Annotated in this window: 51 protein-coding genes and 4 pseudogenes (1 of these 55 only partly in view); 35 read left to right on the forward strand and 20 right to left on the reverse strand. The window is 48.7% G+C overall.

All coding sequences use genetic code 11. The features are described from left to right. The 4 genes from ACSAMP_RS15400 to ACSAMP_RS15415 form a co-directional block, all read right to left on the reverse strand. Nucleotides 1-139 carry the start of a DUF8193 domain-containing protein gene (locus ACSAMP_RS15400; protein WP_044943950.1) on the reverse strand. Its footprint begins 1,556 nt before the window's first position, so the window shows 139 of its 1,695 coding nt (coding positions 1-139); its start codon is at nt 137-139; its stop codon lies beyond the left edge, outside the window. Between the two features lie 80 nt (nt 140-219). Beyond that, entirely contained in the window at nt 220-789 is a 570-nt protein-coding gene (locus ACSAMP_RS15405) for a DUF6550 family protein (RefSeq protein ID WP_009258052.1), read from the reverse strand. Between the two features lie 72 nt (nt 790-861). Continuing rightward, entirely contained in the window at nt 862-1,362 is a 501-nt protein-coding gene (locus ACSAMP_RS15410; RefSeq protein ID WP_009258053.1) for a hypothetical protein, read from the reverse strand. An 8-nt stretch (nt 1,363-1,370) separates the two neighbouring features. Next, on the reverse strand, nt 1,371-1,835 hold the full coding sequence (locus ACSAMP_RS15415; RefSeq protein ID WP_110503329.1) for a DUF4320 family protein: 465 nt from the start codon (nt 1,833-1,835) through the stop codon (nt 1,371-1,373). A gap of 98 nt (nt 1,836-1,933) precedes the next feature. On the opposite strand from ACSAMP_RS15415, the gene ACSAMP_RS15420 reads away from it, so the two are divergent. Beyond that, nucleotides 1,934-2,287, forward strand: a complete 354-nt coding sequence (locus tag ACSAMP_RS15420; protein WP_457799214.1) for a transposase — start codon at nt 1,934-1,936, stop codon at nt 2,285-2,287. Next, nucleotides 2,281-3,126: an IS3 family transposase gene (locus ACSAMP_RS15425; RefSeq protein WP_457799222.1), complete on the forward strand. Its 846-nt coding sequence runs from the start codon at nt 2,281-2,283 to the stop codon at nt 3,124-3,126. Before ACSAMP_RS15420 ends, ACSAMP_RS15425 begins: the two co-directional genes overlap by 7 nt. 151 nt (nt 3,127-3,277) lie before the next feature. Here the strand turns inward: ACSAMP_RS15425 and ACSAMP_RS15430 are convergent, their stop codons facing one another. From ACSAMP_RS15430 to ACSAMP_RS15500, 15 genes and pseudogenes are all read right to left on the reverse strand, one after another. Next, nucleotides 3,278-3,925, reverse strand: a complete 648-nt coding sequence (locus ACSAMP_RS15430) for an RloB family protein (RefSeq protein ID WP_009258055.1) — start codon at nt 3,923-3,925, stop codon at nt 3,278-3,280. A 1-nt stretch (nt 3,926) separates the two neighbouring features. Then, nucleotides 3,927-5,123 carry an AAA family ATPase gene (locus ACSAMP_RS15435; RefSeq protein WP_009258056.1) on the reverse strand — a complete coding sequence of 399 codons (1,197 nt, stop codon included), beginning with the start codon at nt 5,121-5,123 and terminating at the stop codon, nt 3,927-3,929. A gap of 180 nt (nt 5,124-5,303) precedes the next feature. Continuing rightward, nucleotides 5,304-6,884, reverse strand: coding sequence for a S1 RNA-binding domain-containing protein (locus ACSAMP_RS15440; RefSeq protein ID WP_009258057.1), 1,581 nt, complete (start codon nt 6,882-6,884; stop codon nt 5,304-5,306). A 24-nt stretch (nt 6,885-6,908) separates the two neighbouring features. Further along, a complete protein-coding gene (locus tag ACSAMP_RS15445; protein ID WP_195309070.1) occupies nt 6,909-8,825 on the reverse strand; it encodes a VirD4-like conjugal transfer protein, CD1115 family in 1,917 nt (638 codons plus the stop codon). Between the two features lie 17 nt (nt 8,826-8,842). Continuing rightward, entirely contained in the window at nt 8,843-9,829 is a 987-nt protein-coding gene (locus ACSAMP_RS15450) for a hypothetical protein (protein WP_009258059.1), read from the reverse strand. Nucleotides 9,830-10,114: 285 nt separating this feature from the next. Beyond that, on the reverse strand, nt 10,115-10,777 hold the full coding sequence (locus ACSAMP_RS15455) for a DUF6100 family protein (RefSeq protein WP_009258060.1): 663 nt from the start codon (nt 10,775-10,777) through the stop codon (nt 10,115-10,117). Further along, nucleotides 10,778-11,305, reverse strand: a complete 528-nt coding sequence (locus ACSAMP_RS15460) for a DUF5697 family protein (protein ID WP_009258061.1) — start codon at nt 11,303-11,305, stop codon at nt 10,778-10,780. A gap of 150 nt (nt 11,306-11,455) precedes the next feature. Beyond that, nucleotides 11,456-12,202, reverse strand: a pseudogene (locus ACSAMP_RS15465) (radical SAM protein); the annotation flags it as partial. Between the two features lie 285 nt (nt 12,203-12,487). After that, a complete protein-coding gene (locus tag ACSAMP_RS15470) occupies nt 12,488-15,553 on the reverse strand; it encodes a VirB4 family type IV secretion system protein (protein ID WP_071698951.1) in 3,066 nt (1,021 codons plus the stop codon). A 36-nt stretch (nt 15,554-15,589) separates the two neighbouring features. Then, nucleotides 15,590-16,966: a C39 family peptidase gene (locus ACSAMP_RS15475; protein ID WP_071698952.1), complete on the reverse strand. Its 1,377-nt coding sequence runs from the start codon at nt 16,964-16,966 to the stop codon at nt 15,590-15,592. Next, a complete protein-coding gene (locus ACSAMP_RS15480; protein ID WP_009258065.1) occupies nt 16,966-17,958 on the reverse strand; it encodes a hypothetical protein in 993 nt (330 codons plus the stop codon). Before ACSAMP_RS15480 ends, ACSAMP_RS15475 begins: the two co-directional genes overlap by 1 nt. A gap of 11 nt (nt 17,959-17,969) precedes the next feature. After that, entirely contained in the window at nt 17,970-18,680 is a 711-nt protein-coding gene (locus ACSAMP_RS15485) for a hypothetical protein (RefSeq protein ID WP_009258066.1), read from the reverse strand. Between the two features lie 40 nt (nt 18,681-18,720). Further along, nucleotides 18,721-19,116, reverse strand: coding sequence for a hypothetical protein (locus ACSAMP_RS15490; RefSeq protein ID WP_009258067.1), 396 nt, complete (start codon nt 19,114-19,116; stop codon nt 18,721-18,723). A gap of 249 nt (nt 19,117-19,365) precedes the next feature. Beyond that, nucleotides 19,366-19,917: a hypothetical protein gene (locus ACSAMP_RS15495; RefSeq protein ID WP_009258068.1), complete on the reverse strand. Its 552-nt coding sequence runs from the start codon at nt 19,915-19,917 to the stop codon at nt 19,366-19,368. 16 nt (nt 19,918-19,933) lie between these two features. After that, entirely contained in the window at nt 19,934-21,070 is a 1,137-nt protein-coding gene (locus ACSAMP_RS15500) for a MarR family transcriptional regulator (RefSeq protein ID WP_009258069.1), read from the reverse strand. Between the two features lie 918 nt (nt 21,071-21,988). On the opposite strand from ACSAMP_RS15500, the gene ACSAMP_RS15505 reads away from it, so the two are divergent. The 29 genes and pseudogenes from ACSAMP_RS15505 (at nt 21,989) to ACSAMP_RS15645 (ending at nt 40,926) form a co-directional block, all read left to right on the forward strand. Further along, the gene (locus ACSAMP_RS15505; RefSeq protein WP_223385014.1) at nt 21,989-22,192 is read left to right on the forward strand and encodes a hypothetical protein; all 204 of its coding nucleotides are present in this window, start codon (nt 21,989-21,991) and stop codon (nt 22,190-22,192) included. Beyond that, nucleotides 22,189-23,118 (forward strand): DUF6017 domain-containing protein, encoded by a 930-nt coding sequence (locus ACSAMP_RS15510; protein WP_002304312.1) that lies wholly within the window; start codon nt 22,189-22,191, stop codon nt 23,116-23,118. The genes ACSAMP_RS15505 and ACSAMP_RS15510 overlap by 4 nt, the downstream gene beginning before the upstream one ends. A 6-nt stretch (nt 23,119-23,124) precedes the next feature. Continuing rightward, nucleotides 23,125-23,952: a ParA family protein gene (locus ACSAMP_RS15515; protein WP_002304313.1), complete on the forward strand. Its 828-nt coding sequence runs from the start codon at nt 23,125-23,127 to the stop codon at nt 23,950-23,952. Beyond that, the gene (locus ACSAMP_RS15520) at nt 23,909-24,835 is read left to right on the forward strand and encodes a ParB/RepB/Spo0J family partition protein (protein ID WP_002304314.1); all 927 of its coding nucleotides are present in this window, start codon (nt 23,909-23,911) and stop codon (nt 24,833-24,835) included. The genes ACSAMP_RS15515 and ACSAMP_RS15520 overlap by 44 nt, the downstream gene beginning before the upstream one ends. Nucleotides 24,836-24,843: 8 nt before the next feature. Then, on the forward strand, nt 24,844-25,371 hold the full coding sequence (locus tag ACSAMP_RS15525; protein WP_002304315.1) for a hypothetical protein: 528 nt from the start codon (nt 24,844-24,846) through the stop codon (nt 25,369-25,371). A 54-nt stretch (nt 25,372-25,425) separates the two neighbouring features. Further along, on the forward strand, nt 25,426-26,067 hold the full coding sequence (locus ACSAMP_RS15530) for a DUF3846 domain-containing protein (RefSeq protein WP_002588969.1): 642 nt from the start codon (nt 25,426-25,428) through the stop codon (nt 26,065-26,067). 10 nt (nt 26,068-26,077) lie between these two features. Then, nucleotides 26,078-26,389 carry a DUF5720 family protein gene (locus ACSAMP_RS15535; RefSeq protein ID WP_002304317.1) on the forward strand — a complete coding sequence of 104 codons (312 nt, stop codon included), beginning with the start codon at nt 26,078-26,080 and terminating at the stop codon, nt 26,387-26,389. Between the two features lie 36 nt (nt 26,390-26,425). After that, nucleotides 26,426-26,908: a PcfB family protein gene (locus ACSAMP_RS15540; protein WP_002304320.1), complete on the forward strand. Its 483-nt coding sequence runs from the start codon at nt 26,426-26,428 to the stop codon at nt 26,906-26,908. Next, a pseudogene (locus tag ACSAMP_RS15545) lies at nt 26,908-27,435 on the forward strand (type IV secretory system conjugative DNA transfer family protein); the annotation flags it as partial. The gene ACSAMP_RS15540 and the pseudogene ACSAMP_RS15545, both read left to right, overlap by 1 nt. A gap of 104 nt (nt 27,436-27,539) precedes the next feature. Then, nucleotides 27,540-29,342: a recombinase family protein gene (locus ACSAMP_RS15550; RefSeq protein ID WP_117760458.1), complete on the forward strand. Its 1,803-nt coding sequence runs from the start codon at nt 27,540-27,542 to the stop codon at nt 29,340-29,342. 33 nt (nt 29,343-29,375) lie between these two features. Beyond that, on the forward strand, nt 29,376-29,723 hold the full coding sequence (locus ACSAMP_RS15555; RefSeq protein WP_117515787.1) for a TnpV protein: 348 nt from the start codon (nt 29,376-29,378) through the stop codon (nt 29,721-29,723). Nucleotides 29,724-29,740: 17 nt separating this feature from the next. Continuing rightward, the gene (locus ACSAMP_RS15560) at nt 29,741-30,022 is read left to right on the forward strand and encodes a DUF6809 family protein (RefSeq protein WP_117515786.1); all 282 of its coding nucleotides are present in this window, start codon (nt 29,741-29,743) and stop codon (nt 30,020-30,022) included. A gap of 125 nt (nt 30,023-30,147) precedes the next feature. Further along, a complete protein-coding gene (locus ACSAMP_RS15565; protein WP_243004528.1) occupies nt 30,148-30,426 on the forward strand; it encodes a ferredoxin in 279 nt (92 codons plus the stop codon). Next, nucleotides 30,419-30,709 (forward strand): molecular chaperone, encoded by a 291-nt coding sequence (locus ACSAMP_RS15570; protein ID WP_117515785.1) that lies wholly within the window; start codon nt 30,419-30,421, stop codon nt 30,707-30,709. Before ACSAMP_RS15565 ends, ACSAMP_RS15570 begins: the two co-directional genes overlap by 8 nt. A 226-nt stretch (nt 30,710-30,935) precedes the next feature. After that, nucleotides 30,936-31,295 carry a PadR family transcriptional regulator gene (locus tag ACSAMP_RS15575; protein WP_069989223.1) on the forward strand — a complete coding sequence of 120 codons (360 nt, stop codon included), beginning with the start codon at nt 30,936-30,938 and terminating at the stop codon, nt 31,293-31,295. Continuing rightward, entirely contained in the window at nt 31,292-31,750 is a 459-nt protein-coding gene (locus ACSAMP_RS15580; protein ID WP_069989222.1) for a DUF1700 domain-containing protein, read from the forward strand. The genes ACSAMP_RS15575 and ACSAMP_RS15580 overlap by 4 nt, the downstream gene beginning before the upstream one ends. Before the next feature lie 2 nt (nt 31,751-31,752). Further along, nucleotides 31,753-32,190 (forward strand): DUF6591 domain-containing protein, encoded by a 438-nt coding sequence (locus ACSAMP_RS15585; protein ID WP_069989221.1) that lies wholly within the window; start codon nt 31,753-31,755, stop codon nt 32,188-32,190. A 77-nt stretch (nt 32,191-32,267) separates the two neighbouring features. Further along, a complete protein-coding gene (locus ACSAMP_RS15590) occupies nt 32,268-32,573 on the forward strand; it encodes a DUF3847 domain-containing protein (protein ID WP_069989220.1) in 306 nt (101 codons plus the stop codon). A 298-nt stretch (nt 32,574-32,871) separates the two neighbouring features. Further along, complete coding sequence (mobQ, locus tag ACSAMP_RS15595) at nt 32,872-34,467, forward strand: MobQ family relaxase (RefSeq protein ID WP_117515784.1); 1,596 nt, start codon at nt 32,872-32,874, stop codon at nt 34,465-34,467. Nucleotides 34,468-34,533: 66 nt separating this feature from the next. After that, nucleotides 34,534-35,160 (forward strand): CHC2 zinc finger domain-containing protein, encoded by a 627-nt coding sequence (locus ACSAMP_RS15600; RefSeq protein ID WP_117515783.1) that lies wholly within the window; start codon nt 34,534-34,536, stop codon nt 35,158-35,160. Continuing rightward, nucleotides 35,117-36,448 carry a virulence-associated E family protein gene (locus tag ACSAMP_RS15605; protein ID WP_117760457.1) on the forward strand — a complete coding sequence of 444 codons (1,332 nt, stop codon included), beginning with the start codon at nt 35,117-35,119 and terminating at the stop codon, nt 36,446-36,448. Before ACSAMP_RS15600 ends, ACSAMP_RS15605 begins: the two co-directional genes overlap by 44 nt. A 252-nt stretch (nt 36,449-36,700) precedes the next feature. Next, nucleotides 36,701-36,886, forward strand: coding sequence for a transposon-encoded TnpW family protein (locus tag ACSAMP_RS15610; RefSeq protein WP_069989216.1), 186 nt, complete (start codon nt 36,701-36,703; stop codon nt 36,884-36,886). Between the two features lie 73 nt (nt 36,887-36,959). Next, a pseudogene (locus ACSAMP_RS15615) lies at nt 36,960-38,198 on the forward strand (VirD4-like conjugal transfer protein, CD1115 family); the annotation flags it as partial. 12 nt (nt 38,199-38,210) lie between these two features. Beyond that, complete coding sequence (locus ACSAMP_RS15620) at nt 38,211-38,531, forward strand: hypothetical protein (protein WP_002304332.1); 321 nt, start codon at nt 38,211-38,213, stop codon at nt 38,529-38,531. A 5-nt stretch (nt 38,532-38,536) separates the two neighbouring features. Then, entirely contained in the window at nt 38,537-38,929 is a 393-nt protein-coding gene (locus ACSAMP_RS15625) for a helix-turn-helix domain-containing protein (protein ID WP_002304334.1), read from the forward strand. Between the two features lie 83 nt (nt 38,930-39,012). Beyond that, nucleotides 39,013-39,165: pseudogene (locus ACSAMP_RS15630) on the forward strand (Maff2 family mobile element protein); the annotation flags it as partial. 70 nt (nt 39,166-39,235) lie between these two features. Beyond that, on the forward strand, nt 39,236-39,598 hold the full coding sequence (locus ACSAMP_RS15635) for a helix-turn-helix domain-containing protein (protein WP_022742028.1): 363 nt from the start codon (nt 39,236-39,238) through the stop codon (nt 39,596-39,598). Further along, complete coding sequence (locus tag ACSAMP_RS15640) at nt 39,558-39,947, forward strand: TnpV protein (RefSeq protein WP_457800976.1); 390 nt, start codon at nt 39,558-39,560, stop codon at nt 39,945-39,947. The genes ACSAMP_RS15635 and ACSAMP_RS15640 overlap by 41 nt, the downstream gene beginning before the upstream one ends. A gap of 16 nt (nt 39,948-39,963) precedes the next feature. Further along, complete coding sequence (locus tag ACSAMP_RS15645; RefSeq protein ID WP_014078537.1) at nt 39,964-40,926, forward strand: DUF3658 domain-containing protein; 963 nt, start codon at nt 39,964-39,966, stop codon at nt 40,924-40,926. 61 nt (nt 40,927-40,987) lie between these two features. Here the strand turns inward: ACSAMP_RS15645 and ACSAMP_RS15650 are convergent, their stop codons facing one another. Beyond that, complete coding sequence (locus ACSAMP_RS15650) at nt 40,988-41,794, reverse strand: helix-turn-helix domain-containing protein (protein WP_009296084.1); 807 nt, start codon at nt 41,792-41,794, stop codon at nt 40,988-40,990. 483 nt (nt 41,795-42,277) lie between these two features. Here ACSAMP_RS15650 and ACSAMP_RS15655 point away from each other — a divergent pair, with 483 nt between their 5' ends. The 4 genes from ACSAMP_RS15655 to ACSAMP_RS15670 all read left to right on the forward strand — a co-directional run. Continuing rightward, on the forward strand, nt 42,278-42,466 hold the full coding sequence (locus tag ACSAMP_RS15655) for a hypothetical protein (RefSeq protein WP_118300502.1): 189 nt from the start codon (nt 42,278-42,280) through the stop codon (nt 42,464-42,466). Continuing rightward, nucleotides 42,463-42,804 (forward strand): replication initiator protein A, encoded by a 342-nt coding sequence (locus tag ACSAMP_RS15660; protein ID WP_118300501.1) that lies wholly within the window; start codon nt 42,463-42,465, stop codon nt 42,802-42,804. The genes ACSAMP_RS15655 and ACSAMP_RS15660 overlap by 4 nt, the downstream gene beginning before the upstream one ends. Then, nucleotides 42,797-43,093, forward strand: a complete 297-nt coding sequence (locus ACSAMP_RS15665; RefSeq protein WP_118300500.1) for a DUF3847 domain-containing protein — start codon at nt 42,797-42,799, stop codon at nt 43,091-43,093. Before ACSAMP_RS15660 ends, ACSAMP_RS15665 begins: the two co-directional genes overlap by 8 nt. Nucleotides 43,094-43,434: 341 nt before the next feature. Then, a partial coding sequence (locus ACSAMP_RS15670) for a DUF2262 domain-containing protein (protein ID WP_118736944.1) occupies nt 43,435-44,269 on the forward strand: 835 nt, incomplete at its 3' end.

The following is a 44,269-nucleotide window of genomic DNA, read 5'->3' on the forward strand; positions in this document are numbered from 1 at the left end:
TAGAGGATGTGCCTTGGCCCATGCTGCCGCCACCACCGTCAATATTTCCGTTACCGCCCTCTGCAAACGCGGTGGAAGGGAGCAAACAAAATACCAGGGCAAGGCTGCACAGGAGGGCGAGAAGTCGCTTCAAATACATCACACTCCGTTCTTCTTAAAATAGAAAGGCCGCCACAATTCTGTGACGGCCAATCAGGGGTATATTCAGTCATAGATTGGTCAGCCCATATTGCCGACCTGCTTGTTGATGTCTCCATCGCTATCTCCAATAGTTTCTTGTCCATTACCGGGGACAATCCACCCAAACACTGGATCATATACGGCACCGTTGCCATTGCTGGCCCCGGGGGCCGGCTCATTATTGGCCGGCTCCTTTTCCGCAGGGGGAGTGGTGACCTTGGGCACTTCCGGGTCAGGATTGACCGGATGATCTTCACCGGGGTCTTCCCGCTCGGTTTTCCCTTCTGGCACGGGCGGAGGCGTTGTTTCCGGTTTCTCCGTGTCCGTGAAGTCGATCACGACTTCATCCTCAGTTTCGGAGGTCACCTTGGGGTACTCCTCTTCAGGACTGGAGGACTGGCCGGGCGCATAGGCTCCGGCGCCGCTCTCACCGTCTGTCTGTGTGCCGCCATCCGACCAATCGCTGGTCGTGCTGCTGGGCGGGGATTCTTCCGGCTTGAAATCTTCTGTGCGATCCCGGCTGGCAAACCAGCAGACACCCAGGATGGCAACACAGAGGACGGCCAGCGAAGTAACGATAAAGCCTTTGGATTGGAAAAACTTCTTCATGTGTGATACACTCCTTTTTTGCTGTTATATAAAGCCTATACTGTAGTTCTGGCTGAATTTTCAACAGCACGGCTAAAATTTGGTGTTGTGGTAGCCGGTCAGTTCTACCCGCTGGGTAATGGTGGGGTAACTGTGTCCAAACATCCGCACATAGAAGTCAACATCACAGTAAAAGATGTATTCCACACGGTCGCCCACCACATTGAATTCAAGGCTGATGTCGGAAACCGTGTAGTCATCGGTAGAGAGAGGGACCTTTTCAGCAAGGCCGCCGGCAACTGTGGCCTCCAGCATTTCTGTGTAGTCCCGGCTGGAGTAGAGGGTGCGTAAATACTCTTCAAAATTGGTTTCCCTCTGGGAGCGGTAAGTATCTGCGTAGATGGTGGCGCTCAGATTGTTCAGCTCCATTTTAGCCCCGTTGCGGATGTTGATGCAAGTAATTCTCACCGAAGCATACAGTAGCAGGAAAGAAATGAGCATGACAACTCCAACCACAAAGAAGCAGGCGAAGAAGGTGATCTCCCCCCGCTCGTTGCGGAGCGGCCGGTGCAGCTGTGAGAATAAACGCTTCATAGGCCACCTCACTTCCAGTAATGTTCGCTAACGCCGGAGCCGCGGGCCACCACCGTGATGTTGACCAGATCCAGATTCCAGAAGCCGCCCAGCTTGGCATCCCCCTCAATGGTAATATAGAAGGGCGTTCCCAACTGGATGGCCCGGGACATCCCGGAAGGTGTGGGAGATTTATATGTGGCGTCAATCGAATAGGTGATATTGTCGGCCCCCTCGATCTCCGAACAGAGGAAATCAAAGAGAGCATCCGTCTCGCTGTTGATGCCGCCGGACAACTGGATCTGCTTGACCATCTGATCGGCTGCATGGTCAAGCTCCTGTTTTGTAGAGATAATGCCGAACAAGTCGATGATAAAGGCCAGCAAAACAACGGCAATGAAGATAAACACCACCGTGGAAAAGTAGTTGGCCTCGCCCCGCTCATTTTTTAATGCACTGCGGAGCTTTTGCAGTATGCTATGGATAAAAACCACCACCTTTACTCAGAAATAAAAACAGCCGCTCCCGGCCTGAACTGCACCCCATTTGTTAGACAGTATGGTATACTATCTAACAAGTGGGGTGTTTTGCTATGCCAAAAGGAGTACCAAACAAACGATATACGCCGGAATTCAAAAAACTGGTGATTGAAACCATGCAGAAAGAGAAATTGAGTTACAGCGAAACCTGCCGTAGATTTGAGGTAAACAGTAGAGATCGAATCAAATCATGGGAGCGAATCTACCTGGAAGAAGGGCCGGAAGGGTTAGCCATCGAACGGCGTGGCCGCAGCAGTAAGGGTCGTCCGCCAAAGCAGCTGCCGAAGCAGGTGGAAGAAGATCTGCTGGCCGAAGTGCAGCGACTGCGTGCGGAGAACGATTACCTAAAAAACTTGCAAGCCTTGGTTTTGGAAGACGAGCGACGCCAGCGCAGAAAACGCTGGTAGTTCAGAAGCTAAGGCAAAAACACGCACTCAGTATTCTGCTCTCAATCGCTCAGCTGCCCCGTGCAACTTTCTACTATCATTTGAAGCAGATGCAGAGAGAAGACAAATATGCATCTGTTAAGGAAGAAATCGCAGCAATTTACCACGAAAACAGGGGCCGGTACGGCTATCGCCGGATCACGGCAGAACTTCGCAAGCGTAAATTCTCTGTGAACCACAAGACTGTCCAGCGGCTCATGAAGAAGCTGGGCTTAGTTTGTCGTGTCAGGATGAAAAAATATCGTTCCTACAAGGGAGAAGTAGGCAAAATTGCACCAAATTTGCTAAATCGGGATTTTCATGTCGAAAAGCCGAATCAGAAATGGGTCACGGATGTGACGGAGTTCAGCCTGTTTGGAGAGAAGCTCTATCTGTCCCCGATTCTCGATCTGTGCAGCAGCGATCTGGTCAGTTACACCATATCGGATCGTCCTGTACTCAGCATGGTAACCACCATGCTGGACGAGGCGTTTGCAAAGATCCCGGCCGGAACAAACCTGATTCTCCATTCTGACCAGGGCTGGCAGTACCAACACAAACAATACCAACAGATGCTCCGGGAGAAAGGTGTTCGCCAGAGCATGAGCCGGAAAGGAAACTGTCTGGACAACGCCGTGATAGAGAATTTCTTCGGCTTACTCAAAAGTGAACTGCTGTATTTGCAGGAGTTCCGCTCCATGGAACACTTCAAACTGGAACTGATCGAATATCTGGATTACTACAACAACCGCCGCATCAAGGCAAAGCTAAAGGGCTTGCCGCCTGCAATTCACAGACAGCAAGCCCTTTCGGCTGCTTGAACAATTTTTACTTCAAAATATTGTCTAACTTTTGGGGGTCACTTCAGCCGGAGCGGCTGCATTACAAATTTTTGACTGTACCAAGTATAACAGATATGGATTTACGGCTCAAGGGCAAGGCTGTGCCAATGCAAGGACAATCCTGTGCCAATTACAGCAGCGATTCCACCAGTTGATAAATATCGGTGAATGGATTGACGGCGATTCCAAACGGTTTGCTGCTGCCATTTTGAAGATGATATTGCTCTACACGCTTGGCATTCTGGAGAGCATTGGTTGTATGAGCAGACAACTGGGAATACACATCGCCGGTTTTCTCATAATCCGGAAGGTAAGTGGTCAAGGCATTCTTTACTGCAGGATAATCCTTGAAAAACTTAGTGGTGTACTGAAAGTGAAGCAGATACCAAAATTCAAAACAAGGATTAGAGAGCGCAATATGAATGCCCTTTGCATCAGCCATTTTCTGTGCTTTGGAGAGCAATTTGTCTTTGGCCGCGATAGGATCAGGGGTATTATAGTTCACATCACCGTCTGCAACGACCCATACAGCATCGCCATTGGATACAGAAAGCTGATTTTTGCTTTGGTATTCCACAGCTTTCCGAATCAGAGCGAGGTAATCGGTTTCGCCCCCTTTGGTGTGGCTGCCGACCACGCGAATATCAATGTTGGTCTGGCGGCTGCGATAATGTTCAAAATACTTTGGCTCGGTTTGCGAGCCCTCCGTCACAATCAGAATGACGGGTTTTAATTTCCTGCGTCGCTGTCCACGCTTTTCAATCTGTCCCCGTGCCATTTTACAGCCCTCCCTTGATAAAAGGAATTGCACCAAAACGGCCGATCAAATATCCCTTTTCTACTTTGGTGTCCTTGCGAATGGAAAAATCATAAAGGGAGAACAAGTCTGTGGCTGCGGTCTGCTCATCTTTTTCTGTAAACCAAATCTGATCTCTTCTCAAGAAATCCAAATCAAGAAGGTTGGTGCTGTGTGATGTGAAGATCAACTGAGCACCCTTGGGATTAAATTCTGTGCTGTCGAAAAGGGACACCAGATGCTTGGTCAGAAGTGGATGGAGGTGTGCGTCCATTTCATCAGCCACAAGAAGCGTCCCCAGGTCTAAAGCCTTTTTCACAACACCGATCAGCTTGAAATAACTGTTGGTGCCGTCAGATTCCTCTGCCATATTCAAGGCATAGGAACACGCATTTCCGTTGGCGTCATGTACCGTATGAATGGCATCAATATTTGCAAAAATGTCACTGCGTTGAGAAGGCGCAGGGTCTGAATCGCGCATTTGGAGCGCCTGTATTCCCAAATCTGCAACACGCAGCATAGATGCGATTACACGCCGGTAGTCGTCATTTTTCAACTGCTCTGCTTCAATTCCATAGGCATCCGCCACGGAATTCTTCGTGATGATTTGACAGGAGGCAAACCACTCCAGGACAGGGATCACTTTGGCGTAACTCCAGTTTGATGCAACTGACAAGTAGAGCTTGTTTGCAGAGGTGCGCTCCTTGAGTGTGTTTTGCTCATCAACATCGACCGTAAAACGGAAATCCTTGGTGTTTTTTCTCTCAAAAATAAGCGCCTGTCTGCCGTTGGGATAGTAGTATAGGTATTCCTCCGTGACAGCCTTATCTGTTACAGAAAAGCCATACGCATATCGAACGCCTTCTGTGGTAAAGATGACCTCAAAACTACTGGGGCGAGCAGGTGTTTCAGGATCGAACTTAAATGGTGAACGCGCAATCGTTTTATGGAGCTGCTGGTTATGAGAAGTCAGCACATAGTTTACCATAAACCAGAATGCGTTCAAGACATTAGACTTCCCAGAAGCATTGGCTCCATAGATAACAGCGGATTTCAGATAGTTTTTGTTTCCATCTGCGATGAGATGCTCTGGATGCTCATTGTCCCTACTGGACAGCAGGGATAAGACAACTTTATCTTTGATAGACAGATAGTTCTCTACACTAAATTGAATCAGCATAAACAACCTCCTAATCCAGTGTTTTTATATATTATATCCCGTATTTTGTGAAAAATCAACGCAAACGGAAAATAAAATTAAAAATAGAGAGGGTTGGAAGGATGTATATGCGTTAGGATTGAAATAATAAAATAACCGCCCGAGAAGCAGTTATTTGATACTTCCCAGGCGGTTTTCGGTTTACAGATTCTGCCGGATGATCCGGGTGATGATTCCAAGAGCGATGCCGCGCTCCACATCCAAATGGGTGACGGCAAAGGATACATCATCCTTCTTTCCGGGCATCCGGTAGTCATAACAGGAATGAGCTACCGCATTGACGCCATTGGCAAGCCGGACATAAACCACACCCTTGTGTACATCGGTCACTTTTCCGGCGTATTTACCCTGGATTCGGCACTTCTGGAGATTGTCCCGGTCGGTATTTTCAGATGTGCTCTTGATGTCGGCACGGATTCCGAGGTCTTCAAGGCTGTTGCGCCGCACATTGAGAATGCGGACCAGCACTTCATCGCCCACGGAGAAACGCTCGTGGGCATCGCCGATCCAGTCCCAAGCCAAATCACGGGCCAGAATTGAGGTTTCAACGCCGAATACCTCGACGCGGATGACCTTCTCCGCAACAGCGATGACCCGGGCCTGAACAATACGCCCCTCGTAGATGCGGTACTTCCCCTCGGCGTCCAAATCGAAATAAAAGGTCTGGCGCTTCCGCATCATAGCTTCACGGCGGCTTGCGACAACGCTGCGGGTCTTGGAGTCGATGCCGCGTACCACAAAGTCAATGTCCGCCCCCAGCATATTCCCCAAAATCTTGTTTTGACGCAGCATCAGGTCGGCATACTCCTGGCCGGAAGGGCTGCGGCCCAGATTGATCATCATCTCCTTGATGGGGATAATGATGCGGAATCCCTTGTAATCCACTACGGCCACAGTTTTGCGGTTGTCCAGCTGCTCAATGCCGCCCAGCTGACCTGTGAGGATGCGGCGGGTGCGGTAGGCGTTGTGGATCTCGTGCCAAATGACATCCTCGCGGTCTTCCTGTGTTTCCACCTCTTCACGACTGCGGATGGTCAGGATAGAGGTGTCACTGCGGTGTGTTACGGCGGTCCGGCGCAGAGCAGACGCAGTATCTACCGGCGCCTCCTCTTGGGGAGCGGTATCCTCTGAAATGGGTGTTTCTCCCTCATCAGGCGGCGCCGTATTCTCAACAGAGGCGGAAGATTCCACAGCCTGCTCTTCAGCAGCCGGAGCCTCCGCAGAGTCCTCATTCTCGCCATGTACGGGAGCTTCCACAGGCGCCGCCTTTTTCCGCCGGGGTGCCCGCTTGGGCTTGGGGGGAGCCGGCTCCCCAGCAGTTTCGGAAACCGTCTCCGCCGGGGTGTCATCTGCACCTTCAGCAGACAAATTGGAAGGAGTCTCTTCCTCACCGGCCGCCGATCCGGCAGGCTCATCCGAATCGGAAGGGGCGCCAGAGGCCGTGCCGTCACCCTCGGGGGCAGCTTCATCAGACGCCTCCGTTTCCATAAACTCAAGGGGAGGGTCAGAGCCTTCCAAAGTGGCGTCGCCATCAGGTTGATCCGTAGAGGCGCTGTCATTGGTCTGACCCATAGAGGCCAGCAGCGCACTCAAATCGTCACTGTCAGGCGGCGCCGCCGCATCAGCCGGGGGGCCGGCGGAAGAAATGGTACCGTCCGCGGGGGCGGTGTTTTCAGGAACAGGAGTTTCCTGCTCCAGCAATACTTTTTTCTTGGTTGCCATAAAATTAACCTCCTATGTTTTGTATTAAGAAAGGATCGAGTCCTTATCTGTCGTGATGATGCCATTCGGAGCCTCTGCGGTAGGAACGGCTGCGGTCTGCTTGGTGTTGGTAGATGTGCTGGCCGCCTTCGGCTTTTTCTTCACTGGCTTTTTAGGCGCGGGAGCCTGCGGCTTTGGCTGCGCCGCAGAGGGTTTCGGTTGCTCCTGTTCCAGCCTGCGCCATTCGGGGATATGGGCGGATGCCTTGCAGGAACGGAGCTTGGATGCCTCCGGATGTTTGGAATAGTCCATTTTGTCTACCTTGAGAACTTTTTGCCCCCGGATGATGACCAGCGCCTGCTTGATAGGGAGCCGCAGAACTTCGTCCGGGGTGAGGACAGGACGCTTGCCGACACCAGAGGTTTCCCGGTATTCCGGCGTGTAGTTGGAGATACGCCAGGTACCCAGCTGCTTGGATTTGCTGGATACCGACACAGAAGCCAGTCCCGTGCGGGAAGAAATAAACTCCGCCGTCAATTCATCTGTGCAGCCCAGGAACAACTGCGCGTCGCAGTTGCCCAGAATTTCCTGCCAGAGATTGAGAGGATACCGATTCTGCAAGCCCGCCAAGTTCTGAAACACACAGCTCATAGAGATATTTCTTGAACGAATGACGCTTAACCGGCGGGAGAGGTCTGGAATGGTGCCGCAGGCTGTTAATTCTTCACCCAGGACATGCACCGGTACCGGCAGTTTGCCTCCTTCGCAGTTCTTGTCTGCATACCGCACCAGCTTGATGAAGCAGAAGGACAGGAACAGGCTTGCCAGAAAGTCAAAGGTGCTGTCCTGGTCGCTGGTAACAAGGAAGTAGGCGCACCGCTCTTGGCCGGGCAGCTCCAAGTCAATTTCATCCCGGGTGGTGATTTTCTTGATGAGTTCCGACTGGAACACCTGCAGACGGGAGCCGAGGCCGATGATGACGCCGCTACGAACTGTATCGCTGGCCTGCTTATACAAGCTGTATGGCGCTTTGGCCGGATGGGTGGGCGGCAAGTTCTCAAACAGGCTGTCCAAATCGGACTCGCCGCTTAAAGTCAGCAGCCGGTACACCTCTCCGATATTGCGGTTTTGTTCAGCATAACTCTGGTCCACATAGAGGACGAGGGCCTTCAGCAAGTTCATCTCACAGGAATCCCAGAAATGGTCACCCTTGCCGTTGTTGATGGTGTTCTTAATGATGACATCTACAAAAAGCTGCGCCATCAGTTCCTGCCCCTCCACTTCGGAAAGGCAGTTCCAACTGTCCGAGTTTTCCGGATTGACCAAATTGAACACCTTGACACAGTACCCCTGATCCCGCAGATACTCGCTGGATTTTTCGTAGAGCTCACTTTTCGGATCTGAAATAATCAGGGATTCTCCGCGGACCGCCGCCTGAAGGATACGATTCATGCAAAAGGACCGGGTTTTCATGCTGCCGCTGGAGCCATACACAGCCAGATTGCCGTTGATATGGGGATTTTCGGGAATACAGACAGCCTTGTTGTCCAGCATTCCCAGTACAACGCCTTTATGCTTGCGCAGGTCAGGCACCAGATCCAACACACCGGCCATCTCCTTGCGGCTCATCCAGCCGGAAGTACCGTAAGTGCCCTTGGCCGAGTAAATGAAATTCCGGTCAGTATCATATTCGCCGGTATCGCTGTAGCCCATGCGCATGACCATGAGCAGCAAAATTGCCAACAGGCCGATGCAGATCAGGACACCGTACACTCCATAGGGTGGATGAAACACGGAGGCCAGACAGGTAAAAAAATCAGGCGACGCCATCGCCGGAGAAGTTCCGTCTCCGGGGATGCCGCCGCCCTGTTTCCACGCCGCGTAATTGCCAAACAGCTGTGCCAGGAAACCGCCTGCGTATAGAATCGCAAATACGGCGGCCGGCGCTGCTGCCAGGCCTATGATTAGTTTCTTTTTGTTTATGGGAACAACCTCCCCTCGAATTTTGTAAAGTCAATGGTTTGCAGGTGTACCCGGTCACTGCAATAGCGGCGCAGCACATCTGCTTGAAAATCAAAGCAGATCAGCGTACCGGGGCGTTCCATCAGTTCGAGGGCGGTGTTGAAACGCACGATCCGCGGCAGATCGCAGAAGTAACCGAACAGCACCGGCGTTCCATCCGGCTCTGCGGCATCCTGCTCCATGGCCCTGCCGGGATTGCCGGCGTAGAGGCCCTGTGACAGAATGCGGTCAAGTTCCGCGGTTTTCACAGGGTCACACAGTAACGCCAGTATCACCTCCCCCTGATGGTCATTGGTTAGGAAATAAAAGTGGTCGTAGCTGCCGTCCAGCATGAAGTAGTCATGCTTGGCCCCACCGGTACTGGTGAGTATCTGGTAGGCCAGGTCCATGCTGTCCCCCAATACCAGTCCATGTACCTGTTCGACACGGTACTGCTGGGCCAGACGCTGCTGGCATAGAATGTTCCAGAGGAGTGTTTTTACCCGCAGTTCGGATTTGTAGCGCCACTTCATCAGAGCGCTCCCGCTATTGTAGGTCACAAAGATGCCGGTGGGGACCAGCAGCACCCCTGCGAAGCGGGAGCTTCGGATCTGGGTGGCATCAGCCCCCAACTCCTTGACTTCGCGTGAACTGTAAAACGCGGGATATGTTACAGTTTCGCCGCCAAAACCGGTCTGGGCAAAGACCTTCGGCTTTTCATCCGGGTAGAGCAATACCCCGGCATTGCCCATAGTAATATAGGTTTCCGCGAGGCGGTGGAGCCGAAACCTCCGGTTTGCTTCGCTTTTGAGCCGGTTGGTTTCTGCGTCTCCTGTAAGGCAGAATGTAAAACGCTCGGGCCATCCGTCCAGCAGAGCTGACTTGGCTTTGATCCCCAGCCGATAGCCCCGGAGCCGATCCCGGTAGTAGGTGCGCAGCAGTCCGGCCTTTTTGAGCGCAGTCACGACCGCCTCCAAGTAGTAAGGGCTGGCGGGAAGGCGGTTGAGCTGGCTGGTGGGGAACTCTCCCGAAATAGCGGTCAGCGATAAAAGCCGGAACGGAAGCGTATCCGGCTGTGGAAAATAGTTGGTGCTTTTCCCAAGTAGTCACCTCCCTTGAAAGCACAGGATTTTTACCGTAATGACTGAGGACTTCGGTAAAAATGGGCCTCCCCATGAGGGGAAAAAGCCCGGAAAATCGGGCGTTTCAGCCGCTTCGCTGGATGTCGGGCCGGAGAAGGCCCAAAATGGTCAAAAATCCGAGATGGATTGTAGACTCGTTTTATGCTCCGTCAGCCATTGCGGAAAACGCTGCTTCTCCATGATATAGATTTTTGTGCAATCCTGGTCGCCCAGTTCGGCCGTGTTATAGGCATCGCACAACAGGCCGGTATCATCAGCCATCACAAAGGAAGAGAGAAGATCCAGTAATTGCTTTTCCGATAAATTATCGTAATCGCGTATCCGCCTGTCGGGAAGTGCCCGGTCATAGACCTGGGCGAAACAGACAACGCAATCGCGGTAATACGGAAGTGGGTGTTCTCTTGCGTATTGATCAAGGACAAAATAGAGCGGGTCCAACAGGAACTCATCGCTTTGCCGCTGTTTGCGCTTTGGCAGCAAACAGGGCAGCGTCACCTCCAGCACCCTGTCCTCGCAGTTGACAGTGATGCCGTGCGTTGCACCGGCGGATTTGAGATAGTCACCTTTGCGGATGGTTGTGCTGGAATAAATCAGATGCCGCAGCCGGCAGGCAATCCGCTCTGCCCGTAAAGCGGCATCTATGGAAAGTGTTTCATAGTTGTCGGGGTAACGCTGGATGTCAGTGGTGTCCAGCGCGTACAGCGCATTACTCAGACGGGATATATCGTCGAGAATGCTTCCAATGCGGTGGGATATTAGTTTTCGATCCAATCATGTGCCTCCTGCTTTCTTGAAATAATTTGTCTGGCCTTCCTCGTCTACAGTACAAAATCCGGATATGCCCGGACAGTCGATTTGGGCGATTTGCGCCGGAGTATCGACCAGCATGATACGGCGGCTTCCCCCTTTGTTGCCCCGCAGAGCATGGCAGACAAGTGCCTCCTGCCCGGCGGCAATATAAGCAATCTCATATAATTCACCGTCGGCAAAAAACACGAGTTTAACGGGAAAATCAGCCGGAGCGTGGTAATCTACCTGCCGGATGAAGTCCAGCAGGACCCACACTGCCCGGACAAGCGCATGGTCAGTTTTTGGTGTTTGCCCTGCCAGGAAATAACCACCGCCGTCTGTTTGAAAAATGCGGCCCTGCCTCTCCAAATGAGAGAGCAGGGCCTTTGTAGTATCTTCTTTGCCAGGGTGAAAACAAAGAAGCTGGTGTTCACAGAGGCCGGGGTACATCGTCACGATCCGTAGCAAGTCCGTAGCCTCGTTCCCATAGATTTCAGCCCTGGTCTTCATGGGGCTCACCTCCTTTATTAAAGGCGCCAATCAGACGCCTTCAAAGCGCATTGTTAAATAGGAATTGTGGAAAGACGCCATTAGAGCGTCAATCCGGCGTTTTTCGAGAATAGTAGGAAAAAAAGGCGTCTTATAGGCGTATTGGAACTGTCAATGATGCGTTTTCCGGAGATTACAGCAATCCTCTTTATTGGGATTTACAAAATCCCTCCAGAATTGATAGTGTTCCGTTACATCTTCACAGATTGTCTTCTGCGGAATATGGATTTTTTCCACGATCCGCTGCTTTTCTTTCAAAGGAAGATGATGGTAGCCTCCCTGCCGCACGGTATATTTAGAGAAATCAACACCCCGAAACCACTGCTTAATCCACGAATTGACGCGCAGAAATTCAACCACACACCGCTCAATTCCCAAATCATTCAGCTTGTCGAAATCCATGTATTCCTCGATGATGGGGCTTAATCGGATTGCCACATCATACCCTTCCGCTTGCAGAGCCTGAATTGCGCGGATGCGCTGGCTGGGAGGACTGGCCTTTTCAAATTGGGCGGTTTGTGCATCGTCCAGGCAGGTCACGGTAATTTGAATATGGGCCAGTTCCTTGTCCAAGATCTCTAAATACTCCGGGGCAGCGGGAAGTGCAGACTTCGTGACGATGAGATAGCTTACCCTGCATAGATTCATCTCCTGGATGGTCTGGTAGGTAGTGTGGTACTGGAGTTCACAGGGCTGAAAACAGTCTGTCATGCCTCCAAGCCTGATGATGCTTCCGGATGGGAGACTGCGGATTTTCCGCCGGACCTTTTCAATGTCTGCAACACGAGGATGCGCCGCATCCCATAATCCACGAAAATGAAGCAATGAACGGGCATAGCAGTAGTTACAGTTGTGTTGACAGCCGCAGCCGTAAGTATCTAAACGGGTGTTATATTTGCATTTGTCGCCTTCATTGCCTCCAACTTGCTTAAAGAAACTCTTAAACTCGCTTTATATCACCTCTAAATTCATTGTTTGATTACTTTATTGTCGAATACATTGGACTCACCTCATATAAAATTCTAAATGGTTGCGGAGGACGGTACTGCCCCGCCGTCTGTTGGTAAAGCATCCAACCATGTTCTTTACACTACTCCGCGCAATAAAGGGAGGCGCTTCCGCACCTCCCAGAGAAAATGCCTTTTAAGCGGAATCAGCTTGTTCTTGGCGCTTGCGCTCCAAAAGCTCCCGCAGTTCCCTGCGGTCTGTGGTTATGAGATCTTTTTCCAATGGACTGGCCTTGAACTCCACCATGATATTGTTGTTATTGGTGGAGATCAGACCGCTGCCGCGCTCAAAGTGTGTGACCTCCATCGTTTCTGCGTCAGAGAGATGGAGGGTTTCCTGGACACGCTCCGCTTCGTCATCCTCCAGATTGAGAATGATCTTAGTCTTGCTGTTGTTGATGATGCCTTTCCCGAAACGGCCTTCGTCCAGATTGAAAAAGTCGTTAAGGTCCTGGCTGGCGCAGATCGCTGATCCACCGAAGCCGCGAATCGTCTTGAAAATTTCCAAAACGAAATCACCGGCCAGCCTGGTACCCGTGGCGCCTGCGCCGGAAAGAAGCTGCCAGCACTCGTCAATAAAAATGGCTTTTTCCTCGGTGCGGTCAGCTTTGGCGCGGTCCCAAACGAAATCAAGGGCCACGAACATCCCCACAGTCAGCAAATCACCAGTAAGCGAGGAAATATCCAGTACGGTGTACTTATTATCCAGCCGCACATTGGTCTGCTTGTTAAAGGTACTGGCGGAGCCATTCACCAGACGGTTGAGGATATGGGCCATGCGAGTGGTTTCCGGGGCGGCCTTCAAAATCTCATATAAATCGCCCAGCACCGGCATCTCCCGGTAGTAGCCCGGATTGGCCGGGTCTTCCAATGAGGCGTTGTCATGAGTGATACCTTTGGAATTGTAGGTGCGGATCAGAGCCTCATCCAACAGCTGTCGTTCCTCGTGAGACATATCAGGGATCAACAGACTGAAAAATATGTGGAGTTGCTGGATTTTGGCGGCCAGTTCGGAGAGCTGGATTCCCGGCCCGTCCAGAAGCTCACTGACCGACCGATCCACCTTGCGGATCTCCATCACATTGATGCAGTGCGGGCTGGCCGGGGAAATCTGGATAAACTCCCCGCCTACATTGGCACAGGCACGGTGGAATTCGTGCCCCTTCAACGGTGCAATGATGAAAACGGGAATGTTTTTCCGCCTCATTCTTAACGCCATGAGCTGCATCGTAAAGGTCTTGCCTGCGCCGCTGGTACCCAGGATCGCCATATTGGCGTTCTTGTAAATCGCAGAGTTGAAAATATCCACGATGATGAGGGAACTGTTATATTTGTTGACCCCCAGAAGGATTCCATTGTCATCGCACATCTCAAACGAAGTGAACGGATAGCAGCTGGCCGCGCCTCCAGTCAACAGGTTGCGCTTACCACGCTCGAACAGTCCCTTTTCCATGGAAACCAGCGGGAGGGCAGAACAAAATGCCTGCTCCTCCCGAAAATGGCAGTTGCAGACATCCATATCCTGCGAAAGCAGGAGCTTTTTTATTTCGCTGGCCTTCCACTCCAGGTCCTCCACAGAAGGGGCAGTCACAGTAATCAACAAGTTGAGATAATAGAAATCTTCGTTATTCGCAAGGCCCTCCTTCAGAAAATAGCCGCTCCGAATAGCGCCGTCTATATCATCGAAGTCCGTGTTCGTGTCGCTGGCATCCTTGATTTTTGACCGGTTGATGCGGAGCTGCTGGCCGACCCGCTGAATAATGCGCTCTTTGGGTTGGCGTGAAAGAAACATATCGAGGTCAATGCCATCACCGGCATTGACGATCAAACTCAGCCAGCCCGCGGGCACCTGTGTTTTGTAACCATCTGATGGGACGAGCAGATAAGTATAGTACAGCCCGTCTATGCAGAGATACCGTCCATGGGTGAAGTCGATGCTTTTGGGAGCAGCAAATTCAGCCGCCGGGATGCGGTCAATCTCGCCCTCCCGCCCCTTGTCGAGATACTGTGCCACAATTTCCTGTGCCCGTACCGACAGGGGCTTGACCGCACTTTCATTTCGGCACAACAAATTATAGAAAACATCTACGGTAAATTCGTCCTCGTTTTCGTGGACAACGACCTCGTTGCCGCATTGACGCAGGTAATTGGATGCCGTGTGGACAGCACTTTGGAGAGATTGGATTGCCTCATCTTCCTGTTCGGAGCGCCGGGTATTGGCCCAGGGCTCATACTCGAAAATCAGGAAAAACCGCCGGGTCACAGCTTCCCGGGAGCCGACCTGCTGCACAAAGTTCAGGTAATCCTCCTGCATCAAGCGGCACTGCTCGTTTTCCTCATGGGCCATCTCCTGGCGCACCGTGTCCAGGTGGCGGTTGATGTCCGCACGGCGGGTCAGAACCTTGATTTGGAGCTTGATGGGCGAGATCTTCAGGTACGAAACGAAGGAGTAGATGATATTCCTCTGTTCCCGGGCGCTGCGCAGCATAAAGTTGATGGGGACAACTTCGACCACCTTGACAAAGCGATGGTCTTTGGTATAGATAATGCCGTTCTCCACTTTCTCAATGGGCAGATAATCCGCCACTGGATTGAGGCAGGCGGGCTTCTGCTCCTTGACACGGGCGGGGCGTTTGGGCAGGCGTTCCTTTTCATGGCGCTTTTTTGCGTTCTTTTTTGCCTTATTGCCCTTGGCAGGACGATCCTTTTTAGCATTTTTCTTGGGCCGGAGCTTTTCACGGATTTCATATCCGCGGACTTCATCAAACTCAGCGGGGAAATCTGCTTCACCAGACCGCCGGCGCTTCGGCGCCTTGGGCTTTCTCTCCTTTGGAGGCTTCTGTTTGAGATGCTTGCCGGCTGATTTGGAGGGAGCCGTTTTTTCACAGGGCTGTTCACCGTCACCGCCGACAACGCGGCGATTCCGCAGGTATTTCAGAAAAGTGATCAGAAACTGCGAGAGACTTTCCCCTGAAATGCCAATGAGGGCAACCAATGCCACCGGGAGCGCAGTCAGGCATAAAGCAATAATGCGGGCGGTCAGCCCAAATGGAAGGCACAAAAAAACCGGCGTCCCAATGGCAAGTGCCAGGATGCCGGCTTCAATCACATTCCGCGCACGGAACATACCGCCAAAAAAAGTGCCTGTTTCTATGAAGTTCGGCGGTATGATATAAATATCATGGTCATTCTTGTTGCTCATGTATTACCTCGTTTCTGATGCCGGGGTGCGGTGCGGTCAGCCAATAATCCAGAAAGGACCGCCTGCTGCCGCACGGCGGCTTGCTTCATTTAAGATGATGGACAGATCCCACAACTGCCCGCTTCGCTTGTAACTGGCCGGGTCAGCCACCATGATCTGGCCGTCTTTTACGCCACGGAGAACAATGAAGTGGCCGGATGAGGTAAAATGGCCTTCGGACATAATTGCCACGACCAGCTTGCCATCTGCGAGAGCGTCCAGAATCCGCTGGGGCTCGGAAGTCGTGCAGCCGGATACCGGAAGGCCCCATTCCTCCGCAGCAGCAGGGATCAATGCGTGATAAGAGCCGCTGCTTTTGCACCAATAGCCATTGTCATATGACCACTTTGCCATTTCCACCGGGTCTACCATATCGTCCGTGAGGGAGGAAACCACGATTGCCATGGCGGTGGGCCCGCACCCATAGCCGCCGATGTTATCGGTGCCATAGGGTTGACTGGCATAGCGTTCATCCAGCTGATTGTAATAAACAACCGGGGTCCCGCCGTCGGTAAAGGTTACATCTCCAAGGGAGGGGATACTGTTCCCTGTCCACTCGTCCACATTTTGCAGCAGGCCGTCGCCTAAAAAGAGACTTAGGTTAGAGGCATAATCGGACGCCAGTTCTTTCTGCTCATCCGTAAGCGCGAAAACATGGTCGGCAAGATAAGACTCGCCGTTGTAGCGAATGGTATAGATCATCCAGATCTCGGTGGAGATGGTTTCCTCACCGGTCTCCGGATCTTCGGATGTGACCTCACGGCTCTCCCGCACACTGGTATAAGAGTATAGATGCTCTTTGTTCTCCCGCAGGACAGTGGACAGGTCATCCAGCGAAATGCTCTCAAAGTCTTCATCCCGGGCAGCGCAATACTGTGAAACGATGAGGTTGGCGTTGTAGACCAGGCCGGAAGAATAGGGGTTTTTGACCTCCATTTTGTCGGCGCCAGAAGAGGCAAAGTCCACTTCGATACGGGCCATCACATCATCCAGCGCCTCACCCAGAATGGCGTTGATGGCAAAGGTAATGTCGTTGGCGTTTTCTACGATGGCGGTTTCGCTGTTGAGGATAGGCGTGTCAGGATCAGCTGGTGAAAAGGCATTGACCAGCCCTCCAAAAATCAGGCCGGGCAGCATCAGGAGGAAAAGGACAGGCAGCAAAAGCAGAATGGCAATGACGGCAATGATTTTGCCGATGTGCTTTCGGCCGGCCCAGACGGCCCCAGCCACAGCCCCATAGGGGCCGGCGGCGGCAGCGCCTTTCGCTGCTCCAGAGATGGCCTTGCCAGCTTTGATAGCGCCTTTGACCGTATGTGCGGCAGAGGCCGCAGCATCTACTGTTTCGGCGGAGCTGTTTTTTTGTTCTTCAGCCATTAGAGTTTGTCCTTTCTTTTGGGAGTAGGCGGCAGTTTCTTCACGATGGATTCGTGATAGGCAATCGAGCCGTCCGGTGCCATATAGGGGGATTTTTCAACCGCATCCGCGGCATACTGCTTATACCAGGCAGTACCATCTACAGCGTGAACGGTTGTGTATTGGCCTTCCGGCGCCACATACTGGTCTGCATGATACATACCAAAAGCGATGCCTTCTGGATGCTCCGGAGTGACTTCTGTGCCGGTAATGCGGCCGCCGCCAATCTCCACATTCTGATAAGTGGGAATATTCTCGGCCCCGGGCTCCAATGCCGCATGACCCATGTAGGAATGCAGAGCTTCTACAGCTTTATCCCCGGTCATAGTTCCCATCTGGGTGATACTCCCGGTAGCAACCGATCCTATGACATTGTTGGCAAAATTGCCTCCTTTGCTTACGGAGGAGGCGTAGATATGTCCACCGATGCCGCCTGCAGCGCCGCCGACCAGCCCACTTAATCCGGAGGGCTTGGCATCCGGGGGCGTTGTGGCCGTTTTGACCGCATTATTGGTAACATTCCTTTTAATCACGCCGGCCAAGCCACCGCTGGCAAAACCAGCGCCGAATCCAGCACCGCCTTTTCCGCCACCGTTTGCACGGACATGGGAGGAATGACTGCTGCGGCCTCCCGCAAAGTGATTGCTGGCAAAGCTCTTAAATCCGCTGAATCCCCTGGCCGCAATCATAGCCTCCGCCAGCATACTGCCTCCGGTATGGCCGACATTGACGCCCAGACTTGCCATAAAAGAATCGATCTTCTGTGATACTTTAAGAAATCCGATTGCGCACATAAACCAGATCAGCACATTCCCCGAAACGGCTTCTTTGCCTACGGCGTCCACTTGTGCCTGGACTTCTTCCTCCGAAATAGCGAAAGCAGGCTGGCAGAACAGACAGGAGAGAGCTGCGACCATCAGCGCAAGGAACAAAATTTTCTTGAGTCTTTTCAAAATGGCCCTCCTTACAAAGAGAGCGGGTTGGAGATAAACGAACCAACCATGCTCGTGAACAGGCGCAGGCACCAGGCGTTCATCAGCAGAAGAAAAATCTGACCGCCCAGCATCCGGCACCAGGATTTCCAGATGTTTGATGTTGTCTGGCTTGCCCCCATGGAAAAGGCTACTGGAGCCGTATAGACCAGCACGCCGAGCAATACATATCGCTCTGCCGCTTCCAGCAGCAACTTCAGGTAGTTCCACGCCAGAATGATGACTAAAATCAGAGTGATAAGGGCCACAGCCCCATTGGCGCACACCCCGATGATGACCAGCATGACAGAATTGAAATCCGCAAAACTGAGTGCCGGCAGCTCCGAATCCATAATCCAGTTATACGGTGTGCCGCCGATGGTCAGGATCATGCTGACAATCTCATTGGAGAAGAACGCTAAAAGAATAAAAATGACGGACCGGATGCTCAATTTGAGCGGGTCTTCCGCTTCAATACCGGCTCCCAGGCCAAAGTTCTTGAACAGCTGCCACACCCAGTTAAGGAGAATGATACCGATGCCCAGTGCCACAAAAACGCTGTACATCGTTTCGGCCGCGGGAAAGTAGCGCAGAAATACCGCCATATCGCAGCCCAGTGCCCCCAAAACCGAGGTGGTTATCAAGTCAAGGCCCGCCATGACCTGCTCTGCAATCCATTCAACAATGCCGTCCAGAATACCCATAGGTCATGCCTCCTTTCGTCGGGTATCAATGTGATGCCGATCAACCTGCCCACTGACCACCCTCAAAGAAGGGGACGATATAGGACATGATAAAGCCCAGACTGTTTAAGATGGCCCAGGTGATAACAATTCGTTTGAGCCAAGCTCTGCTTTCATCCACCGTTTTACCAGAACGGGAGAAATTCATGAGCAGCAATGCTACCGAAGCGGTCACAATGGCCGCAATCGTGGAGATAGCGAGGATCTGCGTGTAGACATCCTGCATGATTTCTGTGGCCTTTGTCCAAACATCGGTTGCGGCAAAGGCCGGCTGGCTGAACATCAATGAGACGGTGGGACACAGAAACGCCATATAAGCGATTCTGCCAATGGAAAAACGGCGCGGAGGGCTGGTATCGCCGTTTCGCTTTTGGTGAGGAATCTTGCGTTTTTTCAATTTTCGGACCTCCAATCCAAATGTAATATGCGGGACTCAAACAAAAGAGGAGCCCGCAGCTCTTGTAATAGATGCGGGCTCCCTCCCCAATCGGCCGGTCATTAGGGCAGCAAAAAAGCACCTTGAAAAAGGTGCCGTTCACTGCCTGCATTCAGTTTTGGGTGCAAGTTTGAGCATATTCAGTTTAGCACACCAGGATTTACGGCTCAAGGGCAGGAATGCGCCAATTTCATTCCCGTATTCTGCCAATTATTTGCCCTTGGCCTTTTCATCTGGTTTTGGCGCTGGAAAGAACTGTTCCAGCATATCCAAACTGTCTTTGGAGGTGTACCCCCATAGTACGGAACTGAGTGCGTCAATGGCTTCCCTGCGCCTGCGGTAGTAAGTACGGAATGAGATGTCCCGGATATGCGGACGCAAATTCTCGATGATCTCCTCCACATTTTTGAGTTGCTGCGGGGAGAGGAAGGAGTAGTAAAGCAGCCAGTAATAGGCCTCGCCGTTCTTGTGGCGGGTACGAAGCAATTCGACTGCTGAATCCAAAAGTTTCAGCATTTTGTGGCTGCGCTCAATGCACTTAGCATGGTGTTCAATATCGCTCCCATTCAGATCGGCGCCGGCCAGATAGATGGAATCCAGAAATTCCTCGATGGATGTGCCGTATTCGATCTCAAACTTGGAACGCACATGCTGGACAGAAATTTCCAGGCTCCACACCACATCGCGGTATTTTTTCAACAGTTTCCAGGTATCATGGTACAGCGGGTTTTCTGCGACATCTTTTTCAACAAATTTCTTCATGGTAAGACCTCCTTATTCAATTCTCCGCGACGGGAGAGAGTGTAAGTTCAAAAGTGGTGACCTGCCTGTTCCCGCACAGAATGGACAAGCCAAAACAGAGCGTTGACTGTTCCCGTGCGCGGGGTAGTAAATCTTCCCGGCAGTCGCCCGATAAGGGATATAACTTATAGCGGGAGAGGGGACAACCAAAGCACGAAATCCCTTGTGCCATCAGGATTTGAGCCATCTTTTGGATGATAATTTCAATGTGCGATTTTGAAACGCTATTGAGTTCGTTTGAAACGATAACCTCATGCTCTATACTTGGTGTGTTTTGGCTGGAGCCTGATTCATCGGGGAGTTCCAAATGGATGTTGAGCGTCATAGCGACCTCCTCTTTGTCCACCATAACATCCGATATTTCAAACATGGTGGACAGGTAATTTTTCAAATAGACCACGCTGCCGTGTCGGCCCGGGAAGGACATAAGGGAGATATAGTCCAGTGCGGCCAGCTTTTTGAGGACGCGGCCGACTGTCGCCCGGGACACCCCCCAGCGGACAGCCAGTTCAGTGTAGGCAACAAGAGGATTGCCGGTGCCGTTGCGGAAATAGACTACTGGCCCCAGGTCTGACCCCTGTACCTGATTATCGTTGTAGACGGCTGAAACCCAGAGGTCCAGAATAATATCCATTTCGGAGCATCGGCTTGTGCTGATGAGATCTGTGACAACGGAAACGGGCAGAAAGAAAAAGCCGGTATCCTTTTGGCAGGGAGCATTATATTCAAGCACCGTGTTATGCCGCGCCCAGTCGCAAATTTTATAGCGGATCACATTGCCGCGATCCAGTGTATGAAAAGTGATAAAGTGCTGTTTCTGCAGTTGTTCCAGCACTGTCAACGCCTGGCATTGAAACCGTGTGCGAAACCATTGGGACACTTCCTTGAGTGTGCAGACCCATTCGCCCGGATAGATGGTATAGCTAATACCATCAATGCGGCGGTATGAAGTGCGGAAGTTTGCGTAGCTGCAAAGTACGGTAAAATAAAAAAGACCAGAGCCTCCGCTTGTGCGAATGCTCCGGTCTGCCATCAGCCGATGGACGAATTGCCGATAAATCCGGCATCGTGGGTAATCCACGACCTGTTTGATCTGTAATTGATAAGCCGGCATGGAAACCTCCTATTTTAAGATTGATTCTATTGCATAAAAATGATAAAATAGCCCGGGATGCGTATAAAAATAACACACCCCGGGCGGGCCGCTCTGCTAATAATCTGCTAATTTGCGTTTTTACAAAAGCTCAAAAATGCCGTCTGCTAATTTTTTGCTAATTGCGCGAAAGGTATTCCAGCGCCTTGAAACTGTGCAGAATGACACAAAACGGCGTGAGAAACCAAAAATTCATTGGGCTAAATTGACACAAAACGAAGCGGAATGTAGTGTAAGGGAATCGTAGGACAAAGAGTTATTTGTTCTCCTAAGCGTGGGGTCGGAGGTTCAAATCCTCTTATGGACGCCAGTGAACAACGCCGAAAGCCTTTGTTTTCAAGGGTTTTCGGCTTTTCTTATATAAAAAGCTACGAAAAAGCTCTTTCACTGTATGAGATAAAATTCTACTCCAAAATTTGATTTTTGACAACCCCTCCAGAATCGAACGGTTGTTATAAGACAAAATCGCCAGCTAATTTTTAGCAGAAAACGGGCTGTTCTTGCTAATGAAAATGCCCTTCCTGCTAATCAGCCCCAAAATCGTGCCAAAAATCCAGCTAATCAAAAAAGGCGGATGTTTTGAATACCATGCAGTTATAGCAGATAAAATTAAATATCGTTATGTACATAGAGCGTCTATTTGCCCCGCATTGGGGATGGATAGGCGCTCTTTTTTTATGCCCAAACCCATGGGCAAATACAAGAGATTGGAGGTGTTTTATTTGAGCAAGCCTGTTTATACCGCAGACAAGCCGAGCGACTGTCATTACTGCTACTTCTGGACGAATGGCAGAAAGGGCTGCCGTCTGGGTAGAAATAATTGCTACTACTTAATCTCTTTGCCGCCGAAACCCAAGTCGGAATGTGATGGCTGTCCCTATGGGCGAGATCACCCGTGCATTGGTTGGTGTACGAAGAAGGTTATGCGTGAAGTGGGGCTTCGTTGATATGGATGTGTATGAACAGGAATACCGCTTCTACTATTTTGCCCGATGTCCTTACGAAAAGACGGATACGACTTTCCGCAGCATTCCGCTGACAACAGAAAGTTTTCCGCAGAAAGAAGGTGGTGAAGCCGTGTGAGTTTTGATTATTTTTACGGTCAGCAATCCGATCTATTCACATTCTATCGAGTTCCGAAGGTGTTGTTCACGAACGAGAGGTTCTGGAATATTTCTGCCGATGCCAAGATGCTGTATGGCATTTTGCTTGACCGCATGAGCCTGTCTGCCAAGAATGGTTGGATAGATAAAAACGGTAGAGTGTATATCATTTTTACAATCGACGAAGCGAAGATGGCTCTGAACTGTGCTGAACAAAAGGCTATCAAGCTGCTCAGTGAACTTGAGAAGAAAGCAGGATTGATTGAACGTAAGCGCCAGGGTTTGGGAAAGCCCAACCTGATCTATGTGAAGAACTTTATCTCTGCTGTGGATTCACAACTCTTGAATTGTGAAAATCACAATTCTGGAACAATGGAAATCACAACTCAAGAACTTCCGAAATCACAATGTAATAATACTGATATTAAAAATACTGAATTTAGTGATACTGATTCTATCTTTCCTTCCGGAAATGGTGGAATGATGGACGAGAATGACCGGTATCAAGAATACTTTGATTATTTCTCGGATCAGCTCAGTATGGATTTGTTGAAGAAGGATTACCCTTACGATTCCGAAATGCTGGATAACATTCTGGAGTTGATCGTTGAAACAGTTTGCACGAAGCGACCGTTGATTCGCATTGGTGCAGAGGAGCGTCCGGCAGAAATTGTCCGCAGTCGGTTTATGAAACTGAATGCCGAACACATTCGATATGTTATGGACTGCTTCAAGGAGAACACCACAAAGATTAGAAATATCCGTCAGTATATGCTGACTACGATATACAATGCGCCGACGACAATAGACACCTACTACGATGCTCTTGTTCGGCACGATATGTCACACGGATATTTGGAAGGAGGATTTAAGAAATTGAAAATGAAGCGAGAGGAAGGAGAGTGACGATAAATGTCGAAAAAAGCAACCATCATTGCGGTGGTCAATCAGAAAGGAGGCACTGGAAAGACCACCACCACCGAGAATCTGGGCGTTGGCTTGGCTCTTGAAGGAAAAAAGGTGCTTCTGGTAGACACCGATCCCCAGGCTTCCCTGACGGTCAGTTTGGGCAATCCCTGCCCGGATGATCTGTCTCCGACACTTTCCGATCTGATGGGAAAGATTATGATGGAAAACCCTATTACTCCCGATGAAGGGATTCTTCATCATCCGGAGGGCGTTGATTTGGTGCCGTCCAACATCGAACTCTCAGGTATGGAGGTAGCACTGGTCAATGCCATGAGCCGGGAAACCATTCTCCGGCAATACCTGGATACAGTCAAACAGAATTATGATTACATTCTTCTTGACTGTATGCCGTCTTTGGGTATGCTGACCGTCAATGCGTTGGCAGCTGCCGACAATGTGCTGATACCGGTTCAGGCAGCATACCTTCCTGCAAAGGGTCTGGAACAGCTGCTTGGAACCATCAACAAGGTCAAGAGGCAAATCAACCCGAAACTGAGGATTGAAGGGATTCTTCTGACGATGGTGGACAGCCGCACCAACTACTCCAAAGACATCAGCAATCTGATTCGGGAGAGCTACGGCGGAAAGCTGAAGGTTTACAAGACCGACATTCCCCGCTCTGTCCGTGCAGAGGAAATCAGCGCAGAGGGAACCAGTATCTTCAAGCATGATCCCAAAGGCAAAGTTGCCGAAGCCTATAAAATTCTGACGAAGGAGGTGTTAAACAATGCAGAAAAAAGGCGCAAACATCAGCTTGAAGGGGTACGATGATATTTTCTCCACCGATCAATCCAGAGCTGAAGCCCAGCAGGAGCGTGTGCAGGAAATTCCGCTTTCTGAGCTACACCCCTTTGAGGGACACCCCTTCCGTGTGGTTGATGATGAAGAAATGATGAAAACGGCAGAGAGCGTCCGAGATTTCGGAGTTCTCACTCCTGCGATTGTCCGTCCTGACCCCGACGGTGGTTATGAAATCGTTTCTGGTCACAGGCGGCACCGGGCATCGGAGCTTGCGGGTAAGGAAACCATGCCTGCGATTGTTCGTGACCTGGACGATGATGCAGCCATTATTTTGATGGTTGATGCGAATTTGCAGAGGGAGAGTATCCTGCCGAGTGAAAGAGCATTTGCTTATAAGATGAAGCTGGATGCGATTAAACATCAAGGTCAACGCACCGATTTAACTTCATCCCAAGTTGGGATGAAGTTGCAGGCAATGGATATAGTCGGTCAGGAGGCAGGAGAAAGCAGAAATCAGGTACACCGTTATATCCGTCTGACCGAACTGATTCCGGAACTGCTGGATATGGTAGATACGGGTCAGATCAAATTCAATCCTGCGGTGGAGCTTTCCTATCTGGCAAGTGAAGAACAGAAGGATTTTCTTTCTGCAATGGATTATGCTCAAGCAGCTCCTTCCCTTTCGCAAGCACAGCGAATTAAAAAGCTCGCACAGGAGGGCGAGTGTACGCTGGATGCGATGTGCGAGATTATGAATGAAATCAAGAAGGGAGAGCTGGACAGAGTAACCTTCAAAACGGATTCGTTGCGAAAATACTTCCCGAAGTCCTATACCAACAAGCAGATGGAGGATAAAATCATTCAGCTTTTGGAGCAATGGCAGAAAAAAAGAGAAAAATCAATGGAAAGGTAAGGTAAAAAATGTTTACACCCAAAAACATTCAGGGCGCTTTGGAAGAACTCTACGACCTTTGCGATCCTGATTATATGGTAGATATGCTCGTAAACTACAGTGAGGAGTTCGATGATATTTCTCCTGCGCTTCTGGCAAAGTCGTTTCAGAAAAATGCCGAGATGATTAGCGAGTATCGAGTATTGTCCTCTGCTGGTGAGGGTATCGACTATCAGGGAAAGGTACTTCTGAACAGCAGAGCCGTGCGGCTTCTGTCCTATGTAGAAGATATGAGCGGCGATGAAAAAGTTCGCACGATTCAGAGCAAGGAGCTGTGGTTAGCAGAAGATATGACATTCTATGTGGTGTCCTGTATGTCTACGATCACGATGGACAAGGAAGAAGCCATTTGTCTTAACGAACACCGCAGCGTGGTTACTACGGTGGAATGCGAGGACGATATTTTCTTCGACATGGGTTCCCTGATTTGCGAACTGGACGATATTTGCTTGTTCGAGCTTTTAGCCGATGTGGATGCGACTATTTATGAACTGTAACAGGTTCATGGATGGTCGCTTTTCTTATTTCCAAAGAAACGGAGGTATCGAAACTTGAAAGAATACGATGTGAAGATCACCGAAACCTTGGAGAAAACGGTTACGGTGCAAGCAGAATCTCACGATGCGGCAGAGGAACAGGTTAGAGCCGCTTATTACAATTCGGAGTACATTCTGGACTCCGAAAACTTTACCGGTGTTGCGTTCGGCACGACCGAGGAACGGGAGGTTCAGAAAGAACAGGCAGATACCATGAATGTGTTGCTGGTAAAGCCGTTCATGTATCCGCAGGCTGTGCAGATCGGCTGTGAGCTGGAGGATTTGCAGAAAGCCGTAGGTGGCGATATTGAGGCAACTTATCCGTTCAATGAGCCGGTTGCACTGGTGATGCACGACGAAGGTAAACTCGTAGGCAAAGAACTGAACCGTGCGCTGCGTGATGATGACGGCGATATTTATGACATTATCGCCGGTGATTTTCTGGTTGTGGGATTGGGCGAGGATGATTTTTGTTCTCTGTCCCCGGAACTGATGAAGCAGTTTGAGGAACACTTTCATCAGCCTGAGACTTTTGTACGCATGGGGCGCAGCATTATGGCGCTTCCCCTGCCGGATGACATGGTGAAGAAAGAAGATGCACCTGTCAAAGCTGATTCGGTTCCCCACAAAAGTAACCCTGACCGAGATGTTCTGTAAGGAGGTTCTTATGCAAAGAAATTCGACGATTGGAGAGCTGATGGAGCGAAAGCGGATTCAGGATGGTGCCAAGGAGTACCAGGGACATACCTATATGGACTTGGCACGATTTGATGACGCCACCAAGCACATGATTATTTTCGATGTGCTGACCGATGAATCGCCTGTCGGTTGGAAAGGCGAAAGAAATCGCCTGTATTTGAGCGATGTGGGTTATCAGAAGGCTCTGGATAACCAGAAAGCTGGCAATATCAAGATTATCAGCCATGCCGCAGTTGCCAAGGGCAATCTGTATTACGACCACAGAGATATGGCACGATAATCTGTTCACTCTACTGCTTGCAGGAGGTGATGAATCATGCAGGAAGAAGTTGAAAACAGAACAGTAAACCTGGCGATCAGCACAACCAAGCTGACGGGGCGCACTATCATTGCCGGTATCCGCAAGTATTTGCAGCACCGGGAAAAAGTGAAGATGAAAAAGGCACGAGACCCTGCCGTTCATGGAAAGCAATCCGTGAAACAGCTTTTGGGACAGAATCAGGGTGCTACGAATGTTGAGATCGACAAAGAGAGTATCCGTGATTTTGAAAAGCTCGCCAAGAAGTATGGCGTGGACTTTGCCGTAAGAAAAGATAAGTCCGTTGATCCTCCCCGGTTTCTTGTTTTTGTCCGTTCTAAAGATGCAGATGCTTTGGATGCAATCTGCAAGGAACATCAGGCAAGGGCATTAACCAAGAATGAAAAGCCGAGCGTTCTGGCGCAGCTGAAGAAGTTCAAGGAAATTGTCGCAGCGATTCCGAAGAAGGTTCGAGAGAAGAAACAGGAGCGTGATCTGTGATGGATAAGAGAAAAATGAAAAAGCTCCTGATTCTGAATTTACCGTATTTTCTGGTAGGGTTGTTCGCTACGAATTTAGGAGAAGCATGGAGATTGGCTGAGGGGGCAGATTCATCTGCGAAAATCCTCAGCTTTTTTCATGCCCTTCCGATAGCCCTGAACAATCCGTTTCCCAGCTTTCACCCGTTGGATTTGCTGATTGGTATTCTCTGCGGCGCAGGACTTCGGCTGGCTGTCTATCTAAAAGGCAAAAACGCAAAGAAGTACCGACACAATGTTGAGTACGGTTCTGCTCGTTGGGGAACGGCAAAAGATATTGAGCCGTTTATTGCACCAAAGTTCGAGGACAATGTGATCCTGACGAAAACGGAGCGGCTGATGATGAGCAATCGCCCGAAGAATCCTGCCAATGCCCGAAATAAGAATGTTCTGATTATCGGCGGTTCGGGTTCCGGTAAAACTCGCTTTTGGTTGAAGCCAAACCTTCTCCAGATGCACAGTTCCTATGTGGTCACTGACCCGAAGGGTTACAATAATATAGGACAGAGAAAAAGTCACACGGTAAGACGAAAATCTTCTGCCATGTGGCTTTTTCTGTACCCTATATGAATTTTCCAGAAAGGAGGAAGCCAATGGAAACCAAGAAAACTAAGTACACAGCCCTCTATGAGCGATTGAGCCGTGACGATGAAATGCAGGGCGAATCCAACAGTATCACCAACCAGAAGAAATATCTGGAGGAGTATGCCAAGGCACAGGGATTTAAGAATATCCGCCATTTCACGGACGATGGTTATAGTGGCGTTGACTTCAACCGCCCCGGATTTCAGTCTCTGATTGCCGCAGTCGAAGCAGGAGAAGTCGATATTGTCTGCGTAAAGGATATGTCGAGGTTTGGGCGTAACTATCTAAAAGTCGGCTTTTATACGGAAATCATGTTTCCCGAAAAAGGTGTCCGATTTATCGCAATCAACAACGGCGTGGATAGTGCCAATCCAAGCGAAAATGACTTCACTCCGTTTTTGAACATTATGAACGAGTGGTACGCAAAGGACACAAGCAACAAAATCCGTGCTATCTTCCGTTCAAGGATGCAGGACGGAAAACGATGCAGCGGTGCTATCCCTTATGGTTATAAGCGTGACCCGGAGGACAAGAACCATCTGCTGATTGACGAGGAAGCCGCAAAGGTAGTCCGCAGAATATTCCAGATGATTATTGACGGTATGGGGACAAAGGCGATTGCAAATAAGCTGTCCGAGGAAAAGGTGCTGATACCGTCTGCATATCTGGAACAGTCCGAGCATGGAGAGAGCCGAAACCACAGCTACCATGACCCATATCGTTGGAACTGTACCGCAGTTGCCTATATTCTTGAAAAGCAGGAATACATGGGGCATACCGTGTTGGGAAAGACCATCTGCGAGAACTTCAAGACCAAGAAGCGAAGAAAAGCCAGACCCGATGAACTTATCATCTTTGAGAATACCCATGAAGCCATTGTCGATGAAGAAACATGGCATCTGGCACAGAAGCTCCGCAGGAAAACAAAGCGTACTCTGGCTAACGGGACTTACTCCCACCGCTTGTCTGGACTGCTTTACTGTTCGGATTGTGGAAAACGCCTGTCTTATGCAAGCCCACATTCACAGCACAGAGCAGACGGAAAAACCTACGATGCAGACAGCAACTTCCGCTGTCCAACCTACAAATCCATGTACGGCGAGTGTACGATGCACTTTATCAAGGCATCCACTCTGGACAGTCTGGTGGATGAAGCTATCCGCAAGGTTGCCGCCTATGTGCTGAAAGATGAACAGGCATTTTTACAGCAAGTCAAAGAGCTTACAAGTGCCAGTCAAGCAGTTGTGCAGACCGACAGCAAAAAGGAGCTTGTAACCGCAAAAAAGCGTATTGCAGAACTGGATAATTTCATCAAAAAACTCTATGAGGGCAACGCATCCGGCAAGATACCCGACAGACAGTTTGAAAAGCTCATGGCTCAGTATGACACCGAGCAACAGGAGCTTGAAGCAAGGGTCGCTGAAATCGAAGCGAAGATCAGCGAACTCCGGCAAGAGGAAGAAAGCGGAGAAATGTTTGTCCGACTGGTAAAGCGATACCGTGACTTTACGGAAATCACACAGACCATGCTCAATGAGTTTATTGACAAAATCGTTGTCTATGAAGCGACTGGCGGCAGAACCGCCAACCGCACCCAGCGCATTGACCTCTACTTCAATTTCATCGGTCAGTTTGTGGTGGAAGATACCGAAGATGAAGTCCTGTCAAGGCAAGAGGAAGAAAAGCGACTGGCAGAACTCAAAGAGCAGGAACGCAAAGACCGCAGAAATGAAACTGTCCGCAGATACAGACAGCGTAAAAAGGAAAAAGAAGCTGCCGAAGCAGAAGCCGAAAAATCCCGATGTGCGTAATAAACAAAATATATTTTCAAGGAGGAAAACACTATGGAACTCAATTTTATCAAGTGCGGAGACTACTATGTACCCGACATCAAACTGGCAAAGCCGAATATCCGTCTCGGAAAATGGGGGCGAATGAGAAAGGAGTATCTGCGACTGGCACACCCCATCCTCTTTTCCGACATGGTACTGTCCGAAACGCTCTATGAGCATTGTGCGGAGATTGAGGAAGCCGCCAAGAAGCGACTGGAAATCATCATTCCGCAGCTTGCAAAAGCATACGGCGTGACGGAGCAGTTGAAAGCAGAAAACCAAATCGAATGGGTTCGCCAGATGAACGCTTGCGTTGCACAGGCAGAGGAAACCATCAAGGGCGAACTGATTTACTGCTGAGAAAGGAGTTAAATTTTATGATTTTAGAAGCGTTGTTCAATGGCGAGATTTACGCAAGCGAGAATGTCGTACCAAAGTCCGACAAGTTCCGTGAAGCCACCGGGGAGATTGCAAGGATTATGTCTTTCTTCGAGGACAAGCTAAGCAAAGAGGACTACGCCTTGCTTGAAAAGCTCTGCGACAGTCACGCAGACGAGGGCAACATAACCAATGAAGTCCAATTCAAGTATGGCTTTACAATGGGCGTTCTGATGATGTGCGAAATCTTCCACAGCCCATTCTTCCCACCTACTAAGTAGAGGTAAAAGACTGGACAATTCAGCAAGTTCAGACCCCACAATTTCATACCGTAAGCAAAGCGACAGGTATTTCCTTGTGAAGTCTCTGTCGCTTTTAATTTCACAATTTCAAGGAGGATTTATCTATGAGAATGTCTATGAACGAAAAGAAAGCCCTTTATGCCTTTGGCTGTCCGAACCGTGAAGCCACCGTTGAACGCTTGCGTTTTGCGGCTGCACTTGCTCCCGATCCTGCGGCAAAGAAGCTGTTCTTCACTCTGGCAGTCAAGCTGAGTGACGAGAGCTGCGACAGATGGTATCGCTGTTTCTTCTACAACATGAGACTGGAAGTAGAACACTTCGCCCACCACAAGTACCATTCCGATAATCAGCCGATTTCCATTAGGGAGAGATTATATGAGTAAGCTGACGAAGTACGAAAAGGAAACTATCGTCCTGTTCAACGAGGGCGAGGACACAGCACACATCCAGACCTACAATGCCGGACTGAGGAACAGACTGGCGGCGTTCTCCAAGAAGTACCCCGACCTTTGCCGACTGGAAAAGACCTACGAGCAAGGCGGCGTGTCCTATGTTCTGGACAAGTCCCGACTGTCCATCCGTCTGCAGCCGCCGTACAGCGAGGAACGCAGACGAAAAGCAAGCGAGAACGCCAAGCAAAACGGTTTCGTCAGTCAGACGGAATAATGTAGCGTTTAGGGTTGATATGCGGTCAAAATGTCGGGTCTGTATCCGATGTTTTGACCGCAAGTACATAGGGATGTATAAGGTATCGAATATGACGAAAATGTAAAATTTACCGCTATAGATGTGAATTTCTTTCAAACTATATTGACTGAACTTGCAGACCGTAGTATAATTAGTTTTGCTATTTAGGTATGCTAAGTAGCAAAACTAAAGTGAGGTAGAGAGTATGGATAATAAGTATGTGCAACAATTCAAAAAAGGCTCTCTTGAAATGATACTCTTATCCTTAATCGGACGCAAAGAAACCTATGGCTATGAAATTATCACAGAGTTAAATAACAGTGCGTCTGTTTTGGGATATGCGAAAGAGGGGACGATTTACCCTATTCTGTATCGCTTGCAGGAGGCAGAGCTAATTCAATGTCGTTTAGCACCAGCGGCAGCTAATGGTGGCTCTAAGAAATATTACTCCCTTACTCCCAAAGGAAAGGAAGTTTTACAGGAATTGATTATGTTTTGGGCAAGCTACACAGATTGCGTAAATGGCTTTATCGCCAGCTATCAACAAACGGAGGTGTCAGAATGAAAGAACAATATATTAAGCAGGTTGAAAAGGAATTGAATTTATCACGCAAAGCCAAAACTGAGGTTGTGCGTGATCTGAATGAAATCTTTGCTTCTGCTGCAGAGCATGGAGAAACTGAACAACAGGTAATCGAAAGGTTGGGGACACCAAAAGAATTTGCTGACAATACAGCAGAACAGTTTGGAATTGATAATTCTGCTCCCCAGAAACGAAAAGGGATTATTTCAAGCGTTACTTCCCTTGTGGTAGCTGTTGTTGCTTTTGTAATTTATGCTACTGCAAAATCTGATAAAGTGCCAGATGGAGCTATCGGGCAAGCAGACGCAATGACAAACATTCAAGTTGAGGGGACTTTCGGTTTTGATGCATCACAAGTCATTTTAGTGGTCGGCATAATCGCTGTTACATTTGCTGTCATTCAGATTATCCGAACAGTCCGCAACAACAGGAGGTAACTATGAAAAAATATATTTCAATACTTGCGGTTTTACTTATGCTGTCATTGACAGCGTGTTCCAACCTGGGAACAACACCAACTGGCACAGGAAACACAAGCAATACACAATCTGAAAGTATTACGATGCTTGATGAGGGTGTATGGCCTGTGAATGAATACACAGAGGGACTTCCTGTTCCGTCCGGTACAGTTGCGTGGGCTATGCTCGATACAGAACACGAGAATTGCAGTATCAGCATTGTAGATATAGACGAAAGTGCTTATAACGAATATATGGAGCTGTTGAAACAAGAAGGCTTCTCCGTGATTGAGGATGTATCAGAAGAAATCAAGGGACAGGACTATGTTTCTATTGGTACGCTTCTATCTAATGACGAAAAAGGATTGAGTATCAGCTACATACCCGATAATTTAACTATTTACATTTCATTTGAATAATGACTAAGCCAAAGGCGATCAACCGTAAAAAGTTGGTCGCTTTTGTTTTATCCATTATTGCGAAAGGAGTTGACCCGATGTCCAATGAGAAGTTGGAAAAGCTGAAACGAGAACAGTATGTTGCGGAGAAAAAGCTGACCGCAGCCAAGCACAAGGAAAAGCGACTGGAAAGCGAAATCAAGCGACTGACCCGAAGCGAGAGAACCCACCGCCTTTGTACTCGTGCCGGAATGTTGGAAACCTTTTTGAGAGAACCGACCATTCTGACGGACGATGATGTGATGGAGCTTCTGACTTTCATCTTCCACAGCGAAGCGGTTCAAAAGAAGCTGAATATGCTGATTGCGAACCGAAAGGAAAATGAGCAACCGAACGGGAGCTAAAAACCCTGTTGAGAAACAGGGCGCAATTATACACCACCTAAAGATGGTGATTGCGTTCTGCCGAAAGCCCCTTGCAGGGAGCTTGATGATTTCCGCAAAAGTCTTTTGCTCCAATCATCCAGAGGAAGCTACACTTCCCCTGCGCTGTCTTGTGACAGCTACCCCTTTGTGGACTTGCCGCCGATGAATGATTGCAAGCAATCATTCACCGTCAGCAAGTTTTATACTTTCCCCATCTGACCGCTGCTGAAAAGTATCGGTCATTTTTTATTGCACCGAGAAAGGAGGTTCAAACAAAATGCCAGTACCCCATCTGAACATACGAATTGTTCAGAGAAGCAAAGGCAACTCTGCCGTTGCCGGAGCCGCCTACCAAGCCGGAGAAAAATTGTTTTCCGAGTATGACCAGAAGCACAAAGACCACCGCAGAAAACAGCATGAGGTTGTTTACACGGAAATCATGCTCCCAACCAATGCACCACCCGAATACGCAGACCGAGCTACACTCTGGAACTCTGCCGAGGAAGTGGAGAAGCAATGGAACTCACAGCTTGCAAGGCGTTTCGTTGTTGCCCTGCCGAGAGAAATGCCACTTGAAATGTGTCCGCAGATGATGCAGGAATACTGCAATGAGCATTTCGTGTCCAAAGGAATGTGTTGTGATTTTGCAATCCATGACCCAGATCCTCCGGGACACAATCCCCATTGCCACATCATGCTGACCATGCGAGCCATTGATGAAAACGGAAAGTGGATGCCCAAGAGCCGAAAGGTTTATGACCTTGACGAGAACGGCGAGCGTATCAAGCTCCCGTCCGGCAGATGGAAAAGCCATAAGGAAGATACCGTTGACTGGAACGAACAGTATCACGCCGAGGAATGGCGACACGGATGGGAAGTCATTCAGAATAAATATCTGGAGCTTGCCGGAAGTGCCGAGCGTGTGGATATGCGTTCCTATGAAAGACAAGGGCTTGACATTATCCCGACTGTCCACATGGGAGCCGCCGTTTCTGCTCTGGAGCGCAAGGGCATTGAAACCAATATCGGCAATCTGAACCGAGATATTAAAGCCGCCAACCGCATGATGAACGCTATCCGCAGTACCATCAAAAATCTGCGAGACTGGATTGCGGATATTGTGTCTGCCACAAAAGAAGCGTTTGCAGAAATGGAAGCCGAAAAGAAAAATGCTTCGCCCGACCTCTCCACTCTGCTCCGTGACTATATGAATCTGCGAAAGGCAGAACGCAGCGACTGGTCGAGATACGGACAGCAGAAAGGCACAGCCGATGATTTGAAAGCTGTCTCCAAAGCTCTGATCTATTTAAAAGAACATGAGCTTTTCACTCTGGAAGATTTGGACACCGCCCTGCAAGGCGTGAATGAGAAAGCCCAGACAATCAATGCCGAAATGAAAAAAGCATCTGCCCGAATGAAAGTCATTACCGGCATACAGAACGCCGTGGCAGACTGCAAGACCCACAAGGCAGTCCATGACAAGTATCTGAAAATTGGTTGGAAAGCAAGGCAAGCCGCTTTTGCAGAAAGCCATAAGGACGAACTGGACAGCTTCAATAAGGCGTTCCGTTATTTGAAAAAACAGGGCGTTGATTTGAATGTAAATCTGGATGCTCTGCAAACCGAGTATGACAAGCTGAAAGCAACCCACAGCCAACTTGCCGGACAGCTTGCAACCGTCAAAGAGGAATTACAGCCGATGAAAGATATTCGCTACTGGGTCGGCAAAGTCCTCACGCCGGAACAGGCAGTCGAGAAGAAGCCCGAACCGAAGCACTCCGTAACGGAGAAAGTGAAGTTCCTGCAGGAGCAGGGCAAGAAACAGCCGGAGCAGAAAGCTCCGCAGCACAAAAAACAGAATATGGAACTCTAACAGGCACTTGCCGTTTTCTTTGCGAAAATGTCGAGTGCCTTTTTTGTTTCCCGAAAGGATGATGCAATGAATGTATTTGAAGCAATAAAAGACAATGTTACCACCCGACAGGCGGCAGAGATGTACGGCATCCGTGTCAATCGTCACGGCATGGCAGTCTGCCCATTTCACAATGACAGAAATCCGAGCATGAAAGTGGATATGCGTTTCCATTGTTTCGCTTGCCAAGCAGACGGAGATGCAGTTGATTTTGTTTCTCGACTGTTCGGACTGCCAAGCAAAGAAGCCGCCATGAAGTTAGCTGATGATTTTGGTATCTGCTATGACAGCAGACAGAAGCCATCCGTCAGACCAAAGATTAGAGAACCTACCCCCGAACAGAGATACCAACAGGAAGAAAACCGATGCTACAAGGTGCTGACCGATTACTTCCACTCTCTCCGAGCATGGAAACAGCAGTACGCACCGATACAGCCGGAGGATGAATGGCATCCCCTGTTCGTGGAAGCCCTGCAAAGAGAAAGCTATATCGAATATCTGCTTGATATTCTCTTGTACGGCACTCCCGAAGAAAAGAAAGCTCTGGTTGCCGAGCAAAGAAAAGAGGTGATGAAACTTGAACAGCGATTTGCAGAACCCACAGCCGAGCATGACCGTGGAAGAAGTCAGAGGAAGTCTGGACTTGACCGATAGCGGAGCTATCAAGAACAGCATAAGGAACTGTCTGACAGTATTTCAGAATGACCCATATCTGCAAGGTGCTGTCAGGTACAACATTCTCACGGAGCGTATCGACATTGTAAAGCCCCTTTGGTGGAGCAAGCAGACAGCGACACTCAACGATACGGACTTGAATTATCTGATGCTCTATCTGGAAGATAAATACGCATTGACGAGCGAGAAGAAAATCCAGAAAGCTATCTCCATTGTCGCTGACTGCAATAAGTACCACCCCATCCGTGACTATCTGAACAGTCTGGAATGGGATGGCACAGAACGCATCCGCTACGCTCTGACCCGTTTCCTCGGTGCAGAGGACAGCGAGTACACCTATCAATGCTTGCGACTGTTCATGTTGGGAGCTATCAGCAGAGTATTCAAGCCCGGATGCAAATTTGAAGTCATGCTCTGCCTTGTTGGTGGGCAAGGTGCAGGAAAGTCCACTTTCTTCCGACTGTTGGCAGTCAAGGACGAATGGTTTTCCGATGACCTAAAGAAGATTGACGATGACAATGTTTACCGCAAGATGCAGGGGCATTGGATAATCGAAATGTCGGAAATGATTGCCACAGCCAACGCCAAGAGCATTGAGGATATTAAGTCCTTTATCAGCAGGGCGAAAGAAACCTATAAAGTGCCGTATGAAACCCATCCGGCAGACCGACTTAGGCAATGCGTGTTCGGCGGTTCTTCCAATACAATGGACTTTCTGCCCCTTGACCGAAGCGGCAACCGTAGGTTCTTGCCCATCATGGTACACCCCGAAAATGCCGTGGTTCACATTCTGGAAGATGAAGCTGCATCCAGAGCGTTCATTGACCTTATGTGGGCAGAAGCCATGTTCATCTATCATAATTTCCCTGTAAGGCTGACCTTATCCAAGGATATGGACAAGGAACTGAAAGAACTGCAAAAGCAATTCATGCCGGAGGACACCAAGGCAGGACTGATACAGTCTTTCCTTGATAATTACAACGGCACACAGGTCTGCTCCAAGCTGATCTATGCAGAAGCTCTGAACCATCCCTTTGACGAGCCGAAGCAATGGGAAATCCGAGAAATCAACGAGATTATGAACAACAGCATCGAGGGATGGACACCATTTTCAAATCCCCGTATCTTTGCTAAGTACGGCAGACAGCGAGGATGGGAACGCACCCCACCGTCCGGCAACGAGCTATCGGCAACAGGCTCAAATTTGCTTGACGGTTTTCGGGAACTGACCGAGGAAGAAGCCCGACAGATGGAACTTCCATTCTGAAAAACTGACCGTGTTGCCGAGCCAGTTGCTATCCCGTTGCCGACCCCGTTGCAGGGCTAATCCCTTAAAACCCCTTTATTTACAAGGAGTTTTCTTCTCCGGCAACGAAAGCAACGGAGAAATCAAAGAAAAAAGTAAAAATAGTAAAAGAGCCAGATAGGACTATGTTTGAGGTTTTTTGAAGCCCGTTGCCGGACTTCGTTGCCGCCCCTCACACCCTGTCTGGCTTTTTCCATTTCAAGGAGGTATTCAATGGCAAAAACAAAGAACACAGCACCCACAACCACCGAGCAGACCGCACCCGTCCTTGTCAGAAAGATTGGAAAGACCACCTACATGGTGGGCATCCATTTCAGTCAGACGAGCAAGGAAACAATGGACGATAAGGTGCTACGCCTTATCAAAAACGACATTCGCAACGCCGCCATGTGCGGATAAAACCATCGTCAAGGCAGGATGTGAGTTGTTCATAAAATGTTTGCAAATAAAATGCACATTCTGTCTTGACGAAACGCTTCCGAAAGGCAGCATCGTGATTGAGTGCGGCAACGCCCTTTTGAAGCATGGCTACACCATCAAGATTTTCAACACCATCAACTTTCAGAAGTCGATGCACTATAACCCATTTGCCTATATCCATTCAGAAAAAGACATTCTGAAACTGGTGACAACGCTGATTGCCAACACAAAGGGTGATGGAAAAGCCGGTGATGAGTTCTGGACGAAGGCGGAAACGCTGCTCTACTGTGCCTTGATCGGATATATCCACTATGAAGCTCCGGTTGAGGAACAGAATTTCTCCACCCTGATTGAGTTCCTGAACGCAATGGAGGTGCGGGAAGATGATGAGGAGTTCCAGAACCCGGTGGATCTGATGTTTGAAGCCCTGGAAAAGAAAAAGCCGAATCACTTTGCAGTCCGTCAGTATAAAAAATACAAGCTGGCTGCCGGCAAGACCGCTAAGTCGATTTTGATTTCCTGCGGCGCTCGTCTGGCTCCTTTTGATATTCAGGAGGTCAGAGATGTGACTGCCTATGACGAGTTGCAGTTGGATACTCTCGGAGATAAGAAAACGGCGCTCTTTCTGATTATGTCAGATACGGATGCGACGTTTAATTTTTTGATCTCCATGATTTACACACAGCTGTTCAACTTGTTGTGCGAGAAAGCAGATGATGTGTACGGCGGCAGACTGCCGGTTCATGTGCGCTGCTTGATTGATGAGATGGCAAACATCGGTCAGATTCCCAATCTGGAAAAACTGGTAGCGACAATCCGAAGCCGTGAAATATCGGCTTGCCTTGTTCTCCAGGCACAATCACAGCTGAAAGCCATTTATAAAGACAATGCCGATACCATCATCGGCAACATGGATTCCCGAATTTTCCTGGGTGGTTCTGAGCCAACCACGCTCAAAGAACTGAATCAGGCATTGGGAAAAGAAACTATCGACACCTACAACACCTCCAACACCAGAGGTAACAGCCCGTCTTACGGCTTGAATTATCAGAAGTTAGGCAAAGACCTTGCGAGCGTAGATGAGCTTGCGGTTCTGGATGGCAGCAAGTGTATTTTGCAGTTGCGTGGTGTCAGACCGTTTCTTTCTGACAAGTACGATCTGACGCAGCACCCCAATTATAAGTACACATCAGACTTTGATAAGAGAAATGAGTTCAACATTGAGCAGTTTCTGAGTCGAAGGTTGAAGCTCAAGGCAGGTGATGAGTTTGTGGTAGTCGATGCGGATTAAGGAGGTTTCTGTTTGGAAAATCTGAAAACGGTATCTGCCCTGGTTAAGAACATCTTGGAACACGACCACAAGGCAAGAAATACCGACAATCATTTGTACCTGATGGTACTGGAACACTATTCCGGTCTGCGTGGCATCGACATTCATGCCATGACGGTTCCTGTGTTTTTGAAGGAACTGGATAGACGCAGCTTTCCGGGGTTTGAAACTGTCCGCAGAAGCAGACAGAAAGTGCAGGCAACCTACCCTGACCTTGCTCCCAGTGAAGCCGTAGGCAAGCGCAGAGCAAAAAATGAGGTTGTATATCGAGAATTTGCAGAAAGCGAGGTGTAAAAAAAATGACTTGGTGGATCACGGATACCTCTATTGGGCAGCGATTGAAGTTCGTTAGACGATTTCGCCGCCTTACCCAGAAAGAGCTTGGACTCCTGATGGGGTATTCCGAGAAAACAGCGGATGTCCGTATTGCTCAGTATGAGAAAAACGCTCGAACCCCTAATGCAGAAACCACAGCGAAACTCGCAGAGGTTCTGAAGGTTTCACCTGTCGTTTTTTCACCGACAATCTGTGCTTCTCGTGAAGATTTGTTGCAGTCAATGTATTGGCTGTTTCTTATGAAAGGTGGTGGTGATATATATGATTGTGAAACTGAATATGCAAGAAGCAGAATGGAACAGAAACTTGGCGTGATAACCGTCGAGGAGTTCCTTGAAAAGATTCTCGTAAACTAAGCCTTCCGTCCGGTTTTGATGCCGGTAGTACGGAGGGCTTTTTCTATTCTCAAAACAATTTCAAATTTTAGGAGGAAAATATTATGGCATTTTTCAATAGCGCAGTAACCGTTCTTCAGACTCTCGTTATCGCTCTGGGCGCAGGTCTTGGCATCTGGGGTGCAATCAATCTGCTTGAGGGCTACGGCAACGATAACCCCGGCGCAAAGTCCCAGGGCATGAAGCAGTTCATGGCTAATTAAAGGGAACAAAAAAGAAAGGAAAACCAATCCAGACGGTATCAGCGGCAGGATACAAGAATAAATTGTGATTTCACAAGATTGGTGCTATAATAAGAGAAAAGTTCCTGCCGGGGCAGCCGCCCCGGTGGTATGGATAGAAAGGCAGGAAAACAATATGCACATCAGCTATAAACCACTCTGGCACACACTGTTAGAGCGTGATATGAGGAAAGAGGATTTAAGGCTTGCTGCTGGTATGACAACAAATATGATTGCCAACATGAGCAAAGAGGGAAAGCACATCAGCATGGATACATTAGCCCGTATCTGCGAAACGCTGAATTGTGAGATTACCGATGTGATTGAGTTAGTACCAGACGAGCCTGCTTCCACAGGAGGTAAGGAACATGAGAGAATTGAAACCAAGAATAACGGAAAACGGAATTGATTATATCCTTGTCGGAGATTACTACATCCCGGACTTGAAACTGCCGGAGGAACACCGCCCTATCGGAAAGTACGGACGGATGCACCGGGAATATTTAAGGGAAGTCCACCCAGCCAGATTGAATACATTGATACTGACCGGAGAATTGTGGACATACCTTGCAGACCTGAACGAACAGGCACAGGAACGGTTAGACACCATCATGGAGCAGATGAAAGCCACCGAGGGCGTGACCGAGGAATTGAAGCGTACCCGTCAAATGGAATGGGTGCAGCGTTGCAATAACATTCACAACCGAGCAGAAGAAATTGTTTTGCATGATATAATTTATTCATACGGGAGTAATTAAATCGGAGGTATATAAGATGATTGAAATTGTATTTGGTGAAAGTGCCTGTGGAAGTTTGAAAATTGCCCAAACTTACGGTAAGGGAAAGTATAGAGGAAGTGCAGTTTCGGTCTTTATGAGGCACGAAGATGGGAGTGTTCCATCTTCAGATGAAATGAAAGAAGCACAAATTCAAGCACAGGAACAAGAACATATTGCTTGGGAGAATGCTATTCCATTGGGAGGCAAGAGCAGTGATGTTTATTGTTTTGATATGGCTCTTAGTGTGGGAGATATTTCTGATAATGGAATTGGCGAACAGCGGAAAAATGTTCTCAAGAAAATGCTGTCTGTCTGGTTTGTAGAGGATTTAGACTATCAGGTTGAAGAAAAAATACAGAAAATTAAAACTACATTGTCTTCGGTTATTGAACGATATGTAGCTGGGGAAGAAGTTCGTATTTGGTATAGCTATAATCCGGATGAACTTTGCGGTATGTACTGGCTTATGAAACAACTTCGACCATTAAACTGTCAGACAACAATTTATTTGGTTAAGTTACCTGCCTGGGAATATGGAAAAGAAAATACTATGACATCCAAAATAGCATGGGGTGAGGTTTCTCCTGGCGAATGGGGAAAATATATAACTCTACAAGAAAAAGCTAAGCCTGTATTTCTTTCAGCTTGTGCTATGAAATGGAATCAACTTCAAAATGAAAATGCACCTTTGCGTGCAATGCTAAATGGTAAATTGCAAAGTGTTTCAGAAGATATATATGATAGTTTCATTCTTCGTGAAATTGCGGAACAGCCAGAGCAATTCAAAATGGCTATTGTTATAGGTAATGTTTTAGGAAAATATCAACTTGGAATTAGTGATGTATGGATTTCTAATCGCATTGATAAAATGCTTGAAGATGGTGTGTTGGAAATTATACAGGACGCACCAAAGGGAGAAACAAATTATCGCCGGATATTAAGAAAACGAATGAAATAATAACCACAGCAAGAACCGCTGCTACATGGAAGGCACCCCAACCATGCAACAGCGGTTTTTTTTACCGTTTTTTCCTCTGGCTGATAGGCGTTCCCATTTTCTTTGATTTTTTGAGAATCCGAATCAGCCAGCGAAATTCTTCGTCTGACAGATTTTTATAGTTGATACCGAGCTGCTTGCAGTAAAGGACAACCAGCTTTTCATCCCGGCTGCCCTTGAAATTTTCGACTGCTTCGAGATTTTCTTTCAATTCATCGGCAACGGTGGTCTGGGGCGCACTCTCACTGTCCTTTTTGTGGGCTTCCCGAATATCCCGGATAATCAGGTTGAGGTCATCCAGAACCATGTGACTGAAATACTCATCATCACTGATATGGGCGGCTTGCAGCACTTTCAAATGCGGGTCATCTTCGCCTGGGCGATACCGTTCAATGATTTCATGCCGGACGGTATCGACAAGTGCATTGAGGTTTTGAATCTGCATGGTAGCAATCCCGTCCACATAAATCTCAATGTCTGCAAGAAACTTGATGAAATCTTTATGTGTAGCAAGCTCACAGAGCAGACGGTTGTTAATCCGACCGCTTTTCAGCAGTGCCACCATCTCATCATTCAAATGCAGCTCCGTCAATGGTGTGTTGATCTGCTCCCTGTTCTCTGTCCGGCACAGTAGATAATCAACAGAGACCCCATAGAAGTCTGCCAGCGTGATAAGGTTGCCATGATTGATTTCCTTAAAATCCTCTTTTTCATAACTTCCAAGAGCTGATTTGGAAATGCCTGTCAGCTTTGATAGTTCTTCCAGATTTAAGCCTTTGTCCTTGCGGAGTTCCCAAAGGCGTTCCTGTATGCTTGTTGCTCCTTTCATGGGCGCACGCTCCTTTCCGGCGGTTTGATTGCTGCCGCTTAATTGGATTATATCATACTTTCCGCAATCGTGGAAATTTCCGCTTTTTACCCCTAATTCCTACTTTGTGGACATACGGCACAGGGCACAAAAATGTTCTATGATACAGGTAGTTCATCGATGGATTATTCCAATCGAATGACCAGCCTGTGTGGGATATGCTTCCCCGGCGATGTAGTGCCATGACTTTTGGCAGGGATGTGGAGGAACCCTGACCGAAACGAGCGTACCAAAGGGAGCGATACGCCGCTGTGAGATTCAGGGGAGGAACGACACCGGGGAGAACTGGCGAACTGACACCGAAATGATACCGAAACACGACAATCTGATAGGGGGATAGTCTACCCTATCGCTGATACTTCGGGAGATTTTAAGCGGCTCTATAACCGTAATTTTGCCGAAAATCGCCCCGAAACCATACACTAAAACGGGAGGAAGCGCAATATGTCGAGAATGAGCAAAAAGAGGAAGCATGAGCTTTCCTTTTACCTCAATGGCCGGGGGCGTGTCACTTACAACGAATTGTGCCGGAAATGCCAGCATGGGTGCAAGCAGAGCTTCCGGGCGGTTGTGGTTGACTGCCCCCGTTACTTATCCAAACGAGCAAAGAAAAAGGAGGAACACACAGAATGAATTTTGAATTTATGATGATAGACACACCATTGCCGCCATGTATGCCATTTCCCAGAGCGTTGACAGGATTTCCAGTCAGCAGCACCGCAAAGGTCATGTACTGCCGGATGCTGGACGCTATGCTATCCAAAGGGCAAGAGGACGAGAACGGAATCCTGTTTGTCTGCTTCCCTGTCACAGCCATTGCCGCAGTCCTGTCCCGCAGTCCCATGACGGTCAAGCGTTCTCTGAATGAACTGGAAACCGCCGGACTTATCATGCGGGTGCGTCAGGGCGTTGGAGAACCAAACAGGATTTATGTGCTGATACCGGGAAAGGAGGACGCTGCCCTTGCCTGATACCTCAAAGCTGGAAAATCTCAACCGGGAGTTGGAAAAGTGTGAAAAGAAGCTGCGAAAAGCCATCAATGATGAAAAGGCATTGCAGCACCAGTTGAAGCAGCTTACCCGAAAGGAACGGACACACCGGCTCTGTACTCGTGGCGGTATGCTGGAAAGTTTTCTGCAAGAACCGGAACGCCTGACCGATGATGATGTCATGCTGCTGTTGAAACTCATTTTTCATAGGCAGGACACGCAGGAACTATTGAAAAAACTGCTGGAACGGGAGAAGCCGGAAACCCCTTAGTTTACTAAGGGCGCAATTATACACCACCCAGAGGTTGGTGCATTGCGTTCTCCGAAGGCTCCTCGCCGGAGGGCTGTGATTTTCCGCAGTCATGGTCTGCTCCAAATCAAACAGGGGACGCTACGCTTCCCCTGCGCTGGCTGCCGCCAGCTACCCTTTTGTGGACTTGCCATCTGGGGACACCTTGCGCTGCAAGCTGTTCCCCAGCCGACAAGTTTTACAAAATCTCTCTGTACTTTGAGGGTCGGGTAAAGTATAATGAAGTCAACAACAAATTAGAAGTTTTCGGAAAATAAAGAAAATTTGATTATGTAAATTACCAAGAAAAGGTGGAAAGAATTATGTCAGTACAAACAGATTTTGAGAAAGAATTCGAAACAGAAGAATATGAAATGCTTATTTTAGTACAAGCATCATGTGGGGGAGCAGCATGTATAAAAGATATGCTGAAACCATCAGTTGATTTTCTTGCATCCATAGATTTGCGCAATGGTCAGTTTTTTCATGAGAAAGGCCGTGTTGAATGGCTTATAAAAAAAGATAATAAACGTAAGGGGTGGGGATATGATTTTGAGCAATTTGGTATTTATCGTGTCGTTGTTAGGAAATGCATACCTCAAAAATTACAACCATATCAATTACATTATATGAACAACAGATATATGCTAATAAGAGTACTGGAAGAAAATGCTTCAAACGAAAAATTGGAAGCCTTGAAGGAACATTATTCAAAACCTATTTCTACGGAAAATGAATTAGGTACTTTTGTTTTGGAAAGAGAGTTTTCATGGTTTGAAGGAAGTATAAATTGGAATGGTGTAGAGGCAAATGTATATTTGGAAACAGACGAAGAAGATGGAGATACTGCTGAACAGGCAATGGCTGTCCTAAAAAGTGTAATTGAGAATATTGTGGATAACGATAATAAGTATCGTGAGTTTGCGGCACAAGAACTTACAGGACTTGCAAATGAGTGGTTGAGTGAATCAGATGAAAGCGATGTAGAAGAAATTACACAAGAAACATTTGCTAAACGTATGGAAATTAGTGAAGTAACAGTTAGTCCCGATGGAAGCTTGTCATTAATTTATCATGACGATGATATGTTTTGGGGGCATGTTATAGAAATAATAGTTGAGCCAAATGGAGAGATTATAAGTGCTAATATAGCCGGAT

This window comes from Flintibacter sp. SJQ-8, assembly GCF_054108085.1.

Coding starts and splice junctions, on each gene's coding strand:
- ACSAMP_RS15605 (WP_117760457.1), top strand. CDS start 35,117: ATGACCGTGGAAGAAGTCAGAGGAAGTCTGGACTTGACCGATAGCGGA.
- ACSAMP_RS15560 (WP_117515786.1), top strand. CDS start 29,741: ATGATTTTAGAAGCGTTGTTCAATGGCGAGATTTACGCAAGCGAGAAT.
- ACSAMP_RS15475 (WP_071698952.1), bottom strand. CDS start 16,966: ATGGCTGAAGAACAAAAAAACAGCTCCGCCGAAACAGTAGATGCTGCG.
- ACSAMP_RS15660 (WP_118300501.1), top strand. CDS start 42,463: ATGAATTTTGAATTTATGATGATAGACACACCATTGCCGCCATGTATG.
- ACSAMP_RS15515 (WP_002304313.1), top strand. CDS start 23,125: ATGTCGAAAAAAGCAACCATCATTGCGGTGGTCAATCAGAAAGGAGGC.
- ACSAMP_RS15435 (WP_009258056.1), bottom strand. CDS start 5,123: ATGCTGATTCAATTTAGTGTAGAGAACTATCTGTCTATCAAAGATAAA.
- ACSAMP_RS15550 (WP_117760458.1), top strand. CDS start 27,540: ATGGAAACCAAGAAAACTAAGTACACAGCCCTCTATGAGCGATTGAGC.
- ACSAMP_RS15420 (WP_457799214.1), top strand. CDS start 1,934: ATGCCAAAAGGAGTACCAAACAAACGATATACGCCGGAATTCAAAAAA.
- ACSAMP_RS15565 (WP_243004528.1), top strand. CDS start 30,148: ATGAGAATGTCTATGAACGAAAAGAAAGCCCTTTATGCCTTTGGCTGT.
- ACSAMP_RS15590 (WP_069989220.1), top strand. CDS start 32,268: ATGTCCAATGAGAAGTTGGAAAAGCTGAAACGAGAACAGTATGTTGCG.
- ACSAMP_RS15495 (WP_009258068.1), bottom strand. CDS start 19,917: ATGAAGAAATTTGTTGAAAAAGATGTCGCAGAAAACCCGCTGTACCAT.
- ACSAMP_RS15580 (WP_069989222.1), top strand. CDS start 31,292: ATGAAAGAACAATATATTAAGCAGGTTGAAAAGGAATTGAATTTATCA.
- ACSAMP_RS15440 (WP_009258057.1), bottom strand. CDS start 6,884: ATGGCAACCAAGAAAAAAGTATTGCTGGAGCAGGAAACTCCTGTTCCT.
- ACSAMP_RS15650 (WP_009296084.1), bottom strand. CDS start 41,794: ATGAAAGGAGCAACAAGCATACAGGAACGCCTTTGGGAACTCCGCAAG.
- ACSAMP_RS15555 (WP_117515787.1), top strand. CDS start 29,376: ATGGAACTCAATTTTATCAAGTGCGGAGACTACTATGTACCCGACATC.
- ACSAMP_RS15540 (WP_002304320.1), top strand. CDS start 26,426: ATGCAGGAAGAAGTTGAAAACAGAACAGTAAACCTGGCGATCAGCACA.
- ACSAMP_RS15500 (WP_009258069.1), bottom strand. CDS start 21,070: ATGCCGGCTTATCAATTACAGATCAAACAGGTCGTGGATTACCCACGA.
- ACSAMP_RS15570 (WP_117515785.1), top strand. CDS start 30,419: ATGAGTAAGCTGACGAAGTACGAAAAGGAAACTATCGTCCTGTTCAAC.
- ACSAMP_RS15505 (WP_223385014.1), top strand. CDS start 21,989: ATGGGCGAGATCACCCGTGCATTGGTTGGTGTACGAAGAAGGTTATGC.
- ACSAMP_RS15460 (WP_009258061.1), bottom strand. CDS start 11,305: ATGAAGACCAGGGCTGAAATCTATGGGAACGAGGCTACGGACTTGCTA.
- ACSAMP_RS15405 (WP_009258052.1), bottom strand. CDS start 789: ATGAAGAAGTTTTTCCAATCCAAAGGCTTTATCGTTACTTCGCTGGCC.
- ACSAMP_RS15430 (WP_009258055.1), bottom strand. CDS start 3,925: ATGGCACGGGGACAGATTGAAAAGCGTGGACAGCGACGCAGGAAATTA.
- ACSAMP_RS15470 (WP_071698951.1), bottom strand. CDS start 15,553: ATGAGCAACAAGAATGACCATGATATTTATATCATACCGCCGAACTTC.
- ACSAMP_RS15585 (WP_069989221.1), top strand. CDS start 31,753: ATGAAAAAATATATTTCAATACTTGCGGTTTTACTTATGCTGTCATTG.
- ACSAMP_RS15640 (WP_457800976.1), top strand. CDS start 39,558: ATGAGAGAATTGAAACCAAGAATAACGGAAAACGGAATTGATTATATC.
- ACSAMP_RS15525 (WP_002304315.1), top strand. CDS start 24,844: ATGTTTACACCCAAAAACATTCAGGGCGCTTTGGAAGAACTCTACGAC.
- ACSAMP_RS15520 (WP_002304314.1), top strand. CDS start 23,909: ATGCAGAAAAAAGGCGCAAACATCAGCTTGAAGGGGTACGATGATATT.
- ACSAMP_RS15610 (WP_069989216.1), top strand. CDS start 36,701: ATGGCAAAAACAAAGAACACAGCACCCACAACCACCGAGCAGACCGCA.
- ACSAMP_RS15485 (WP_009258066.1), bottom strand. CDS start 18,680: ATGGGTATTCTGGACGGCATTGTTGAATGGATTGCAGAGCAGGTCATG.
- ACSAMP_RS15645 (WP_014078537.1), top strand. CDS start 39,964: ATGATTGAAATTGTATTTGGTGAAAGTGCCTGTGGAAGTTTGAAAATT.
- ACSAMP_RS15625 (WP_002304334.1), top strand. CDS start 38,537: ATGACTTGGTGGATCACGGATACCTCTATTGGGCAGCGATTGAAGTTC.
- ACSAMP_RS15655 (WP_118300502.1), top strand. CDS start 42,278: ATGTCGAGAATGAGCAAAAAGAGGAAGCATGAGCTTTCCTTTTACCTC.
- mobQ (WP_117515784.1), top strand. CDS start 32,872: ATGCCAGTACCCCATCTGAACATACGAATTGTTCAGAGAAGCAAAGGC.
- ACSAMP_RS15535 (WP_002304317.1), top strand. CDS start 26,078: ATGCAAAGAAATTCGACGATTGGAGAGCTGATGGAGCGAAAGCGGATT.
- ACSAMP_RS15575 (WP_069989223.1), top strand. CDS start 30,936: ATGGATAATAAGTATGTGCAACAATTCAAAAAAGGCTCTCTTGAAATG.
- ACSAMP_RS15600 (WP_117515783.1), top strand. CDS start 34,534: ATGAATGTATTTGAAGCAATAAAAGACAATGTTACCACCCGACAGGCG.
- ACSAMP_RS15410 (WP_009258053.1), bottom strand. CDS start 1,362: ATGAAGCGTTTATTCTCACAGCTGCACCGGCCGCTCCGCAACGAGCGG.